Annotated in this window: 53 protein-coding genes and 1 riboswitch (2 of these 54 running past the window's edge); of the genes, 16 read left to right on the top strand and 37 right to left on the bottom strand. The window is 68.6% G+C overall.

The window, feature by feature from the left end:
* From ILP92_RS16020 to ILP92_RS15995, 6 genes are all read right to left on the bottom strand, one after another.
* Positions 1-672, bottom strand: the 5' portion of a protein-coding gene (locus ILP92_RS16020; RefSeq protein WP_198917425.1) for an ABC transporter ATP-binding protein. Its footprint begins 102 nt before the window's first position; only the first 672 of its 774 coding nucleotides appear in the window; its start codon is at positions 670-672; its stop codon lies beyond the left edge, outside the window.
* Between the two features lie 46 nt (positions 673-718).
* Positions 719-1,261, bottom strand: a complete 543-nt coding sequence (locus ILP92_RS16015; protein WP_198917424.1) for a hypothetical protein — start codon at positions 1,259-1,261, stop codon at positions 719-721.
* Positions 1,262-1,294: 33 nt separating this feature from the next.
* On the bottom strand, positions 1,295-2,749 hold the full coding sequence (hydA, locus tag ILP92_RS16010; RefSeq protein ID WP_198917423.1) for a dihydropyrimidinase: 1,455 nt from the start codon (positions 2,747-2,749) through the stop codon (positions 1,295-1,297).
* 9 nt (positions 2,750-2,758) lie between these two features.
* Positions 2,759-3,004, bottom strand: coding sequence for a hypothetical protein (locus tag ILP92_RS16005; protein WP_198917422.1), 246 nt, complete (start codon positions 3,002-3,004; stop codon positions 2,759-2,761).
* Between the two features lie 197 nt (positions 3,005-3,201).
* Entirely contained in the window at positions 3,202-3,390 is a 189-nt protein-coding gene (locus tag ILP92_RS16000) for a hypothetical protein (RefSeq protein ID WP_198917421.1), read from the bottom strand.
* A 41-nt stretch (positions 3,391-3,431) separates the two neighbouring features.
* Positions 3,432-4,688, bottom strand: coding sequence for a Zn-dependent hydrolase (locus ILP92_RS15995; protein WP_198917420.1), 1,257 nt, complete (start codon positions 4,686-4,688; stop codon positions 3,432-3,434).
* Positions 4,689-4,835: 147 nt separating this feature from the next.
* On the opposite strand from ILP92_RS15995, the gene ILP92_RS15990 reads away from it, so the two are divergent.
* On the top strand, positions 4,836-5,438 hold the full coding sequence (locus tag ILP92_RS15990; RefSeq protein WP_198917419.1) for a TetR family transcriptional regulator C-terminal domain-containing protein: 603 nt from the start codon (positions 4,836-4,838) through the stop codon (positions 5,436-5,438).
* A 39-nt stretch (positions 5,439-5,477) separates the two neighbouring features.
* Here ILP92_RS15990 and ILP92_RS15985 read toward each other — a convergent pair whose 3' ends face one another.
* From ILP92_RS15985 to ILP92_RS15960, 6 genes are all read right to left on the bottom strand, one after another.
* On the bottom strand, positions 5,478-6,770 hold the full coding sequence (locus tag ILP92_RS15985) for a glycerate kinase type-2 family protein (RefSeq protein ID WP_198917418.1): 1,293 nt from the start codon (positions 6,768-6,770) through the stop codon (positions 5,478-5,480).
* Between the two features lie 3 nt (positions 6,771-6,773).
* Complete coding sequence (gene preA / locus ILP92_RS15980; protein WP_198917417.1) at positions 6,774-8,075, bottom strand: NAD-dependent dihydropyrimidine dehydrogenase subunit PreA; 1,302 nt, start codon at positions 8,073-8,075, stop codon at positions 6,774-6,776.
* A gap of 43 nt (positions 8,076-8,118) precedes the next feature.
* Positions 8,119-8,961 carry a class I SAM-dependent methyltransferase gene (locus tag ILP92_RS15975; protein WP_198917416.1) on the bottom strand — a complete coding sequence of 281 codons (843 nt, stop codon included), beginning with the start codon at positions 8,959-8,961 and terminating at the stop codon, positions 8,119-8,121.
* A 41-nt stretch (positions 8,962-9,002) separates the two neighbouring features.
* Positions 9,003-9,791, bottom strand: coding sequence for an Fpg/Nei family DNA glycosylase (locus tag ILP92_RS15970; protein ID WP_198917415.1), 789 nt, complete (start codon positions 9,789-9,791; stop codon positions 9,003-9,005).
* On the bottom strand, positions 9,784-11,154 hold the full coding sequence (locus tag ILP92_RS15965) for an NAD(P)-dependent oxidoreductase (RefSeq protein WP_198917414.1): 1,371 nt from the start codon (positions 11,152-11,154) through the stop codon (positions 9,784-9,786). Before ILP92_RS15965 ends, ILP92_RS15970 begins: the two co-directional genes overlap by 8 nt.
* A 78-nt stretch (positions 11,155-11,232) precedes the next feature.
* Complete coding sequence (locus tag ILP92_RS15960; protein WP_198917413.1) at positions 11,233-12,507, bottom strand: NAD(P)/FAD-dependent oxidoreductase; 1,275 nt, start codon at positions 12,505-12,507, stop codon at positions 11,233-11,235.
* 88 nt (positions 12,508-12,595) lie between these two features.
* Here ILP92_RS15960 and ILP92_RS15955 point away from each other — a divergent pair, with 88 nt between their 5' ends.
* On the top strand, positions 12,596-13,918 hold the full coding sequence (locus ILP92_RS15955) for an ABC1 kinase family protein (RefSeq protein WP_198917412.1): 1,323 nt from the start codon (positions 12,596-12,598) through the stop codon (positions 13,916-13,918).
* A 54-nt stretch (positions 13,919-13,972) separates the two neighbouring features.
* On the opposite strand, the gene ILP92_RS15950 is transcribed toward ILP92_RS15955, so the two are convergent.
* The 3 genes from ILP92_RS15950 to ILP92_RS15940 are packed head-to-tail and all read right to left on the bottom strand — an operon-like array spanning position 13,973 to position 17,648.
* Complete coding sequence (locus tag ILP92_RS15950) at positions 13,973-16,153, bottom strand: xanthine dehydrogenase family protein molybdopterin-binding subunit (RefSeq protein ID WP_198917411.1); 2,181 nt, start codon at positions 16,151-16,153, stop codon at positions 13,973-13,975.
* The gene (locus ILP92_RS15945) at positions 16,150-17,121 is read right to left on the bottom strand and encodes an FAD binding domain-containing protein (RefSeq protein WP_198917410.1); all 972 of its coding nucleotides are present in this window, start codon (positions 17,119-17,121) and stop codon (positions 16,150-16,152) included. Before ILP92_RS15945 ends, ILP92_RS15950 begins: the two co-directional genes overlap by 4 nt.
* Positions 17,118-17,648 carry a 2Fe-2S iron-sulfur cluster-binding protein gene (locus ILP92_RS15940; RefSeq protein WP_198917409.1) on the bottom strand — a complete coding sequence of 177 codons (531 nt, stop codon included), beginning with the start codon at positions 17,646-17,648 and terminating at the stop codon, positions 17,118-17,120. Before ILP92_RS15940 ends, ILP92_RS15945 begins: the two co-directional genes overlap by 4 nt.
* A 215-nt stretch (positions 17,649-17,863) precedes the next feature.
* On the opposite strand from ILP92_RS15940, the gene ILP92_RS15935 reads away from it, so the two are divergent.
* Both ILP92_RS15935 and ILP92_RS15930 read left to right on the top strand, forming a co-directional pair.
* Positions 17,864-19,084 (top strand): MFS transporter, encoded by a 1,221-nt coding sequence (locus tag ILP92_RS15935; RefSeq protein ID WP_198917408.1) that lies wholly within the window; start codon positions 17,864-17,866, stop codon positions 19,082-19,084.
* 267 nt (positions 19,085-19,351) lie between these two features.
* On the top strand, positions 19,352-20,017 hold the full coding sequence (locus tag ILP92_RS15930) for a hypothetical protein (protein ID WP_198917407.1): 666 nt from the start codon (positions 19,352-19,354) through the stop codon (positions 20,015-20,017).
* 29 nt (positions 20,018-20,046) lie between these two features.
* On the opposite strand, the gene ILP92_RS15925 is transcribed toward ILP92_RS15930, so the two are convergent.
* The 5 genes from ILP92_RS15925 to ILP92_RS15905 all read right to left on the bottom strand — a co-directional run bounded on the left by ILP92_RS15925 (position 20,047) and on the right by ILP92_RS15905 (position 29,339).
* The gene (locus ILP92_RS15925) at positions 20,047-20,556 is read right to left on the bottom strand and encodes a hydrolase (protein WP_198917406.1); all 510 of its coding nucleotides are present in this window, start codon (positions 20,554-20,556) and stop codon (positions 20,047-20,049) included.
* Positions 20,557-20,692: 136 nt separating this feature from the next.
* Complete coding sequence (gene katG, locus ILP92_RS15920; protein WP_368667908.1) at positions 20,693-22,978, bottom strand: catalase/peroxidase HPI; 2,286 nt, start codon at positions 22,976-22,978, stop codon at positions 20,693-20,695.
* A 71-nt stretch (positions 22,979-23,049) separates the two neighbouring features.
* Positions 23,050-24,366, bottom strand: a complete 1,317-nt coding sequence (locus ILP92_RS15915) for a GH1 family beta-glucosidase (RefSeq protein WP_198917436.1) — start codon at positions 24,364-24,366, stop codon at positions 23,050-23,052.
* An 82-nt stretch (positions 24,367-24,448) separates the two neighbouring features.
* The gene (locus ILP92_RS15910; RefSeq protein WP_198917405.1) at positions 24,449-25,804 is read right to left on the bottom strand and encodes an ABC transporter substrate-binding protein; all 1,356 of its coding nucleotides are present in this window, start codon (positions 25,802-25,804) and stop codon (positions 24,449-24,451) included.
* A gap of 85 nt (positions 25,805-25,889) precedes the next feature.
* The gene (locus ILP92_RS15905) at positions 25,890-29,339 is read right to left on the bottom strand and encodes a chromosome segregation SMC family protein (protein WP_198917404.1); all 3,450 of its coding nucleotides are present in this window, start codon (positions 29,337-29,339) and stop codon (positions 25,890-25,892) included.
* Positions 29,340-29,588: 249 nt separating this feature from the next.
* A riboswitch (cobalamin riboswitch) is annotated at positions 29,589-29,818 on the top strand.
* Between the two features lie 120 nt (positions 29,819-29,938).
* Here ILP92_RS15905 and ILP92_RS15900 point away from each other — a divergent pair.
* The gene (locus tag ILP92_RS15900; RefSeq protein WP_198917403.1) at positions 29,939-30,580 is read left to right on the top strand and encodes a HupE/UreJ family protein; all 642 of its coding nucleotides are present in this window, start codon (positions 29,939-29,941) and stop codon (positions 30,578-30,580) included.
* A gap of 71 nt (positions 30,581-30,651) precedes the next feature.
* Entirely contained in the window at positions 30,652-31,713 is a 1,062-nt protein-coding gene (gene cobW, locus ILP92_RS15895; RefSeq protein WP_198917402.1) for a cobalamin biosynthesis protein CobW, read from the top strand.
* Between the two features lie 2 nt (positions 31,714-31,715).
* Here the strand turns inward: cobW and ILP92_RS15890 are convergent, their stop codons facing one another.
* Positions 31,716-31,886, bottom strand: a complete 171-nt coding sequence (locus ILP92_RS15890) for a hypothetical protein (protein WP_198917401.1) — start codon at positions 31,884-31,886, stop codon at positions 31,716-31,718.
* Between the two features lie 40 nt (positions 31,887-31,926).
* On the opposite strand from ILP92_RS15890, the gene ILP92_RS15885 reads away from it, so the two are divergent.
* From ILP92_RS15885 to ILP92_RS15870, 4 genes are read left to right on the top strand one after another with little or no spacing between them, the layout of a single operon-like run.
* Entirely contained in the window at positions 31,927-32,394 is a 468-nt protein-coding gene (locus ILP92_RS15885) for a GNAT family N-acetyltransferase (RefSeq protein WP_198917400.1), read from the top strand.
* A gap of 6 nt (positions 32,395-32,400) precedes the next feature.
* On the top strand, positions 32,401-36,096 hold the full coding sequence (gene cobN, locus ILP92_RS15880) for a cobaltochelatase subunit CobN (protein WP_198917399.1): 3,696 nt from the start codon (positions 32,401-32,403) through the stop codon (positions 36,094-36,096).
* On the top strand, positions 36,093-36,449 hold the full coding sequence (locus ILP92_RS15875) for a CidA/LrgA family protein (RefSeq protein WP_198917398.1): 357 nt from the start codon (positions 36,093-36,095) through the stop codon (positions 36,447-36,449). The genes cobN and ILP92_RS15875 overlap by 4 nt, the downstream gene beginning before the upstream one ends.
* Positions 36,446-37,153 (top strand): LrgB family protein, encoded by a 708-nt coding sequence (locus tag ILP92_RS15870; protein ID WP_198917397.1) that lies wholly within the window; start codon positions 36,446-36,448, stop codon positions 37,151-37,153. The genes ILP92_RS15875 and ILP92_RS15870 overlap by 4 nt, the downstream gene beginning before the upstream one ends.
* 2 nt (positions 37,154-37,155) lie before the next feature.
* Here ILP92_RS15870 and ILP92_RS15865 read toward each other — a convergent pair whose 3' ends face one another.
* On the bottom strand, positions 37,156-37,494 hold the full coding sequence (locus ILP92_RS15865; RefSeq protein WP_198917396.1) for a hypothetical protein: 339 nt from the start codon (positions 37,492-37,494) through the stop codon (positions 37,156-37,158).
* Positions 37,495-37,594: 100 nt separating this feature from the next.
* Between ILP92_RS15865 and cobO the strand changes: the two genes are divergently transcribed.
* Positions 37,595-38,203 carry a cob(I)yrinic acid a,c-diamide adenosyltransferase gene (cobO, locus tag ILP92_RS15860; RefSeq protein WP_198917395.1) on the top strand — a complete coding sequence of 203 codons (609 nt, stop codon included), beginning with the start codon at positions 37,595-37,597 and terminating at the stop codon, positions 38,201-38,203.
* Here the strand turns inward: cobO and trhA are convergent.
* Positions 38,200-38,895 (bottom strand): PAQR family membrane homeostasis protein TrhA, encoded by a 696-nt coding sequence (trhA, locus tag ILP92_RS15855; RefSeq protein WP_198917394.1) that lies wholly within the window; start codon positions 38,893-38,895, stop codon positions 38,200-38,202. The two genes, cobO and trhA, sit on opposite strands and share 4 nt — an antisense overlap.
* Before the next feature lie 150 nt (positions 38,896-39,045).
* On the opposite strand from trhA, the gene ILP92_RS15850 reads away from it, so the two are divergent.
* Positions 39,046-39,576, top strand: coding sequence for an NADPH-dependent FMN reductase (locus ILP92_RS15850; RefSeq protein ID WP_198917393.1), 531 nt, complete (start codon positions 39,046-39,048; stop codon positions 39,574-39,576).
* Positions 39,577-39,583: 7 nt separating this feature from the next.
* Here ILP92_RS15850 and mscL read toward each other — a convergent pair whose 3' ends face one another.
* Complete coding sequence (gene mscL / locus ILP92_RS15845) at positions 39,584-40,012, bottom strand: large conductance mechanosensitive channel protein MscL (RefSeq protein ID WP_198917392.1); 429 nt, start codon at positions 40,010-40,012, stop codon at positions 39,584-39,586.
* 220 nt (positions 40,013-40,232) lie between these two features.
* On the opposite strand from mscL, the gene ILP92_RS15840 reads away from it, so the two are divergent.
* Entirely contained in the window at positions 40,233-40,928 is a 696-nt protein-coding gene (locus tag ILP92_RS15840; protein ID WP_198917391.1) for a glutathione S-transferase family protein, read from the top strand.
* Here the strand turns inward: ILP92_RS15840 and ILP92_RS18745 are convergent.
* The 9 genes from ILP92_RS18745 to ILP92_RS15800 form a co-directional block, all read right to left on the bottom strand.
* Entirely contained in the window at positions 40,925-41,059 is a 135-nt protein-coding gene (locus ILP92_RS18745; protein WP_268968556.1) for a hypothetical protein, read from the bottom strand. The genes ILP92_RS15840 and ILP92_RS18745 overlap by 4 nt on opposite strands.
* Positions 41,056-42,330, bottom strand: a complete 1,275-nt coding sequence (locus tag ILP92_RS15835) for a c-type cytochrome (protein WP_198917390.1) — start codon at positions 42,328-42,330, stop codon at positions 41,056-41,058. Before ILP92_RS15835 ends, ILP92_RS18745 begins: the two co-directional genes overlap by 4 nt.
* A 7-nt stretch (positions 42,331-42,337) precedes the next feature.
* The gene (locus ILP92_RS15830) at positions 42,338-43,780 is read right to left on the bottom strand and encodes a formate dehydrogenase subunit gamma (protein ID WP_235971496.1); all 1,443 of its coding nucleotides are present in this window, start codon (positions 43,778-43,780) and stop codon (positions 42,338-42,340) included.
* A gap of 129 nt (positions 43,781-43,909) precedes the next feature.
* Positions 43,910-44,503, bottom strand: coding sequence for a formate dehydrogenase FDH3 subunit beta (fdh3B, locus tag ILP92_RS15825; protein WP_198917389.1), 594 nt, complete (start codon positions 44,501-44,503; stop codon positions 43,910-43,912).
* 12 nt (positions 44,504-44,515) lie between these two features.
* Positions 44,516-47,476: a formate dehydrogenase subunit alpha gene (locus ILP92_RS15820; protein WP_198917388.1), complete on the bottom strand. Its 2,961-nt coding sequence runs from the start codon at positions 47,474-47,476 to the stop codon at positions 44,516-44,518.
* A gap of 34 nt (positions 47,477-47,510) precedes the next feature.
* Entirely contained in the window at positions 47,511-47,699 is a 189-nt protein-coding gene (locus ILP92_RS15815; protein WP_198917387.1) for a twin-arginine translocation pathway signal protein, read from the bottom strand.
* Complete coding sequence (locus tag ILP92_RS15810; protein WP_198917386.1) at positions 47,696-48,334, bottom strand: TorD/DmsD family molecular chaperone; 639 nt, start codon at positions 48,332-48,334, stop codon at positions 47,696-47,698. Before ILP92_RS15810 ends, ILP92_RS15815 begins: the two co-directional genes overlap by 4 nt.
* Positions 48,334-48,930 carry a DUF3306 domain-containing protein gene (locus ILP92_RS15805; protein ID WP_198917385.1) on the bottom strand — a complete coding sequence of 199 codons (597 nt, stop codon included), beginning with the start codon at positions 48,928-48,930 and terminating at the stop codon, positions 48,334-48,336. Before ILP92_RS15805 ends, ILP92_RS15810 begins: the two co-directional genes overlap by 1 nt.
* Positions 48,927-49,505 carry a DUF3305 domain-containing protein gene (locus ILP92_RS15800; RefSeq protein ID WP_368667907.1) on the bottom strand — a complete coding sequence of 193 codons (579 nt, stop codon included), beginning with the start codon at positions 49,503-49,505 and terminating at the stop codon, positions 48,927-48,929. The genes ILP92_RS15805 and ILP92_RS15800 overlap by 4 nt, the downstream gene beginning before the upstream one ends.
* A gap of 188 nt (positions 49,506-49,693) precedes the next feature.
* Between ILP92_RS15800 and ILP92_RS15795 the strand changes: the two genes are divergently transcribed.
* Positions 49,694-51,640 carry a 4Fe-4S binding protein gene (locus tag ILP92_RS15795; protein WP_198917384.1) on the top strand — a complete coding sequence of 649 codons (1,947 nt, stop codon included), beginning with the start codon at positions 49,694-49,696 and terminating at the stop codon, positions 51,638-51,640.
* A 48-nt stretch (positions 51,641-51,688) separates the two neighbouring features.
* Here the strand turns inward: ILP92_RS15795 and ILP92_RS15790 are convergent, their stop codons facing one another.
* From ILP92_RS15790 to ILP92_RS15780, 3 genes are read right to left on the bottom strand one after another with little or no spacing between them, the layout of a single operon-like run.
* Positions 51,689-52,387 carry a biotin/lipoate--protein ligase family protein gene (locus tag ILP92_RS15790; protein ID WP_198917383.1) on the bottom strand — a complete coding sequence of 233 codons (699 nt, stop codon included), beginning with the start codon at positions 52,385-52,387 and terminating at the stop codon, positions 51,689-51,691.
* Entirely contained in the window at positions 52,384-53,448 is a 1,065-nt protein-coding gene (locus ILP92_RS15785; RefSeq protein ID WP_198917382.1) for an Mrp/NBP35 family ATP-binding protein, read from the bottom strand. The genes ILP92_RS15790 and ILP92_RS15785 overlap by 4 nt, the downstream gene beginning before the upstream one ends.
* Complete coding sequence (locus ILP92_RS15780) at positions 53,445-53,636, bottom strand: DUF6494 family protein (protein ID WP_198917381.1); 192 nt, start codon at positions 53,634-53,636, stop codon at positions 53,445-53,447. Before ILP92_RS15780 ends, ILP92_RS15785 begins: the two co-directional genes overlap by 4 nt.
* Before the next feature lie 88 nt (positions 53,637-53,724).
* Between ILP92_RS15780 and ILP92_RS15775 the strand changes: the two genes are divergently transcribed.
* A complete protein-coding gene (locus tag ILP92_RS15775) occupies positions 53,725-54,432 on the top strand; it encodes a hypothetical protein (RefSeq protein WP_198917380.1) in 708 nt (235 codons plus the stop codon).
* Positions 54,433-54,493: 61 nt separating this feature from the next.
* Positions 54,494-54,994, top strand: a complete 501-nt coding sequence (locus ILP92_RS15770) for a DUF6505 family protein (RefSeq protein ID WP_198917379.1) — start codon at positions 54,494-54,496, stop codon at positions 54,992-54,994.
* Between the two features lie 154 nt (positions 54,995-55,148).
* Here the strand turns inward: ILP92_RS15770 and ILP92_RS15765 are convergent, their stop codons facing one another.
* On the bottom strand, positions 55,149-55,439 hold the 3' portion of the coding sequence (locus ILP92_RS15765) for a DUF3800 domain-containing protein (RefSeq protein WP_198917378.1). The gene runs 735 nt beyond the window's last position; only the last 291 of its 1,026 coding nucleotides appear in the window; its start codon lies off the right edge, out of view — the gene reads right to left on this strand; the stop codon is at positions 55,149-55,151.

Raw genomic sequence — 55,439 nt, 5'->3', positions numbered from 1 at the left:
CGGGCTGTCGATCACATCGCTGATCCGCCCCGGGCGCGGCGACATGACGACGATCTTGGTGGACAGGTACACCGCCTCGGGGATCGAGTGGGTGACGAAGAGCATCGTCTTGCCGGTCCGCGCCCAAAGGGCCAGAAGCTCTTCGTTCAGCCGGTCGCGCACGATCTCGTCCAGTGCGCCGAAGGGCTCGTCCATCAGCAAAAGGTCCGCATCGAAGGCCAGCGCCCGCGCGATGGAGGCGCGCTGCTGCATCCCACCGGACAGCTGCCAGGGAAACTTCTTCTCGAACCCGTCCAGATCGACCAGGGCCAGCGTTTCGGCCACGCGCCGCTTCTTCTCGGCTTCGGGAAACCCCATGATCTCCAGCGGCAGGCGAATGTTGCCGCCGATGGTCCGCCAAGGGTAAAGCCCCGCCGCCTGGAACACGTAACCATAGGCCCGCGCGCGCCGCGCCTCGTCCGGCGTCATGCCGTTGACCGTCAGAGTGCCGCCCGTGGGCGCCTCCAGCCCCGCCACGCAGCGCAGAAAGGTCGTCTTGCCGCAGCCCGACGGGCCGATGAAGCTGACGAACTCGCCGGGCGCGATATCGAGTTCGATATCCTTCAGCGCGTGGACCGGCCCGTCGCCAGTGCGGAACGTCAGGTCCAGTGATCGGGCGGAAACGACATTCATGCGTTACACCGGCCGATGGCAAACTGCATATTATTACTAACGAATCTCATCCTACAGAGAAGCGGATAATCAGGAAGGCCAAGAATGAAAGCGCGATCAAAGATATGTAAAGCGTTGAAACGTTCTGAAGCTTCATAGCTACAATTTGATCTGTGACTTCTTTCTCCTCCAAATGTGTCCAGCCCAAAAGTACAGAAAATTTCTTACTCAGCTTGAATCCATCTTCTTCGCTACGGCGCGGCAGTTCGTAAAACGGTAAGCTTATCGGTATGCTATCGATTTCACCACTTTTTTGGGCTCGTAAAAATTCTTTTGAATTAAGATAATTGCATATTTCTACGTCTCGCAGAATGAATCTCTGTTGGAAACTCTTATACTGGCCATCAAGCGCCCAGAAAAGAAGTGACGAGAGAATAGAGAGTAGTGCGACAGACGGAAACTTCAGGGCCACTGACGCAGCAAGCACTCCCCCGAAAACCGTTATAGACCAACCTCTTATCTTGAATATTGAGGCATCCAGATCTCGGATTGCTATTTTTCCATGGTCCCAATCCTTCAGAAGAATTTGCTTTTGCGTTTCAAAAACCATGTCATGATCCTCAGTATCCTCGTCTAACATCGGTCAAACTCCACTCGCAGGGATGCCAGAGCGCCCTACCGGGCGGGGCGCGGTGATTGCCTTGTAGCTGGACAGTGCCTTCGACACTGCGCCCTTGGGCGGGCGCTTTACGAACTGGCCGTGCCCTTCCTCCGCGCGCAGTTCTCCGTCGTGGACGGCGACGTGGCCGCGGGTCAGGGTGAAGCGGGGCAGCCCCTTGACCTGCTGGCCCTCGAAGACGTTGTAGTCGATTGCCGAGACCTGTTTATCCGCCGTGATCGTCTTCTCTTTCTCGGGATCCCAGACCACGATATCGGCGTCCGAGCCCACCCGGATCGCGCCCTTTCGCGGATAGCAGTTGAGGATCTTCGCGATATTGGCCGACGTCACCGCGACGAACTCGTTCATCGTCAGCCGCCCCGTCGCCACGCCATGGGTCCAGAGCATCGGCATCCGGTCTTCCAGCCCGCCGGTGCCGTTGGGGATCTTGGTGAAATCGCCCAGGCCCGTGCGCTTCTGCGCGGTCGTGAAGGCGCAGTGATCCGTGGCCACCACCGACAGCGAGCCCGATTGCAGCCCCGCCCACAGGCTGTCCTGGTGCTGCTTGTTGCGGAAGGGCGGCGACATCACGCGGCGCGCGGCGTGGTCCCAGTCCTTGTTGAAATACTCGCTCTCGTCCAGCGTCAGGTGCTGGATCAGCGGCTCGCCCCAGACCCGCTTGCCCTGCTGGCGGGCGCGGCGGATGGCCTCGTGGCTGTCCTCGCAACTGGTGTGCACGACGTAGAGCGGTACGCCCGCCATGTCGGCGATCATGATGGCGCGGTTCGTCGCCTCGCCCTCGACCTGGGGGGGCCGCGAATAGGCGTGGCCCTCGGGGCCGGTGTTCCCCTCGGCCAGAAGCTTGGCGCTGAGGTCCGCGACCACGTCGCCGTTCTCGGCGTGGACCAGCGCGATGGCGCCCAGCTCAGCCAGCCGCTGGAAGGACGCGTACATCTCGTCGTCCTGCACCATCAGCGCGCCCTTGTAGGCCATGAAGTGCTTGAACGTGTTGATGCCGCGTTCCTTCACCACCGTCTCCATCTCGTCGAAGACTTGCTGGCCCCACCAGGTGACGGCCATGTGGAAGGAATAGTCGCAATGGGCGCGGGTGGACTTGTTGTCCCACATCTTCAGCGCATCCAGCAGCCCCTGCCCGGGGCTCGGCAGCGCGAAATCGACCACCATCGTGGTGCCGCCCGCCAGCGCCGCACGGGTGCCCGAATCGAAATCGTCCGCCGAATACGTCCCCATGAACGGCATCTCCAGATGCGTGTGCGGGTCGATCCCGCCGGGCATGACGTAGCAGCCGGTGGCGTCGATCTGCGTGTCGGCTTTCAGGTCCGGCCCGATTTCGACGATCCTGCCGCCGTCGATCAGGACATCCGCCTTGTAGGTCAGGTCATGGGTGACGATGGTGCCGTTCTTGATGACTTTGGTCATGCTGTCCTCCTAGCCGTTGGGCGCAAGCGGCACGCAGACGGGCTGGCCGTCCGCATCCACCACCGGCTCGACCACGTTCGAGCCGGGCACGGCCACGCCCTGGCATCCCTGCGCGTCGATGATGAGACGGCCGCCATCCACGTCGTTGACGATGGTCATCCCGTTGATTTCCTCGATACCGTCACCGGTTCCGCCGATCGCGTTGCAGCCGACAGGGCCCAGCACGGCGAAAAGGACGAGAAGTGTTCGATGCATTCCTTGATCCAATGCGAAAGCGTTGGCGGCCAGATTGCGCCAAGGGCCGAGGATGAGCAATCCGTCCCGTGCGACCCACGCGATCCTTGGAGGGCGTGACGCCGACCTCGGAAATCAGGCCGCCGTCGGTCAGGGCGGCAGCCGTGCAAGTCGGGTCTTGGGTGACGGAGGTGCCGTTGCCGGTGACGGTGGTCACTTCAGATCCTTTCCCATTGGGCGATGTCTTGCGGGCATGCGTGACCCGAGGCGTCCCGTTCCTGAAAACCGGTGCGTTCGCGTGCTGCGGGCGATGCCGCCTCGCGTTGGTCTTCGAACGGTTCGGCACGGTATTCGTTGACGTAGAGCGACCAATAGGACGCTCCGTCGCGATCAATCTTCAGGGTCACCCCGTCGTGCTTCGACAGGTAGATCGGAACAGTCGCCTTCCTCACCCCTCAACACCCGCCGTCTCCACCACGGCGTGCAGCAGCACGTCCGCGCCCGCGGTCGCCCACTCCTTGCTGATCTCTTCGGCCTCGTTATGCGACAGCCCGTCCACGCAGGGGCACATGACCATGGCCGTGGGCGCCACGCGGTTGATCCAGCAGGCGTCGTGGCCCGCGCCCGAGATCAGGTTAATGTGACTGTATCCCAGCCGCTCGGCCGCGTCGCGCACCGCGTTCACGCAGCCCTCGTCGAAGGCCACCGGGTCGAAGCCGCCGACCTTTTCGAATTCCACGCCCAGTCCCATCTCGCGGCAGATGGCCTGCGCCTCGAACCGCAGCTTTTGTTCCATATCTTCAATGACGCTCAACTCGGGCGACCGGAAATCAACGGTGAATACCGCCTTGCCGGGGATGACATTGCGGGAATTTGGAAAGACCTCGATATGCCCCGCCGCGCCCACCGCGTGCGGTTTGTGCGCCCACGCGATGCGGTCCACGGCGTCCAGCACCCGCGCCATGCCCAGGCCCGCATTCTTGCGCATGGGCATAGGTGTGGAGCCGGTATGCGCGTCCTTGCCGGTGATGGTCGCCTGCGTCCACGACAGGCCCTGCCCGTGGGTGACGACGCCGATCTGCTTGTCTTCGGCCTCCAGGATCGGGCCCTGCTCGATATGCAGCTCGAAAAACGCGTGCATCTTGCGCGCGCCCACCTCTTCGTCGCCGCGCCAGCCGATGCGCTGCAGCTCGTCGCCGAAGCTCTTGCCCTTCGCGTCGGTGCGCCCGTAGGCCCAGTCCTGTTCGTGGATCCCCGCGAAAACGCCCGAGGCCAGCATCGCGGGGGCAAAGCGGGTGCCTTCCTCGTTCGTGAAGTTGGTGACCACGATGGGGTGCTTGGTCTTCACGCCCAGGTCGTTGAGGCTGCGGATAATCTCGAGCCCGCCGAGCACGCCCAGCACGCCGTCGTACTTGCCGCCCGTGGGCTGGGTGTCCAGGTGGCTGCCCACGTAGACCGGCAGCGCGTCGGGGTCGGTGCCTTCGCGGCGCGCGAACATATTGCCCATCTGGTCCAGCCCCATGGTGCAGCCCGCCGCCTCGCACCAGGACTGGAACAGCGCGCGCCCCTGGGCATCTTCGTCGGTCAGGGTCTGGCGATTGTTGCCACCCGCGACGCCGGGCCCGATCTTGGCCATTTCCATCAGGCTGTCCCAAAGCCGGTCGCCGTTGATGCGCATGTTCTCGCCGGGGGCGGCTGGGGGCATGATGGACCTCGCGCTGATTTGACCAATCGGTAAAATGGACGCTACCAGAGGACAGAGGTCAGTCAAGGATCGTGGCGCGCATGGCGGCGAACGCACAAAATTCAAGCAATCTGCACGGACAAGGCCCATGCGGGACGCGACCCCGTCATGGCTGACAGCCGGATCCAGTCCCGAAACCGGGCAGCCATCCTGGAGGCGGGGCTCGAGATCTTTTCGCGCCACGGCTTTCGGGGCGCGACGCTCGACCAGATCGCGGCCGAGGCCGGGCTGTCGAAGCCCAATCTTCTGTATTACTTCGCCTCGAAGGAAGCGATCCACCGCACCCTTCTGCTGGGCCTGATGGACACCTGGCTCGACCCGATCCGCCGGATCGACCCGCAGGGCGAGCCGCTGGCCGAGCTGCTGGCCTACGTGTCGCGCAAGATGGCCCTGACGCGCCAATACCCGCGGGAAAGCCGTCTGTTCGCCAACGAGATCCTGCAAGGCGCGCCGCACATCGCCGATACCCTGAGCGCCGAGTTGAAGACGCTCGTCGACGCCCTGGCCGACCAGATGCAGGCCTGGATCGACGCCGGGCGGCTGGCGCCGGTGGATCCGCATCACACGATCATCTCGATCTGGGCGCTGACCCAGCACTACGCCGATTTCGACGTGCAGGTGCGCGCCGTCTTGGACTCCGACGATCCGCTCGACCGGGCCGAGGCACATGTCACGCAACTCTTCCAGCGCCTGCTGCAACCGGTGGACTGACCCCTTCGCGCGCCGGCTACGAAGCCCCGGACCCGCAGGTCAGCGAGGGGCTTTCTCAGCCTGTCCCGGCCGGATCAGGATCGCGCGGAAATCGTTCACGTTGGTCCCCGTGGGGCCGGGCACGAAAAGATCGCCGATGGCGTCGAACGCGCCCCAGGCATCGTTGCGCGCCAGGGCGTCGTCGGGATCGACGCCCGCCGCGCGCATCCGGGCGCGGGTGTCGCCGGTCACGAACGCGCCCGCATTGTCTTCCGAGCCGTCAATCCCGTCGGTATCCGCGGCCAGGGCGAACACCGTCGTCAGCCCGTCGATGGCCCCCGACAGGGACAGCAGCAGCTCGGTGTTGCGCCCGCCGCGCCCGTCCTTTCCCTTCAGCGTCACCGTGGTCTCGCCGCCAGACAGCAGCACCATGGGGGCTGCGAAGGGGCGGTCGCGCAGCGCGACCTCGCGCGCCAGCGCACCCAGCACCCGGCCCACGTCGCGCGCCTCGCCCTCCACCGCGTCCGACAGGATGACGGCGGGCACACCCGCATCCAGCGCGTGGCGCCGCGCGGCGTCCAGCGACATCCCGGCCGACGCGATCACCTGCACCCGGTCGCGCGCGAAGCCCGGATCGTCGGGCATGGGAGCATCCGGCGGCTGGCTGTCCAGGTGGCGCTGCACCCGCTCGGGCAGCGCGATGCCGTGGTTGCGGATCAGCGCCCGCGTCTCGTCCAGACCGACCCCCGACGGCACGGTGGGTCCCGACGCGACCTGCGCGGGATCGTCGCCCGGCACGTCCGACACCACCAGCGTCACCACCCGCGCCGGGTGCGCCGCGGCGGCCAGGCGGCCGCCCTTGATACCGCTCACATGGGTGCGGATCGCGTTCATCACGCCGATGGGCGCGCCCGAGGACAGAAGTGCCTCGTTCAGCGCCCGCTCGTCGTCCAGGTCCAAGCCTTCGGGCGGCATCGGCAGCAGCGCCGAGCCGCCGCCGCAGATCAGCGCGACCACCAGGTCATCCTCGCCCAGCCCCGACACCGCATCCAGAAGCGCGCGAGATGCTTTCAGCCCCGCCGCGTCCGGCACGGGGTGCGCGGCTTCCAGCACGCGGATGCGCCCCGCGTCGGTGGCGTAGCCGTAGCGGGTGACGACCACCCCCGACAGATCGCCTGCCCATGCCTCGTCGAACGCCGCGGCCAGCTGGGCGGCGCCCTTGCCGCACCCGACGACTACCGTGCGGCCCTTGGGCGGGTCGGGCATGGCGCGAGCGATCGCGCGCGCGGGGTCGGCCGCCCCAACCGCAGCGTCGAAGAGCCCGGTCAGGAAGTGCCGGTCGGACGCCTCCACCCGCTACTCCGCCGCGACCGCGCCGGGATTGTTCGGATGCGTCGTCCAGTTGGCGTATTCGCCCACTTTCTTGCCGGTGCGCGGGTCGATGGCGCCCTTGGGCAGTTCCTCCATGGTGATGCAGTTTTCCACCGGGCAGACATCGACGCACAGGTTGCAGGCCACGCATTCTTCGTCGATCACCGTGAAGGTGCGGTCCGCGGACATGGCGATGGCCTGGTGGGACGTGTCCTCGCAGGCCGCGAAGCAGCGCCCGCACTTGATGCAATCGTCCTGGCTGATCCGCGCCTTGGTCACGTAGTTGAGGTTCAGGTATTGCCAGTCGGTCACGTTCGGCACCGCGCGGCCCACGACTTGGTCGACGGATGTATAACCCTTCTCGTCCATCCAGGCCGACAGGCCCGCCTTCATCTCGGACACGATGCGAAAGCCATAGGTCATGGCCGCGGTGCAGACCTGCACGTTGCCCGCGCCGAGGCTCAGGAACTCGGCCGCGTCGCGCCACGTCGTGATGCCGCCGATGCCGCTGATGGGCAGGCCGTGGGTCGCCGGGTCGCGGGCGATCTCGGCCACCATGTTCATGGCGATGGGCTTGACCGCCGGGCCGCAATAGCCGCCATGGCTGCCTTTCCCGTCGATGGACGGCTCCGGCGACATGGTGTCGAGGTTCACGCTCGTGATCGAGTTGATCGTGTTGATCAGGCTCACCGCATCCGCGCCGCCGTTCTTCGCGGCCTGCGCGGGGGCGCGGATGTCGGTGATGTTGGGCGTCAGTTTCACGATGACCGGCTTGTCGTAGTATTTCTTGCACCAGCGGGTGACCATTTCGATATATTCGGGCACCTGCCCCACCGCGCTGCCCATGCCGCGCTCGGCCATGCCGTGGGGGCAGCCGAAATTCAGCTCGATCCCGTCGGCGCCGGTCTCGTCCACGCGGGCCAGGATGTTCTTCCAGGCGTCTTCCTCGCAGGGCACCATGATCGACGCGACCAGCGCGCGGTCGGGCCAGTCGGCCTTCACGCGCGCCATTTCCTCCAGGTTCACCTCGAGCGGACGGTCGGTAATCAGCTCGATGTTGTTCAAGCCCAGAAGCCGCCGGTCGGCGCCCCAGATCGCGCCGTAGCGCGGCCCGTTGACGTTGACGACCGGCGGGCCCTCGGCGCCCAGCGTCTTCCACACGACACCGCCCCACCCGGCCTCAAACGCCCGGCGGACGTTGTATTCCTTGTCCGTGGGCGGGGCCGAGGCCAGCCAGAAGGGATTGGGGCTCTTGATGCCCACGAAATCGGTCGTCAGATCGGCCATGCGGCCCTCCTTGGGTCGGTGCTGGTGGAAGCCCGAGCGCGCATCACGGCACCTCGAGCGGTTTGCGGAAGATCATCTCGGTCGGGGCCATGACGCCTTTCGACACGTTTTCGCGGTAGTTCTGAAGTTTCTCGGCGGCGTTGTCGCCCATCAGAAGGTGGATCCCCAGCGGCGGCTGGCCCTCGGCCAGGACATGCCGGTTCAGCCGCGCGAAATAATCCAGCGCGAATTGCGATCGGTCGCGCTCGCTCACCTGCTCCAGCCCGGCAGCGTGCGCGGCACGGCGATAGACCCCCGGCGCCTCGACACGGCTGGTTTCGGGGATGCCGGACCACGGCAGCGGGTAGACGAGATCCGCGTCGCTCGCACCCAGCATCACGTCGAACAGCGCGAAACGCCCCCCCGGCCGCAGCAACCGGCTCGCCTCGGCGAACAGCGCGTTCTTGTCGGCGATGTTCATGCCCACGTGGAACATCGTCACCAGGTCGGCCACCCCGTCGGTCAGCGGCACGTCCAGCACCGAGCCTTCGTGCAACGTGATCCGCTGGTCGTAGCCCACGCGTCTGTTCAGCTCTTGCGCCACGGTCACGAAGTCCGGCGTCAGGTCCACGCCCGTCACCCGCGCCCCGTAGCGGTGCACGATGTGGCGCGCGGTGCCGCCCAGGCCGCAGCCCAGGTCGACCACGTGGCTGTTGGAATCGATCTCCAGCTGGTCCAGCAGGGCCAGTGTCGCTTCCAGCCCGCCGGTATGGAATTCGTCGACGGGCTTCAGGTCATCCACGACCAGCTTGGCGGGATCGACCCCGCTTTCCTTCAGCGCAACATCGATCCGGGCGAGCAGGTCGCCCGTCGTGTAGTGGCGCGCGACGTCTTGTTCGAGTGTCATCACAGCCTCCATTTCGATCGGAATGGCGCCATGATAGCACATCACGCGCCTTTCTGATGATCGGGGCAATAATAAGTGGTGCGTCCGCCGACCTTCTTCTTGGCGATGGTCCCGGCGCAGATCCCGCAGGCCGCACCTTCCTCGCGGCGGTGGATCAGCCAGTCGTCGGGCAGCTTGGAATAGGTGGCGCAGGTGTCGATCACAGCGCGCAGCGTGTCGCCCACGGCCCCGTGCAGCCTGGCGATCCGGTCGGACGCCAGATCCGACGCCGTCGCCCCCGGCAGGATGCCCGCGCGATAGAGCGATTCGTCGGACCAGAGATTGCCCACGCCCGCCAGCTTCGACTGCGCCAGCAGCGCCGACTTCACCGCGCCGCGGGTGCCGCCGATCACCTCGGCAAAGGCGTTGTCGCCGATCTCCAGCGCGTCGGGGCCCAGGCCGCGTTCGGCGATGTAGTCGTCCACGTCCTCGACCACGACGATTTCGCCGAACTTGCGCGGATCGCGGAAGGTCAGGCGGGTGCCGCCCTCGAACGCCACGGTGAAGCGGATGAAGTCGGCGTCCACCTCGTCCGCGTCCAGCACCCGGATCGACCCGGCCATGCCGAGGTGGATCATCATCCACGGCCCGTCCTTTGTGCCCGCGAACATGAACTTGCCGTGCCGCCGGGTCATGGAAAACTGCGTGCCCACGAACCGGTCCAGCGCGTCGCGGTCGGGCAGGTCCATGTGCGTGATGTCGTCGCCGTAGCGCACCGCTCCGATCGTGCGGTGCAGCGCGCCGCGGTCGATCCGGCAGCGCGCGGCCTCGACCTCGGGCAGTTCAGGCACGCGCCGCTTCGCCGATCACCGCGCCGGTGGCACGCACCGCGACGCCCATCAGCGTGACGTGGATATCCTCGGCCGCGTCGCGCCCCTCGGCCACCGCCACGACGGTCAGATCCTCGCCCGGCGTGCAGTCGCCCCCGGCCCAGACCCCGTCGCGCGACGTGCGGCCCGCGCCGGTCACGGCGATCTTGCGCCCGTCCAGCGCCAGCCCGTCATGGGTCAGCACCTGGCCGATGGCCTTGAACACCTGGTCGGCGGGCAGGCGCAGCGTCTCGCCCGTGCCCTTCAGGCCAGCGCCGTCATCGGTGGTATATTCCAGCTCGATCTCGGTGGCCGCCCCGTTGCCGTGGATCGCCACCGGCTGCGCGTTGCAGATGATCCGCACGCCTTTCGAGGTCGCCAAATCCTGCTCGTAACGCGACGCGCCCATGCGGTCGCGGCCCCGGCGATAGGCGATGGTGACGTTCTCGGCGCCCAGCAGCTTCGACTGCACCGCCGCGTCCACCGCCGTCATGCCGCCGCCGATCACCACCACGTTGCGGCCCACCGGCAGCCGGGTCAGGTCGTCCGCCTGGCGCAGCGCGGCGATGAAGCCCACCGCGTCCATCACGCCGTCCCGCTCGGCGCCCGGCGCGTCCAGGTCGTTGACCCCGCCCAGGCCAACCCCCAGGAACACCGCGTCGAACGCGGCGGTCAGCCCGTCCAGCGTGATCTCGCGGCCCAGCGCGTGGCCCGGCTTCAGCTCGATCCCGCCGATCTGGCACAGCCAGTCGACCTCGCGCGCGGCGAAATCGTCGGTGGACTTGTAGGCGGCGATGCCGAACTCGTTCAGACCGCCGGGCTTGTCCTTGGCGTCATAAAGCACCACGTCGTGCCCCCGCATCGCCAACCGGTGCGCGCAGGCCAGACCCGCGGGCCCCGCGCCCACGACCGCCACGCGCTTGCCGGTGGACGCAGCCCGCGCGAAGGGATGCCCCTGCCGCGCCATGACCCTGTCGGTGGCGTGACGCTGCAGCCGCCCGATCTCGACCGGCTTGCCCTCGGCCGCCTCGCGCACGCAGGCCCCTTCGCAGAGGTCTTCGGTGGGGCACACCCGCGCGCACATGCCGCCCAGGATGTTCTGCTCCAGGATCGTGCGGCCCGCGGCCTCGGGTTGGCCCACCGCGATCTGGCGGATGAACAGCGGGATGTCGATCTCGGTCGGGCAGGCCGCGACGCAAGGAGCATCGTAGCAGAAATAGCACCGATCGGCGGCCACGCGCGCTTCGTGCATGTCCAGCGGCGCGTGCAGGTCGGCGAAATTCTCGGCGATTTCGTCGGCGCTCAGGCGGCCCGAGGCTATTCCGGGGGTCATCGTGTCGGGCATTTGCGCTCCTGCTCGGGCGATACGTCCCGCGGAGCTTTGCACGATTTATTTTTTTATCAAACGGTAAATTATGGGCGATCAGCGAAGACGCCCCGACAGCCCGTGGATGGCCGCGGCGCCGAACTCATAGACCACCTGGCGGGCGCGGGCGAAGGGCTCGGAATGGGTCCGGTCGGGGCTGACCGGCAGCACGGCCATGTCGCCGCCCAGAAGCGCGCGCGCGGCCAGCGTCCCGAACACCGTGCCCGGCCCGATGCCGCGCCCCGAATAGCCGAAGCACGACAACCCGCCCGGCCCCAGCGACACGATCTTGGGGACGTGGTCGCGGGTCATGGCGATCCGGCCGGACCACGCGTGCTGGAACGGCATGTCCGCCAGCGCGGGATAAAGTGCCGCCAGCTTGCGCCGCGCCCAGCCGCGGTGCAGCGCGCCGCCCGGCCCGGCCATGTCGCCCAGCCCGCCGACGATCATCCGGCCCTGCGCGTCCAGCCGGAACGAGCTCATGATCAGCGCGGTGTCCCAGCAGCCTTCGCCTCCGGGCAAGATGCGGGCCAGCAGCGCGTCGGGCAGCGGGTCGGTGGCGAACTGCGAATAGGCGACCGGCACGAATCGCGGCGTCACGGGACAGCGCAGCCCGTCGTGATAAGCGTTGGTCGCCAGCAGCACCCGCGCGGCGCGCACCTCGTGCCCGTTCGCCGTCAGCAGCCACCCGGTCCCGTCGCGCACCAGCCGCGTCACGGCCGAGCGTGGGTGGATCCGCGCGCCCCGCATCTGCGCCGCGCGCGCCAGGCCGCGGCAATAGGCCAGCGGCTGCACCGTGCCCGCGCGCGGATCGAAGAGCGCACCGTGCAGACCAGCGGCCCCGGTGCGCCGCGCAGTCTCGGCGGCGTCCAGCACCCTCAGCGGCGCGCCCATCCGGTTGCCCTGCCGCGCCCGGTCGTGCAACGCCGCCACCGCGGCGGGCGCGTGCGCGCAATAGAGCGTCCCCTTGCGCACGGGCGCGCAGTCGATGGCGTGACGCTCGATCAGATCGAACACCCGCCCGGGCGCGCCCGCCAGCAGATCGTTCAGCCGCTCGGCCGCCGCGGCGCCCATCTGCGCCGCGATCACGTCGGGCGCCAGCCACAGCCCCGCATTGACCAGCCCCACATTGCGCCCCGACCCGCCATGGCCCACATCCTGCGCCTCGAGCACGCAGACCGATGCGCCCTGCCCCGCCGCCTCGAGCGCCGCGGCGCAGCCGGTGAAGCCGCCGCCGATCACCGCCAGGTCGACCGACAGGTCCGCGCCCAGCGCGGCGCCCACCGGCGGCTCGGCCGCGCTGTCGTGCCAAAGGGTGTCGGGGTCGCTCATTCGCCACGCGCTTTCGATCTGCGACCATTCGCGGCTGGCCGCGCCGGTCGCTCGGGTTACCTCACCTGATTACACCGGAAAGGACGCCATGGCAGACCCATTCGACGAAAAGAGCGGCCTTGCCGTGCCCGCCGACCGCCTGTCGCGGCTCATGCGCATGGGCCGGATGTCGGGCGGGCTGGCGGGCCGCGCGCTGGCGCAGGGGGCCGGTCAGGTCGCGCGCGGCCGCAAGCCCATTCTGGGCGACCTGCTGCTCACCCCCGCCAATGCGAAAGCCCTGACCGACGAGCTGTCGCGGATGCGCGGCGCGGCCATGAAGGTCGGCCAGCTGATCTCGATGGAGACGGCGGACCTTCTGCCGCCCGAGCTGGCCGCGATCTTCGCCCGGCTGCGCGCCGATGCCGACCCGATGCCGCCCAAGCAGCTGCGTACGGTGCTGGACGACAACTGGGGTCGCGACTGGCAGCGGCAGTTCCGCCGCTTCGACGTGCGCCCCATCGCGGCGGCCAGCATCGGCCAAGTGCACCGCGCGCAGACCCGCGACGGCCGCGACCTGGCGATCAAGGTGCAGTATCCGGGCGTGCGCGGCTCGATCGACAGCGACGTGCGCAATATCGGCGCGCTGATGCGGCTGCCCGGCGTGGTGCCCCGCTCGGTCGATTTGTCCGGTCTGCTGGAAGACGCGCGCCGCCAGCTGCACGAGGAAGCCGATTACCTGCGCGAGGGCGCGGCGCTGGAACGCTTCGCGGACCTTCTGGACACGGATCCGGGCTTCATCGTGCCCCGCCTGCACGAGGATCTGTCCAGCCGTGACATCCTGGCGATGGATTTCGTGGAAAGCGTCCCGCTGGACGCGCTCGAGGACGGGCCGCAGGACACGCGCGACACCGTGGCCGCGCGGCTGATCGAGCTGGTCCTGCGCGAACTCTTCACCCTGGGCCACATGCAGACCGACCCGAACTTCGCCAATTACCGCTGGTCGCCCGAACACGGGAAGGTCGTGCTGCTCGATTTCGGCGCGACCCGCCAGATGCAGCCCGGCCTGGTGGCGGCGTTCCACGACCTGATGCGGGCGGGTCTGGACGAAGACCGCGACGCGGCCCGCGCGGCCTGCATGGCGGTGGGACTGTTCGATGACGATGACCCGGAAAAGCACCGGGACACGATCCTCGATATGTTCGCCATGGCGATGGAGCCGCTGCGCCAGGACGCGCCGTTCGATTTCGCCACCAGCGACCTGGTGCCCCGCCTGCGCCGCATGGGCCTGTCGATCGGGTCCGAGCGGGATTTCTGGCACGTCCCGCCCACCGAGACGCTGTTCGTGCAGCGCAAGGTGGCGGGCACCTACCTGTTGGCCGCCCGGCTGGGCGCGAGGGTCAATCTGCACGGGATCGTGACGCGCTACCGCTAAGGCCATGGTCCGCGCCGGGATCTCCCCGGCGCATCCCTGCTCTACGGGATCCGCTTAGTCCAGATGCGGGAAGATCCGGTCCGGCGTCGCCGGATAGTCGCGGACGCGCACACCGCAGGCGTTGTAGATCGCGTTGGTGATCGCCGCACCCGCGCCCGACAGGCCCAGCTCGCCGATCCCCTTGACCTGCATCGGGTTGGCCTGGTCGTCGCGCTCGTCGATGAACATCACGTCCAGGTCGCCCACGTCCAGGTTCACCGGCACGTGGTATTCGGCCAGGTCGTTGTTGACCACGTGGCCGGTGCGCGGATCGTGCTCGATGCCTTCGGTCAGCGCCGTGCCGATGCCCCAGATCTGGCCGCCCCAGACCTGGCTTTGCGCGGTCTTCGGGTTCAGGATCCGCCCCGCGGCCATGGCCGCCAGCATCCGGCGCACCCGCACCTCGCCCGTCACGGCGTTCACCGCGACTTCCGCGAAATGCGCACCGAACCCCGATTGGGTGAAGTCGTCGTCGGTCTGCCCGGGCTCAAGATGCCCCTCTTCGCTGATCGGGCCGTCCATCAGTTCGGCCAGCGGACGGCGGTTGTTGCCCCCCGTCGCCACGCCGTCCTGCAGGCGCAGCTCGTCCGCGCCGCAGCCCAGCCGCTCGGCTAGCTTCTTGCGGATGCCCTTGGCGCCCAGGAACACCGCGGATCCGGCCGACGCCGCCCCCCACGAGCCGCCCGAACCGGGGCCCTCGGGCAAGTCGCTGTCGCCCAGCTCGACCGTCACCTTTTCGGCGGGGATGCCCAGCATTTCCGCGGCGATCTGGCCCAGAATGGCGTAGGTGCCGGTGCCGATATCGGTCATGTCGGTCTGCACCAGCGCCGTGCCGTCGGGGTTCAGCGTCACCCGCGCCCGACTTTCCATCAGCAGGTTCAGACGTGCGGCGGACGCCACGCCCATGCCGATATACCATTCGCCCTCGCGCCGCGCCTTGGGCGCTTGCCGCTGGGACCAGCCGAACCGCTCGGCACCGTCCTCCAGGCAGGCTTTCAGCCCGTGGCTCGAAAACGGCGTGCCGTTCTCGGGGTGGCGGTCGGGGATGTTCTTCACGCGCAGCTCGATGGGGTCGATGCCGACCTTCTCGGCCAGCTCGTCCATGGCGTTTTCCAGCGCCAACATGCCCACCGCTTCGCCCGGCGCGCGCACCGAGCCCGAGGCGGGCCTGTTCAGCATCGCCACGTGCTGCCCGTAACGCCGGTTCTCACCGCCATAAAGCAGGTGCGTCGCCAAATCGACCGGCTCGGCCATGCCTTCGTCGGGCAGGTTGGCCTGCCAGTTCTCGTGCCCGATCCCGGTCAGCTTGCCCTCCGCGTCGCAGGACAGGCGCACGCGCTGGCGCGTCTCGGTGCGCAGCACGATGGTCTCGAACACGTGGTTGCGGTGCAGCACCACGCGCACCGGGCGGCCCAGCGCCTTGGCGGCCACCGCGGCGGCCACGCATTCCGGCGACATGCCCAGTTTCGAGCCGAAGCCGCCCCCCACATAGGGCGACAGCACGCGCACGTTCTTGACGTCGATGCCCAGGCTGTCCGCGATTTCGTGCTTGTTGTAGTTCAGCATCTGCAGCGACGAGCGCACGGTCAGCTTGTCGCCGTCCCATTGGGCCAGCGTCGCGTGCGGCTCCATCGCGGCCGAGTTGTGGGGCTTCGTCGTCCACATGCCGTCCACGGAAAACGCCGCATCGGCCATCGCCGCGTCCAGGTCGCCCTGGTCCAGCGCGTCGTCGTCATCCTCGTAGGTGGCGCTGTCGTCCATCACCACGTGGGCGTCGTCGTCGGGCGTGTATTCTACCTTCAGCGCCAGCGCGATGTCGCGCGCCTGCTCGAAGGTGTCGGCCACGGCGACGGCGATGGGCTGGCCCAGGTACTGCACCTGGTCGCCCGGCTGCACCGGGTTCGTGCCCGCCGTCCCCTGCGCCGAGTTGCGCACCATCCGGTCGGTATAGACCCCCAGGAAGCCCGGCATGTCCTCGACCGACGACGCGTCCACCTTGAAGCGTCCCTTGGTGATGCCCGCGCGCACCATGAAGCCCTCGGCCATGCCGTCCAGCTTCCACTCGGCGGCGTAGGTCGCGGTGCCGGTGACCTTCAGCGGCCCCTCGGGTCGCGGCATCGGCGCGTGCAGCGCGCCCTGCTCGGTTTCGTCCAGCAGGCGCGGCTGCACCTGGTCCATCTTCAGATGTTCGGTCATCGGGTCACTCCGGTCAGATCGGCCAGCACCGCCTTCAGCGTGCGCCGCACCAGCGGTATCTTGAAATCATTGCCACCATGCCCCTTGGCGTCAGCCAGAAGCACGTCGGCCGCCTTGTCGAACAGGGCGTCGGACGGGGTTTCGCCCAACAGAACCTGCTCCACGTCGGTATCGCGCCACGGCCGCGGTGCCAGGCCGCCGAAGGCCAGCGCGGCCTCGGTGATCTTGCCGCCGTCGGTGTCGACCACCGCCGCGACCGACACCAGCGCGAAGGCATAGGACGAGCGGTCGCGCACCTTGCGATAGGTCTGGTGCCCCGTCGGGGCCGACGGCAGGTGCACCGCCGTGATCAGGTCGCCCGGCTGCATCACCGTCTCGACCGACGGATCGTCGCCGGGCAGCACGTAGAAATCATCCATCGGCAGCGTCTCGGTGCCGCCACCGGCGCGCGCGACCTCGATCCGCGCGTCCAGCGCCCGCATGGCCACCGCCATGTCCGACGGATGGGTCGCGATGCACTGGTCCGACGTGCCCAGCACGGCCAGGATGCGGTTCACCCCCGCCATCGCCGGGCAGCCCGAGCCGGGCTGGCGCTTGTTGCAGGGCTGCGCCGTGTCGTAGAAATAGGGGCACCGGGTCCGCTGCATCAGGTTGCCGCCGGTGGTGGCCTTGTTGCGCAGCTGGCCCGTCGCGCCCGACAGAAGCGCGCGGCTCAGCACCGGGTAGTCGCGCCGCACCGTGTCGTGGGCGGCCAGGTCCGAGTTGCTGACCAGCGCCCCGATCCGCAGCCCGTCGTCGCTTGGCGCGATCTCGTGCATGTCCAGCCGGGTCACGTCCACCAGCTTCGACGGAGTCTCGATCTGGTGCTTCATCAGGTCGATCAGGTTGGTGCCGCCGGCGATGATCCGGCCCGCGGTATCGTGGGCCTCGGCAGCGTCGCTCGCGCGTACGTAATCGAACGGTTTCATTCCGCAGCCTCCCGCTTGGTCATGCCCTCTTCAGTGGCCGCGTCCTCGATCGCCTGGCAGATGCCCGGATAGGCCGAGCAGCGGCACAGGTTGCCGCTCATCCGCTCGCGGATCTCGGTGCGCGTGAGGTCGGGGATATCGGTCAGGTCGGCAGACACGTTCGACGGCCAGCCCATGTCCAGCTCGGCCAGCATGCCCTTGGCGGACATGATCTGGCCGGGGGTGCAATAGCCGCATTGGTAGCCGTCGTTCTGCACGAAGGCCGCCTGCAGCGGCGACAGGTTGCCCGGCTGGCCGAGCCCCTCGATCGTGGTGATCTCGTCGCCATCGTGCATCACGGCCAGGCTCAGGCAGGCATTGATCCGCCGCCCGTTCAAAAGGATCGTGCAGGCGCCGCATTGCCCGTGATCGCATCCTTTCTTGGATCCGGTCAGGTTCAGATGCTCGCGCAGCGCGTCCAGCAAGGTCACGCGCGGATCCACATCCAGCGCGCGGTCCTCGCCGTTGACGGTCAGGGTAATCTGCATGGGGGTCGCCTCTCGCCTCGGTACGTGTCATCAGGTGAAACCCCGGCCCCCCCGATAGTTCCGCCCGCCCCGCGCCAAACATGGCAGCGGCGCGCGTCTGCCCCCATCTTTGTTCTTTCAAATATCCCGGCACGACGCGCCAACCCTGCGAAACGGACCCGCGGGGCACCGAAATCGGGGTGCGGCCCCGTGTCGCGTGCCCTAACGTGGCCCCCATGAGCCCCCCGCCCCCATCCCCGCGCCGCTGGCGCGCGCTCGCCCTGATCTGCGCCGGGGTCGTGGGCGTGCTGACCACATGGTTCTCGGCCACGGCGATCCTGCCCGAACTGGTGGTCGCCTGGCAGCTTGGCCCCACCCGCAGCGCGTGGCTGACCAACGCGGTGCAGCTGGGCTTCGTCGCAGGCGCGCTGGCGACCTCGGCGGTCAACCTGCCCGACATCGTGCGGATGCACCGGCTGATGGCCTGGTCGGCGCTGGCCGCCGCACTCGCCAATGCGGGGCTGCTGGTTGCGGGCCCGGACACGGCCATCGCGCTGCGCTTTGCGACCGGCGTGGCACTGGCGGGCGTCTATCCCCCCGCGCTCAAGCTCATGGCCACCTGGTTCGTCACCGGTCGCGGCCTGGCACTGGGATTCCTGATCGGCGCGCTCACGCTGGGCTCGTCGCTGCCCCACCTGGTCCGGGCCCTGGGCGAAGGGCTGGACTGGCGCGCCGTCGTCTGGGCCAGCAGCGCGGCGGCCCTGGCCTCGGCGGCGCTGTTCGCCACCGGCCTGCGCGAAGGGCCGCACGCCTTCGCGCGGGCCCGCTTCGATCCGCGCCGGATCAGGGCCATCTTCACCAACCGCCCGCTGATGTTGGCGAACCTGGGATATTTCGGCCATATGTGGGAGCTCTACGCCATGTGGGGCTGGATCCTTTCCTTCGCCGCCGCGGCGGAAGCGGGCCTGCAGCCCTTTCCCTTCGGATCGGCGTCGATGCTCAGCTTCGTGGTGGTGGCGTCGGGCGTCGCGGGATGCCTGCTAGGCGGGTGGCTGTCGGACCGGATCGGGCGCTGCCTGACCACGGCGGGCATGATGCTCGTCTCGGCCGCCTGCGCCGCGACGATCGGATTCGCCTTCGACGGGCCCGCCGTGCTGCTGGGCGCGCTGGCCCTGGTCTGGGGCGTGTCGATCATCGGCGACAGCGCACAATTCTCGGCCGCCGTGACCGAACTGGCCGACCAGGCCTTCGTCGGCACGGCGCTGGCGCTGCAACTCGGGATCGGCTTCGCGCTGACCGTGGTGGCGATCTGGCTTGTGCCGCTGGTTGTGGGCGCGCTAGGCGGCTGGCAATGGGCCTTCCTGGTGCTCGTGCCCGGCCCGGTGATCGGCGCGGCCGCCATGCTGGCCCTGCGCCGCCTGCCGCAAGCCACGAAGCTGTCGGGCGGCGCGAAATAGCGACGACGGTGAATTGCGGTGGTCGCTTCCGAGCCGGACACACCCTGGATGTGCAAGCCCAGCGCCTTGCGCTCCCGAAACCGCGGACCTGCCCAATTCGGGCGAATCCGGATATACTGCGCTGTGGGGATTGATCATGTTGCCGAACCATCCAGCCGCGCCGACGACCGGGCCGACCCGTTCCAGGGATACCGGCAAGGCCGCGCGAGACCGGCCGACCATTAACACGCCCCGCAACACGACCCTCTCGCGCGCGCCGGTTCCGCGATGACCCGGGACCCCGCAGCGTCGCCCCTGTCGCGGTCCCTGGCGATCGGCCTGCGCATCCTGGCGCTGATCGCGTTCGTGCTGGTGGCAAGCTGGGTGTCGCACGTGGTGCGCGCGTCGCTGGACTTCGAGATGATGCCGATGGACGCGCAACAGATGCGCTGGATGATCCTGGTGGCGACGGTGACCTATATCGGCCTGCTTGCCATTCCCTTCGTGCCCGGCGCCGAGATCGGGATCGCGCTGATGTCCACCTTCGGCGCGGACGTGGCCCTCACGGTCTATGCGGCGACGGTGCTTGCCATGCTGCTGTCCTACGCGGTCGGCCGCCTGCTGCCGATCACCGTGCTGGCGCGGGTGCTCGCCGCGCTCAGGCTGCGCCGCGCGGCCGCGCTGGTCCGGCGGGCCGCGCCGATGCCCCGTGACGGACGGCTTCAGGTGCTTTTGGAAGGCGCGCCGCCCGGGATCGTGGCGCTGGCCCTCCATCACCGCTACGCGGCCCTGGCGCTGGCGCTGAACATCCCCGGGAACGCGGTGATCGGTGGCGGCGGCGGCATCATGATGGTGGCTGGGCTGAGCGGCATCTTCTCGCCGGTGCGCACCATCCTGACCGTGGCGATCGCCGTCGCACCGGTGCCGCTGGCTGTCCTGGTCCTGGGGGCCTGAGGGGCGCAACCCGGCCCCACTTCGCGCCATCAGCCGGTGCGCGCGACCCCGACCACGTAGTTCTTGCCGTAGACCTTCGCGCATCTGGGACAGGTGGTGTAGAAGAAATAGACCTCGTCCCCGGTCCCGCCGCGCGCGCGCGCCAGCGCCCGCATCTGTCCGTGCCATTCCCGGATGCGGCGATAGGGCCCTTCGAACACCTTGGTCACGAAATCGCCCGACAGCGTGACGGCGTCTTCGCCCTTGACCGGCGCGGTGGCCGAGAACAGGTGCTCGGCGCGCCACGGCGACAGGTCGCGGCTGAGCACCAGGAAATCGTCCGGATCGTACGCCCCCGCCCGTTCGATCCTGCCCTGCACCCTTGAAAACACGCGGCCCATGTTCAGCGGGAAATAGGCAAGGCTTCGGGTCGTGGCGCGCAGGAACGGCTTGTCGCGGAAATGCAGGTCTCGCCCGTCCCAACCGGTGGGATCGAAGCGCGGGCAGCAGCCGGTCGGATTGTCGGCATCGTCGTAATGGGGAACGGCGTTGGTCTGCATGGGGGCCTCCTGTCGCAAGGCCCCCCGGCAGCTACCACATCCGGGCCCCCGCGGGATTGACCCCGGTCAATCGGGACCCCCCAACGAAAAAGGGGGCCGCGTGCCCGCGACCCCCCCTGTCAGCCCTATGGCGACCTCAGGCCAGGTCGAAGCGGTCCAGCATCATCACCTTGTCCCAGGCGGCGATGAAGTCGTGCACGAAGCGCGTGTGCCCGTCCGACGCGGCATAGACCTCGGACAGGTTGCGCAGCTGCGCGTTCGACCCGAAGATCAGGTCGCAGCGCGTCGCCATGTACTTCACCTGCTTGGTGTCGCGGTCGCGGACCTCGAACAGCATCTCGGTGTCGTCGGTCTTTTCCCACTCGTAATCCATCGACGTGAGCGTGACGAAGAAGTCGTTGCTCAGCACGCCCGGACGATCCGTGAACACGCCGTGGCGCGCGCCGTCGAAATTGCAGTCGAGCACGCGCAGACCGCCCGTCAGCACCGTCCATTCCGGCGCGCTCAGCTTCAGCAAGGCCGCGCGGTCCAGGAAGATCTGCTCGGGCGCGACCTTGTAGCCGATCGAGCTGTCGTGGTAGTTGCGGAACCCGTCCGACACGGGCTTCAGCCACTCGAACGACTCGATATCGGTCTGCTCCTGCGTCGCGTCCATCCGGCCCGGCGTGAACGGCACCGACACCTCGATGCCCGCATCCCGCGCCGCCTTTTCCACCGCCGCGCAACCGCCCAGCACGATCAGGTCGGCCAGCGACACGCGCTTGTCGCCGCGCTGCGCGCCGTTGAACGCGTCGCGCAGCTCTTCCAGCGCCGCGACCACCTTCGACACCTGCGCGGGGTTGTTGACCGACCAGTCCTTCTGCGGCGCCAGCGCGATGCGCGCGCCGTTGGCCCCGCCGCGCTTGTCGGTGTCGCGGTAATTCGCCGCCGACGCCCAGGCCACGCCCACCAGCTCCGACACCGAAAGCCCGGTCTCCAGGATCCGGTCCTTCAGCTCGGGGATGTCCGAGCCGTTGATGACCGGGTGATCCAGCGCCGGGATCGGGTCCTGCCACGGCAGATCCTCGGCCGCAACCTCCGGTCCCAGGTAACGCACCTTCGGCCCCATGTCGCGGTGGGTCAGCTTGTACCACGCCCGCGCGAAGGCGTCCGAGAAGTAGTCGAAATCGTCCATGAACTTCTGGCAGATCTCGCGGTAGGCGGGATCTTCCTTCAGCGCGATGTCCGAGGTCATCATCATCAGCGGATGCTCTTCGCCCTCCACGTGGGCGTCGGGGGTCTTGGGCGCGCTGTCGTCCTTGGGCTTCCACTGGATCGCGCCCGCGGGCGAGCGGGTCTGCTCCCATTCGAACCTGAAAAGGTTGGTCAGGTAGTCGTTGTCCCAGCGCGTCGGGTTCGGCGTCCACGAGCCCTCGATGCCGTTGGTCATCGTGTATTGCGCGAAGCCGGTGCCGTTGGGGTTCTGCCAGCCCATGCCCATGGCCTGGATCGGCGCGCCCTCGGGGGCGGGGCCGATTTCATCCGGCGAGGTCATGCCGTGCGACTTGCCGAAGGCATGGCCGCCCGCGATCAGGGCGACGGTTTCCTCGTCGTTCATGGCCATGCGCGCGAAGGTCTCGCGGATGTCGCGGGCCGCATCCAGCGGCACGCCGTTGCCGTTCGGGCCCTCGGGATCCACGTAGATCAGCGACTGGTGCGATGCGCCCAGCGGGTTTTCCAGGTCGTAATAGTCGTCCTTCACGTCGCCTTCCCAGCGGATCGTGCGGGTGACCATCTGGCTCGGGTGGCCTTCCTTGCCGCCCTGCGGCGGGATCTCGTAGGGGCTTTTGCCGTCCCAGCCTTCGGGGCCCCACCAGGTGACGCGGTCGGGCTCCCACGCGTCCTCGCGTCCGCCGCCGAAGCCGAAGGTCTTGAAGCCCATGACCTCCAGCGCGACGTTGCCCGCCAGGATCATCAGGTCGGCCCAGGACAGGGCCGCACCGTATTTCTGCTTGATCGGCCAGAGCAGGCGGCGCGACTTGTCGGTGTTGCCGTTGTCCCACCAGCTGTTGACCGGCGCGAAGCGCTGCATCCCCTCGGCCGCCCCGCCGCGCCCGTCGGCGATGCGGTAGGTGCCCGCGCTGTGCCACGCCATGCGCACCATCTGCGGGCCGTAATTGCCGTAATCCGACGGCCACCAATCGACCGACGTGGTCATGAACGCCCTGATGTCGGCCTTGACCGCGTCCAGGTCCAGGCCCTTGAAGGCCTCGGCATAGTCGAAATCGCGCAGCGGGTTCGCGGCGGGGCTTTCGGCGTGCAGCAGCTCGACCTTCAGCCGGTTGGGCCACCAATGGTCGTTGCCGGGCTCCGAGCCGACGGCGCCGCCGATCCGGGTTCCGCGGAACGGGCATTTCCCGCCGTTGTCGTTCATGTCCTTCATGGTGGCACCTCGATTGAAAATAATCCGTGGGGAATGGTGGAGCGGAACGCCGTCGTGACAAGGACGCGCGTTCAGCCGATTGCGTCTTTCAGCGCGTGGTAGGACGCCTTCGGGTACCGCGCCTGGGTCGCGTAATCCACGTAGACGATTCCGAACCGCTTGTCGTAGCCGAAGGACCACTCGTAATTGTCCAGCAGCGACCACGCATAATAGCCGCGTACCGGGGTGCCCTGCTTGATCGAGCGCAAGACCGATTGCAGGTGGTCGTCGAAATACTGCACCCGCACCGGGTCGTCGCAGGTTTGCCCGTCCAGGTGGTCGTCGCCCGCCATGCCGTTCTCGGTCACGATGATCGGCGTGTCGCCGGTGTAGTCCCGCGCGATCCGCGTCAACATGTCGCCCAGGCCGTCCGGATAGATCTCCCACCCCATGTCGGTCTTGGGCAGCGGGCCGGGCACGTCTTCAAACGCGGGCCAGACCGCGCCCGGCAGGTCGCGCAGCGTGGTGCGGGTGTAGTAGTTCACCCCCAGCCAGTCGATCGGCGCCGAGATCGCGGCCATGTCGTCCTGCCACCCGTCGGGCATGTACGGGCCCAGCCCGTCCAGCGTGTCGGCGGGATACTGCCCCTTGGTGATCGCCTCCAGGAACCATCGGTTGTGGATGCCGTCGAAGCGGCGGGCCGCCTTCGCATCCGCGTCGCTTTCGGGCTTCGGCCAGGCGAAGTTCAGCACGATCCCGGCATCGGCCTTCGACCCCGACGCCCGGATCGCCTGCATCCCTTCGGCATGGGCCAGGTTGATATGGTGCATGGCCCGCGTGGCGGTGCGGATGTTGCGCATACCCGGCGCGTGCAGGCCCAGGAAGTGGCTCAGCCACGCGATGCACCACGGCTCGTTGATGGTGGCCACAGCACCTACCCGGTCGCCCAGCCGGTCCATGACCGCGCGGGCATAGTCGCCGAAGGCCAGCGCCGTGTCGCGGTTCGACCAGCCGCCCGCGTCCGCGAACACCTCGGGCAGTTCCCAGTGATAGAGCGTCAGCGACGGCTTCAGCCCGCGCTCCAGCACCGCGTCCACCAGCCTGTCGTAGAAGGCCAGCCCGTCGGCGTTCACCGTTCGCCCGTCCGGCATCACCCGCGTCCACGCGGTCGAGAAGCGGTAGGTGTCGAAATTGCCGTCCCGCACCAGGTCCAGATCCTCGCCGTAGCGGTGGTAATGGTCGCAGGCCACGTCGCCGTTCTCGCCGTTCACCACGTTGCCCAGCGTCGCGGCGTAGCTGTCCCAATGCGACGGACCCACGATGCCGTTCCGCGTGCCCTCGATCTGGTAGGCGGCGGTGGCGACCCCGAACTCGAATCCTTCGGGGAAATCCTTGCGCGACACGGACAGGGGCATGGCGGACCTCTTGGCTTGGATGACAGGAACCGGCCGGGCACACTGCGCGCCCGTCCGGCATCGCGTCAGGTAGCGCCTAGCGGATGCTTTCCCACCGCGCCTGAATGTCCGCCGCCACCTCTTCGGCGCTGGCGCCGGTGGTGTAGTCCACCATGCCGGTCCAGAACGCCGCCGTCCCGATCTCGCCCGGCATCAGGTCCGACCCGTCGAAGCGGAACGTGGTGGCGTCGGTCAGGATCGCGCCCAAGGCGGCCTGGGTTTCGTTGGCGTAGGCGTCGGTGTTCACGCCCAGGTGCGGGGTCAGGAAATTGCCCTGCGCCATGAAGATCTCGTGCGCGACGGGGGTTTTCAGGAATTCGATGAAGGCGCGCGCGATGGGCGCGTCGTTGGTGATCGTCACCAGCCCGCCCGATCCCAGCACCGGCTTGCCCAGATCCTTGCCCGCATAGGCCGGGAAATAGAAGAAATCCACGTCCGTGCCCAGCTCGGTCCCGTCGGGAAAGAAGTTCGGGATGAAGCTGGCCTGCCGGTGCATGTAGCAATCGGGCGGAAACTGGAACAGGCCCAGCACGCTGTCGCGGAAATCGGTGCCCGCCACCGCGTCGGGGCCGCCCTGCACGAAATCGGGATTGCGCGCGAAATAGCCGTATTCCTCGATCGCCGCGACCACGCGCGGGTCGTCGAAGGGCATGGCATTGGTGATCCAGTCGTCATAGACCTCCGGCGGCTGGGTGCGCAGCATCATGTCCTCGACCCAGTCCGTCGCGGGCCAGCCCGTCGCCGCCCCCGAGGCAAGGCCGATGCACCACGGCGTGCCGCCATCCGCGACGATTCGTTCGGACAGCGCCTTCAGCTCTTCCATGCTTTGCGGGATCGCGTAGCTCGCCTCGTCGAAGGCGTCGGGCGAATACCAGACCAGCGACTTCACATCGACGCCGTAGAACAGCCCATAGAGGTTCTCGCCCCCATCCGGCCCCTCGAACGTCGCCAGGTCCACCCAGGACGACCCGGCGGCGTAGTTCTCCTGCACCCAGGGCTCAAGGTCGTCCAGCGGCGTCAGGAACCCGCGCCCCGCCAGGTCCCGCGCCAGCCCCGGCTGCGGAAACGTGGCGATATTGGGGGCCGAGCCTGCCTGCGTGGCGATCACGATATCCTGCTCGAAGCTTTCCGAGCCGGAATATTCCACTGTCGCGCCCGTCGCCTCTTCGAAATAGGCGTAAAGGTTGTTCAGCCGGGCCGCATCGTCGCCGGTGCCCACGCCCGTCATCGACAGCGTCTGGCCCGAAAAATCGTTGGCCTCCGCGAAGGCCTCGTAGCTGTCCCAGTTGAACGGGCCCTCGCCGACGGGGAAAATCAGGTGCGTGTCGGCCTGAGCGGCACCGGCCAGCGCGGCGGCGCAACAAGTGAACGTGAGCGTTGAAAGCAGCCTCATCTTATTCCTCCCATGATTGCGGAAAAGCATCCGAAATTCACGACAGGAATACCAGCGATCTTCTTGGCACGCCGCCCCGTCGGAGTCAGGCCACCATCGCTTCCGCCTTCTTCAGATCGACCGACACCAGCTGCGACACGCCCTGCTCGCCCATGGTCACGCCGAACAACCGGTCCATCCGCGCCATGGTCACCGCGTGGTGGGTGATGATCAGGAACCGCGTGTCGGTCTGGCGGGTCATCTCGTCCAGCATGTCGCAGAACCGCGTCACGTTGGCGTCGTCCAGCGGCGCGTCGACCTCGTCCAGCACGCAAATCGGCGCCGGGTTGGCCAGGAACACCGCGAAGATCAGCGCCATGGCGGTCAGCGTCTGCTCGCCGCCCGACAGCAGGCTCAGCGTGCTCAGCCGCTTGCCCGGCGGGCAGCACAGGATTTCCAGCCCGGCATCCAGCGGGTCGTCCGATTCGACCAGTTCCAGCCGCGCCTCGCCGCCGCCGAAAAGATGGGTGAAGAGCATCGAGAAATTGGCGTTCACCTGCTCGAACGCGGTCAGCAGCCGCTCGCGCCCCTCGCGGTTCAACCCGGCGATGCCGCGGCGCAGCTCGGCGATGGCGGATTCCAGGTCGGCCTTCTCGGCCACCAGCTGCTCGTGCTCGTCCGCGATTTCCCGCGCATCCTCTTCGGCGCGCAGGTTCACCGCGCCCAGACCGTCGCGCTGGCGCTTCAGCTTCGCCACCTCGGTCTCGATCTCTTCGGCGGGCGGCATCCTGTCGGGATCGGCACCCAGCGTGTCGAGCAGCTGGTCCGGCGTCACCTCCAACGCCTCGCCGATCCGCTCGGCCGCCGCCGTCACCGCCTCGCGGGCCGCATCCGCCCGCGCGCCCGCCCGCGCCCGCGCCTCGCGCGCCTCGCCCGCCGCGCGCTCGGCGTCGCGCTCGGACTGGGCCGCGTCGCGCAGCGCCGTCTCGCCCAACGCCAGCGCATCGGCCGCCGCGCGCCTGCGCGTCTCGGCATCCTCCAGCCCCCGGTCCAGCGCGTCGCGCTTGACCCGAATGTCGTCCGGCACCGCGCGCGCGGCCTGCAACTCCACCTCGGTCTCGTCGCGCCTGCGCGCCAGTTCCGCGAGCCGCGCATCGGCGTTTTCCAGCCGCGACCGCCAGCTGGCCAGCTCGCGCGCGACCGCCGCCTGCCGCTTGGCGCGCGCCTCGCCCTCGCGCTTCAGCTCGTCATGGGCCGAGCGCCGCGCCATCATCGTCATCCGCGCCGCTTCCACCGTCAGCTTCACGTCCTCGACCCGCGCGCGCAGCTGGCCCAGATCCGCCAGCCCGCCCAGCGCCGCCTCGGCGTCCTTCACCGACGCGCGCGCCGCCATCGCCTCTTCCTCGTGGCGGGTCACGGCCAGGCGCGCCGACTCGAGCTTGCCCTCGGCGATGTTGCGGTCCGCCTCGGCCCGGCTGAGCGTCCGGCTGACCTCGGCCACCCGCGCGTCGGCCTCGCGCCGCGCGTCGCGCGCGCCCCGGTCGGCGGCGGCCAGCTCGGCCAGCCGCGCCTGCAATGCCTCGTGTGCCGCGCGGGTCTTGGCGGCGCGCGCGTCCAGCGTCGCCAACTCGGCCCGCAGGCCCGCAAGCCGGTTGATCTGCTGCAGCCGCAACGCGGCCGCCGACGGCGCATCCTCGGCGCTGGCGGCAAAGCCGTCCCAGCGCCACAGGTCGCCCTCGCGGCTGACCAGCCGCTGGCCGGGCAACAGGCGGGCCTGCAACGCCGCCCCCTCGTCCCGTGCGACAAGGCCCACCTGCGCCACCCGCCGCGCCAGCACGCCCGGCACGCGCACGTGACCTGCCAGCGACGCCACGCCGTCCGGCAGGGGCTGCACCGCGTCATAGCCCGGCAGCGCCCGCCAGCCCGAGCCGCTGTCGACCACCGGCGCGCGCAGATCGTCCGCCAAGGCCGCGCCCAAAGCCGCTTCGAAGCCCGGATCGACCGACAGCGCGTCCATGACCGCGCCCGCATCGCTGGCCTCGCGCGCCACCAGCTTTTCCAGCGCCCCCACCTCGGCGCGGATCGCGCCCAGCTCGCCCTCGGCCTCGGAGCGCGCCGCCCGCGTCTCGGCCTCTTGCGTCTGCACCGCGGCGCGCGCCTCTTCGGCGGCCACCAACGCGGCCTCGGCGCGGGCCGCAAGATCGCGCGCCGCGCCCTGCGCGTCCTCGGCGCCCCGGTACACGTCGCGCGACCGGGTCAGCGCCGCCTCGGCCTCGGCCACCGCGGCGCGCGCGCGCTCCGCCGCCTGCTCCGATCGGTCGCGGGTCTTGCGCCCGTCCTCGACCAGCCGCTCGGCGGATTGGTGGCGGGCCGCCAGCCGCGCCACGTCCTCGGTCATCTGGCCCAGGTCGCCCTCGCGCTCGGACAGCACCGCCGCCGCCGCGCGCGCCGCCTCGGCCGCCCCCGCCAGGTCGTCGTCGAAGCCCTCGGCCTGCGCCACCAGCTCGCCCGCCTCGGCGTCGAGCCGCGCGATCGTCTCGCCCGCATCCACGTTCAACGCGCTTTCCCGGTCGGCATCGCGCGACAACTGGTCCAGCCGCGCGGCCAGCGCCTCGATGGTCTTCGCCGCCCGCGCCGCCTGCTCGTCCAGCGACCCGCGCTCGACCTGCAGACGCTGCACCAGGGCGGCGGCGATCGCGTCCTCTTCGCGCAACGGCGGCAACGCGCCCTCTGCCGCCTCGCGCGCGCGGGCCGCCTGCACCGCCGCGCGCTCGGCCCCGGCGGCGGCGGTCACGCGCGCCGCCTCGTCCTGCACCGCCGCCGCCCGCGCGTCATCCGCCTCGCGCCAGCGACGATAGAGCAGCAAGCCCTCGGCCTGCCGCAGCCGTGATCCGATCTCGCGGTAGCGCGCCGCCTGCTTTGCCTGCCGCGCCAGCTGCGCCAGCTGCGCGGCCAGCGCCTCGATCACGTCGTCGACGCGCAGCAGGTTCGCCTCGGCGCCCTTCAGCTTCAGCTCGGCCTCGTGGCGCCGTTGGTAAAGCCCGGAAATCCCGGCCGCCTCTTCCAGGATCCGCCGCCGCGACTTGGGCTTGGCGTTGATCAGCTCGGCGATCTGGCCCTGCCGGACCAGCGCGGGTGAATGCGCGCCGGTGGACGCGTCGGCGAACAGCATCTGCACGTCGCGCGCCCGCACGTCCTTGCCCGCCGCCTTGTAGGCCGAGCCCGCATCGCGGGTGATCCGGCGCACGATCTCGATCTGGTCGGCATCGTTGAACCCCGACGGCGCCAGCCGTTCCGCGTTGTCGATATGCAGCGACACTTCCGCGAAGTTGCGGGCCGGCCGGGTCGACGCACCGGCGAAGATCACGTCCTCCATGCCGCCGCCGCGCATGGCGGTGGGCCGGTTCTCGCCCATCACCCAGCGCAGGGCTTCCAGCAGGTTCGACTTGCCGCAGCCATTGGGCCCCACGACCCCGGTCAGCCCGTCATGGATCACCAGGTCGGTGGGGTCCACGAAGGACTTGAAGCCGTTCAGTCTGAGTCGCGTGAATCGCATGGGAACACCCTCGCAAGATGGCCCCCACTTTCCGATCCCCCCGCGCGCCGAGTCAACAGCGCACATCTAGATACGGCATCGTTTTTCCGCTTATCCACAAGATATCGCGGCCATCCCAAGATATGAAGCGCCCCTGCCTCTTTGTTCTCGCAAATATCCCGGGGAGCGCGAGGGGCCGGCCCCTCGCTTGCCCCCCCTCACCAGGCGCACCCCGCGCAATGGCGCTTGACGCCCGCCCCCCGCCCTGCGCAAGACTGATCCTTGCATGGTGTCCTTCAGCCCCGCGGCCAAGCCGCGGCAGGGACCTAAAATGGGAATGCGGGCGTGGGGGATCCAATCAGGACCCCGCCAGACCGCAGCCGCCCCCGCGACTGTATGCGGTGAGTGGGCATCGACGACGCCACTGGGACCCATCCCGGGAAGGCCGATGACCGCCGCGACCCGCAAGCCAGGAGACCTGCCATGCGACCGGGCGTTGATCCGCCCGGACCAAGACGACGGACGGGGTGTTCCGGGGATTGGGTCATGCGGCTGCGAAGCGGTGATCCGTATCGACCAGGCCCCCCTTTCATGAATGACGATCCGAAAGGGGACACAAGATGAAGAAACTGCTGATCGCCACCGGCCTCGCCGGACTTGCCACGCCCGCGCTGGCCCACCACCCGCTGGGCGGGATGGAAATGACCACCTTCGCCCACGGCCTTCTGTCGGGCGTCGGCCACCCCGTCCTGGGCTTCGACCACCTGTTCTTCGTGGTCGCCATGGGCATCGCCGCCGCCTTCACCGGCCGCGCGCTGACCGCGCCGCTGGCCTACCTTGCCGCCATGGTCGCGGGCGTCCTGCTGACCACCACCGGGCTGACCCTGCCGCTGGCCGAAGCGGTCATCGCCGTGTCGCTGCTGGCGCTGGGTGGTCTGGTCCTGTCGGGCCGCGCCGTCAGCGCGCCGGTGGCCATGACGCTCTTCGCGGGCTTCGGCCTTTTCCACGGGTCGGCCTTCGGCGCGGCCATGGCTTCGGCCGAAGCCTCCGCCGCCGCAATCGTGCTGCCCGGCTACCTGCTGGGTCTCGCCGCCGTGCAATACGTCATCGCCGTCGCAGCCGGTCTGCTGGCCCGCCGCGCGGGCGACAGCGCCGCCGCGATCCAACCCCGGCTGGCGGGCGCGGTCGTGGCCGGTGTCGGCCTGTTCCTGACGCTCGAGACGCTGGAAGGCGCCGCCTTCGCCGCCCTCGGCTGGGGCTGACGACCCGCTCCGGAACCCACCTCCCATGCGCGCCGCCCAAGGCGCGCATGACACGTAACAAAGGTCTCCCCATGCCCGCCAAGATCCCCGCCACCATCGTCACCGGCTTCCTTGGTGCCGGCAAGACGACCCTGATCCGGCACCTGCTGCAAAACGCCGATGGCCGCCGCATCGCGCTGATCATCAACGAGTTCGGCGACCTGGGCGTCGATGGCGACATCCTGAAGGGCTGCGGGATCGAGACCTGCACCGACGACGACGTGATGGAGCTGAGCAACGGCTGCATCTGCTGCACCGTGGCCGAGGATTTCGTGCCGACGCTGGAAAAGCTGCTGGCCCGCGACACGCCCCCCGATCACATCGTGATCGAAACCTCCGGCCTCGCCCTGCCGCAACCGCTGGTCCAGGCCTTCAACTGGCCCGAGATCTCGACCCGCGTGACCGTCGACGGCGTCGTGACGCTGGTCGACGGCAAGGCGGTGGCCGAAGGCCGCTTCGCCCATGACGTCGCCGCCGTGGACGCCCAGCGCGCCGCCGACGACAATCTCGACCACGAAACGCCGCTGTCCGAGCTTTTCGAGGACCAGATCGCCTGCGCGGACATGATCGTGGTCAACAAGACCGACCTGCTCGCCCCGATCGAGGTGCAGGGCCTGTCCGACCGCCTGCGCCACGACGCCCGGCCCGGTGTCCAGGTGATCGCCACATCCATGGGCGTCCTGCCCGCCGCCGTGCTGCTGGGCCAGAACGCCGCGGCCGAGACGTCGCTCGACGCGCGCGAGGCGCATCACCACCACCATCACGACGACGAGGACCACGACCACGCGGACGATCACCCTCACCACCACGACCACGACGATTTCGAAAGCTTCACCGTCACCCGCGGCGAAATCTCCGACCCGGCCGATTTTTCGCGAAAAATCGCGGCCACGATCGAAGCCCACGACATCCTGCGCCTGAAGGGCTTCGCCACCGTCACCGGCAAACCCATGCGCCTGACGATCCAGGCTGTCGGCCCGCGGGTGGACAGCTACTACGACCAGCGCGCCAGCACCCGCGAAACCCGGCTCGTCGTCATCGGCCAGGCCGGGCTCGACCGCGCCGCGATCACCGCGGCGCTGCAGGCGGCGTGAGCCTAGTCGTCGGACTTCTTCGCGTGGCCCTCGGGCCCGCGGATATTCTTCGGCCCCCGCTCGTCGATCGCGATGGCCTCGTCGCCCGCGGGCGGCTTGTCGAGCTCGGTCTTTCCCTCAGCCGTGTCGTCATGGGCGGGACGGTCGGTGCGCTTGTCTGTTTCGTCGGTCATGTCGGTCGCTCCTTTGAACGTGAAAGTGGACCGCCGATCCATGTTGACGATTGAAAAGACGGACCCGCGGCAACCCGACGCAGCCCGGCTTCTCGACGCGAGCCAGGCGATGATGCGGGCGCTCTACGATCCCGAGCAGACCCATTTCCTGAGCCACGACGCCCTGGCTGCGCCCCATGTGACCCTTTGGCAGGCGCGCGACGGGTCGGACCCGCTCGGCGTCGTGGCGCTGGCCGACATGGACGACTACGCCGAGATCAAATCGCTCTTCGTCGCCGAAGCGGGTCGGCGCCGTGGCGTTGCCCGGGCGCTCATGCGCGCCGCCGAGGATCACGCGCGCGCCGCGGGCTACCGTCACCTGAAGCTCGAGACCGGCATCGGCCTCGACGCCGCGCACGCGCTCTACCGGTCGCTCGGGTTCCGGACCTGCGGCGTCTTCGGCGAATACGGGCAGCACGGCATGGACATCTCGGCCAGCGTCTTCATGGAAAAGAAGCTGGAGACCTGAGCCGCCATGCACCTTCTCGCCGCCACGCCGGGCACCATCGACGACGGGACCGAGCCGGTCGATCCCGGCCAGACCCCCGCCGATCTGCTGATCCTGTCGGCCGCCGACACGGACCTGGCCGCGCTCAGCATGGCGCGGGCCGACATGGACGCGCCCCCGTCGCTGCGCCTGACCAACCTGACTTACCTGCGCCACCCCATGTCGGTGGATCTGCACCTGGCCAATTGCGCGTCGAGATGCCGGATGGTGATCGTGCGGCTGCTGGGCGGCGTGGGCTACTGGAAATACGGCGTGGCGCAATTCTCGGACGCGCTGCACCGGGCGGGCGTGCCGCTGGTGCTGCTGCCCGGCGACGACAAGCCCGATGCCGAGCTGCGCGCCCTGTCCACGGTCGGCGCCGCCGATTACGACGCGCTCTGGTCCTGTTTCGTCGAGGGCGGCGTCGACAACGCCAAGATCCTGCTGACCCACGCCCGCGCCATGCTGGACGACACCGACCGCCCGCCCGCCGCCAAGCCCCTGCTGCGCGCGGGGCTCTACTGGCCCGGCACATCCGCGCTCACGCTCGACACCCTGCGCGCGCAATGGACCGACGGCGCGCCCATTGTCCCGCTGGTCTTCTACCGCGCGATGGTGCAGGGCGCGGGGCTGCAACCCATCAACCGGCTTGTGAAAGCGCTGCTGCGCGCCGGCCTGAACCCGCTGCCGGTCTTCGTGGCGTCGCTGAAGGACCCGGTCTCGGTGGCCACGCTCGAGCATCTCTTCCGCGCCGCACCTCCGTCAGTCATCCTCAACACCACCAGCTTTGCCGTGGGCTCGCCCCACGCAGGCGAAGGGGCCGACAACCCGCTGGCCGCCCCCTGGGCCAACGACGCGCCCGTGTTCCAATGCGTTCTGGCCTCCACGACCGAGGAACAATGGGCCGACGGTCTGGCGGGCCTCAGCGCCCGCGACATCGCCATGAACGTGGCCCTGCCCGAGGTCGACGGCCGCATCCTGTCCCGCGCCATCAGCTTCAAGGACACCGCCTTCTTCGACGAAGCCACCCAGTGCAACATCGTGACCTACCGCCCCCAGGGCGACCGGATCGGCTTCGTGGCGCAACTCGCCGCCAACTGGGCCCGGCTGCGCGCCACCCCGGTGGCGGACCGCAAGGTGGCGCTGGTGCTGGCGAACTATCCCAACAAGGACGGGCGGCTGGCCAATGGCGTGGGCCTCGACACCCCCGCCGCCACCGTCGGCACGCTGCGCGCGCTGGCGGGCGCGGGCTACGGCGTGACCGACATTCCCGCCGACAGCGACGCGCTGATGGCGCAGATCCTGGCGGGGCCCACCAACTGGCTGACCGACCGGGCCGGCCGCGCGGACGGCGAGGTGCTGCCGCTCGACACCTACCGCCGCCACTACGACGCCCTGCCCCTTGCCGTGCGGCAGGCCATCGAGGACCGCTGGGGCGCGCCCGAGGATGATCCCTTCTGCACGCCGCAGGGCCTCCGCCTGTCGATCTTGCGCTTCGGCCACGCCGTCGTCGGCATCCAGCCCGCCCGCGGCTACAACATCGACCCGACCGACACCTACCACGCGCCCGACCTCGTCCCGCCGCACAATTACCTCGCCTTCTACATCTGGCTGGCCCACATCCACGGCGCCCAGGCCATCGTCCACATGGGCAAGCACGGCAACCTGGAATGGCTGCCCGGCAAGGCGCTGGCCCTGTCGGCCGACTGCTTCCCCGAGGCGGTGCTGGGTCCCATGCCGCATCTCTATCCGTTCATCGTCAACGACCCCGGCGAGGGCACGCAAGCCAAGCGCCGGGCGCAGGCGGTGATCGTCGACCACCTGACCCCGCCGCTGACGCGCGCCGAGAGCTACGGCCCCCTGCGCGACCTGGAAGCCCTGGTGGACGAGTATTACGAGGCCGCGGGCGTCGATCCGCGCCGCATCAAGCACTTACGGGCCGAGATCCTGTCGCTGGCCCAAGCCACCGGCCTCGACCGCGACGTGGGTTTCGCGGGCGAGGCCGACGGCGATCTCGCCAAGCTCGACGCCTATCTCTGCGAGCTGAAAGAGGCGCAGATCCGCGACGGGCTGCACGTCTTCGGCCAATCCCCGACGCACGACCTGGAACGCGATCTCGCCATCGCTCTGGTCCGCGTCCCGCGCGGCGACGGCAAAGGCGCGGACGCGTCGCTGATCCGGGCGCTGGCGGGCGACCTGGACCTCGGCTTCGACCCGCTCGATTGCGACATGGCCGCGCCATGGACCGGCCCCCGTCCCGAGGCCCTGCAAGGCGACGGCGCCTGGCGCAGCCACGGCGACACGGTCGAGCGGCTGGAACTGCTGGCGCAGCGCCTGTGGGACGGGGGGCGGGGCGATGCGGCGCAGCCGCGAGCGACGGCCCCCGGACCGGCCAGCCAAGCCGTGCTGGACAGCCTCCGCGACCACGTCCTGCCCGCCATCCGCGCCTGCGGACCTTCGGAAATGGCGGCCCTGCTGCGCGGTCTCGACGGGCGCGCCATCGCCCCCGGCCCGTCGGGCGCGCCCACCCGCGGGCGGCTCGACACCCTGCCCACCGGGCGCAACTTCTTTTCCGTGGACAGCCGCGCGGTGCCGACCCCCACCGCCTGGGCGCTGGGCTGGAAATCCGCGAACCTGCTCATCGACAAGCACCTGCAGGACCAGGGCGATTGGCCGCGCGCCCTGCTCATCACCGCCTGGGGCACCGCAAACATGCGCACCGGCGGCGACGACATCGCGCAGGCGCTGGCGCTGATGGGCGTGAAGCCGAAATGGGACAGCGCCAACCGCCGCGTCACCGGCTTCGACATCCTGCCGCTCGACACGCTCGACCGCCCCCGCGTGGACGTGACGCTGCGGATCTCGGGCTTCTTCCGCGACGCCTTCCCCCAGCTCATCGCGCTGGTGGACAGCGCCGCGCGCGCCATCCAGGCGCTGGACGAGCCCGCCGACATGAACCCCGCCGCCGCGCGCGCCCGCGCGGGCGAAGACCAGGCCCGGGTCTTCGGCTCCAAGCCCGGTGCCTACGGCGCGGGCCTGCAGGCGATGATCGACGAGCGGCTGTGGAACGACAAAGCCGACCTGGCCGAGGCCTACCTGACCTGGGGCAGCTACGCCTACGGCGCGGGCACCGAAGGCCAGCCCGCCCGCCCCGCCTTCACGGCGCGGCTGACCCAGGCCGACGCCATCGTGCAGAACCAGGACAACCGCGAACACGATCTGCTGGACAGCGACGATTACTACCAGTTCGAAGGCGGCGCGGCGGCGGCGGTGGAAACGCTGCAGGGGACCGCGCGGCCCATCTATCACAACGACCATTCCCGCCCCGAACGCCCCGTGATCCGCACGCTGGAAGACGAGATCGGCCGCGTCGTCCGCTCCCGCGTCGTGAACCCCAAGTGGATCGACGGGGTGAAACGCCACGGCTACAAGGGCGCGTTCGAAATCGCGGCGACGGTAGATTACATGTTCGCCTTCGCCGCCACCACGGGTGCCGTGAAATCGCATCATTTCGACCTGGTCCACGCGGCCTTCATCGAAGACGACGCCACCCGCGACTTCATCGCCGACCACAACGCCCCGGCCTTGCGCGAAATCGCCGCGCGCCTCTCCGAGGCGATGGATCGCGGCCTGTGGCAGCCGAAGTCGAACTCGGCCCGCGCCACGCTAGATGAGCTGGCATGATCGGGCCCATCGTCATCCTTCTGCTGTTCCAGCTCACGGGCGAGGTGATCGCGCGCGGCCTGGGCCTGCCGGTCCCCGGCCCGGTGATCGGGCTGGTGCTGCTGGTCTGCGCGCTGTGGCTCCGGCCCCAGCTCGAGGACACGATGCGGCCGCTGACCTCCACCCTGCTGGGCCATCTTTCGCTTCTGTTCGTGCCCGCAGGCACCGGCATCGTCGGCAATCTCGACACGGTGCGCGACAGCGGTCTGGCGCTGCTGGCCGTGCTGGTGATCTCGACCGCGCTGGCCATCGTGACGGGGGCCTGGGTCTTCGCCCTGCTCGCCCGCCGCTTCGCCCCCGAGACCGAGCCATGACCGACATCTGGTCCTATCTCAGCCGGGGCGAGCTGGTCTGGCTGACCGCGACGCTGGTGGCGTATCTCTGCGGCGACGCTTTGTTCCGCGCCTCCAAGCGCAACCCGCTGGTCAACCCGGTGCTCATCGCGGTGCTGATCCTGTCGGCGGTCCTGACGCTCACCGGCACCACCTACCGCACCTATTTCGAGGGCGCGCAATTCGTCCATTTCATGCTGGGCCCCGCGACCGTGGCGCTGGGCCTGCCGCTTTGGGCCAACCGCGCGAAGGTCGTGCGCGTTCTGGTGCCGATGAGCGTGGCGCTGCTGGCCGGATCGCTGGTCGCGATGCTGTCGGCGCTGGCGCTGGGCTGGGCGCTGGGACTGCCGCAGGACGTGCTGGTGTCGCTGGCGCCGAAATCGGCCACCGCGCCGGTGGCGATCGGCATCACCGAGCAGCTTGGCGGCCTGCCCAACCTGACGGCGGTGCTGGTGATCCTGACCGGGATCATCGGCGCCATCATCGTCACCCCGATGCTGGACGCGCTGGGCTTCACCGACTTCCGCGCCCGCGGCTTCGCAGTGGGGGTGGCGGCGCACGGGATCGGCACCGCGCGCGCCTTCCAGGTCAACGAGACGGCGGGCACGTTCTCGGGCATCGGCATGGGCCTGAACGCGGTGCTGACGGCGGTGCTGGCCCCCGTCGTCGTGCGGCTGTTCCTGTAACCCTAGCGCTCGACCGCGATCACCACGATATCGGCCAGCGGCGGCGGCTCGCCCGGCTGGCCCGCGCAATCCAGCGTCGCGCGCTGGATCGCCTGGTCGCCGTCGATGCGCTTGACCTGGCAGCCCGAGGCCTGGCCGATCGCCGCCTCGGCCCGCGCCAGCGTGGCGCCCACGCGCGGGCGCCGCTCGCGGCTCAGGCGGAGGGATTCCGCCCGCTCGCCCTTCACCCGGACCGAAAAGACCGACCCGTCCACCGACACCCGCGTCGCGGGCGCGTCCCGGAACCGCAGGCTGGGGCTGTCGCAGGCCGCGAGCAGCGCAAGAAGGATGATCCACCGCATGGCCCGCACCCTGCCCGTCGATTGGTTAACGAAGGATGAACGGCTTGCACCCCGCCGCCCGGCGCGACACTCTGACCGCCAACCCGGCAAGGAGCGCCCGATGACCAACGACCCCGACCGCCACGCCCAGAAGATGGCCAAGAAGAAGGCCGCGCGCGACAAGATCATGGCCACCAAGACCGACCAGAAGGGGCTGATCATCGTCCATACCGGCAAGGGCAAGGGCAAGAGCTCGGCCGCGTTCGGGATGATCTTCCGCTGCATCGCCCACGACATAAAATGCGCCGTGGTGCAGTTCATCAAGGGCGGCATGTCCACGGGCGAGCGCGACCTGATCCTGGCGAAGTTCTCCGACACCTGCGCCTTTCACACCATGGGCGAGGGCTTCACCTGGGAAACCCAGGACAAGTCCCGCGACACCGAAATGGCCCAGGCCGCCTGGGCCAAGGCCAAGGAGCTGATCGCGGACGAGAGCAACAAGATGGTGCTGCTGGACGAGATCAACATCGCCCTGCGCTACGATTATGTGGACGTGGCCGAGGTGATCGCCTTCCTGCGCGACCACAAGCCGCCCATGACCCACGTGGTGCTGACCGGGCGCAACGCGCATCCCGACCTGATCGAGACGGCGGATCTCGTGACCGAGATGGAGCTGGTGAAGCACCCGTTCCGGTCCGGCATCAAGGCGCAGATCGGCGTGGAGTTCTAGAACAGCTGCGGCGCGACGGTCGCGGCGATCACGGCCGGTTCGATCTCGCGCAGCACTTCCACCAGGATCGCCGCGTAGATCAGGCCGCTCGCGACCAGCACGAAGCCGTGCCAGATGGTGGTATGATAGGGCAACGCTTCCCACAGGAAGAAGATGACGCCTATGGTGTAAAGCGACCCGCCGACGGCGATCAGCGCCATGGCGCTGGGGCTGAGCTGGCTGAACACGCCGGCTCCGGCCCAGACGCCGATCCACCCCATTCCCAGATACAGCGACAGGCCCAGCCAGCGCAGCCTGTCGGGGGCCAGCATCTTCAGGGACGTGCCGCCCAGCGCGGCCCCCCACAACCCGGCAAGGAACGGCAGGCCCGCGCCGCCCGTCAGCGCCACCAGCGGCGTGAAGCTGCCCGCGATCTTCAGGTAGATCGCCGAGTGATCCAGCCGTTTCAGCACCTTGGTCCAGCGATGCTGGCCGGTGATGTTGTAGATGGCCGACGCGCTGAGCATCGCGACCAGGGTCGCGCCATAGACCGCGACCGCGCTCACCTCGACCCAGTGGTCGTGGCGCAGGACGGCCAGAACGATCAGCGTGGGAACGGCCATCGCCGCCATCGACAGGCCCACGTAATGCACGATCGCATCGGTGTGGGCCTCGGGCAGATAGGTCTCTTTGTGGATGCGCGGGGCGGTCATACGTCCAAGATAAGTCCGCGAGGATTAAAATTAAGCGACTTTATTGTGAAGAAAAGATGACCAAGCGTTAACCGCCGCTTCTGCCCCCCTGTGGAACCCGGGCGTCCGCGCCTTATCTGACCGGTCACATCACCGAATTGGGGACCGATCATGCTGCTCACGATCTCAGGCGCCTTGCGCGAGGCCTCGACCAACCGCAAGTTGCTGGCCGAGGCCGCGCGGCTTTACGGCGGTCCCGTCACCGAAGCCGACCTGCGCTTCCCGCTCTACGACGGCGACCTGGAAACGAACGACGGCATCCCCGACGCGGTCCACACGCTGGCGCAGCAGATCGACGACGCCGAGGCGGTTGTGATCTCGGGGCCCGAATACAACGGCTCGATCTCGGGCATCCTGAAGAACGCGCTGGACTGGATCAGCCGGGTCGACGGCAACCCCTGGGCCGACAAGCCCGTGGCGCTGATGGCGGCGGCGGCCGGGCGCTCGGGCGGCGCGCGCGGCGCCTACGCGACGCGGCTGGCGATGGTGCCCTTCCGGCCGCGCATCTCGGGCGGACCCGAGGTGCTTCTGGCCGCGTCCCGCCAAGCCTTCGACGATCACGGCACCCTGAAGGACGACGCCACCCGCGCGCTTCTGGGCAAGGCGATGGACGCCCTGCGCCGCGAAGCCCACGCGGGCTGACCGCGCCCTAGCCCTGCTTGGCCAGCGCGTCGCGGATCTCGAGCAGCACGTCCAGCTCCGAAGGCCCGGTTTCGACCTCGGGCGCGACCTCGTCGGGGGCGGTCGCCGCCGACTTGATGCGGTTGACCATCTTGACCAGCATGAACACCACGAAGGCCACGATCAGGAAATTGATCACCGCGTTGATGAAGCTGCCATAGGCGAAGACCGCCGCCCCGGCTTCTTGCGCGGCGGTCAGCGACGCGTAATCGCCCTCGCCCAGCACGACGAACATATTGGAAAAGTCGATGCCGCCGGTGAAAAGCCCGATGAACGGGTTGATCAGATCGGCCACCAGGCTGCTGACGATGGCCGTGAAGGCGGCGCCGATGATGATGCCCACGGCCATGTCCATGACATTTCCCTTGGCGATGAAATCCTTAAATTCGCTAATCACGTGTCTGTCCCCTCTCGATAAAAGATCGGCGTTCGCGCCGATGCGGACCCACAATTGGTCAACGCCGCAATATGGCAAGTCTTTTCACACGCCCGCCGCGGGTTTTCGCCAGCACCCGCGCCCGATTGTTCATCTGCCCACACCGGCCCTGCACCGGCGTGGCCTTTCGGGCATCGCCGCGCGTCCTAGGTAGCTGCGTGAACACGGAAAAGGACACCCCATGAGCACCCTGCACGACTTCAAGATCACCGAGAAATGGCCGCCGCAGCATCCCGAAAGGCTGCAGCTCTATTCCTACCCCACGCCGAACGGCAAGAAGATCGCCATCATGCTCGAAGAGATCGGCCTGCCCTACGAGCCGCACCTGGTCACGCTGGACGACGCGGACGTGAAATCGCCCGAATTCCTGTCGCTGAACCCCAACAACAAGATCCCCGCGATCATCGATCCCGATGGACCCAACGGCCAGCCGCTGGGCTTGTGGGAATCGGGCGCGATCCTGATGTACCTGGCCGAAAAGTCCGGCCAGCTGGGCGGATCGGACACCAAGCGGTGGGAGATCATCACCTGGCTGCAATGGCAGATGGCGGGGCTGGGGCCGATGCTGGGACAACTGGGCTTCTTCGTGAAGCTGGGCGGCAAGGACATCGAAGATCCCCGCCCCCGCCAGCGCTATATCGACGAAGCGCGCCGCCTGCTGTCGGTGCTGGAAGGCAAGCTCGACGGCTACGAATGGGCGGCCGACCAGTATTCCATCGCCGATATCGCCATAGCCCCCTGGCTCGACGCGCTGAACTTCTACGAGGCGAAGGACCTCGTCGGCTGGTCGGACTTCCCGCGCGTGAACGACTACCTCGAGCGGTTCAAGGCCCGCCCCGCGGTGCAGCGCGGCTGGAACGTGCCCGACCCGGGCTAGTCCTGGGGCAGGCGGACGCTGTCGCTGGCCGTCCTTTGGGCGCTCGAGAAGCCGATGACGTCCGTCAGCACGAAATTCGCCCCGAACGACACCACGGCGATGGCGACAAGGGCTAGAAGAAAGGCTTTCATTCGGTGTCTCCTGTCGTGGTCGCCGTCTTGAGGAACGCGATCAGATCGGCGCGGTCCTGCGGGGCGGCGATCACCTGCATGGGCATTTTCGATCCCGGAATATAGTGATCCGGACCCTGGTCGAACAGGGCGTCGATGGTGGTCTCATTCCACACGATGTCCGAGCCGTCCAGCCGGTCGGAATAGCCGTAGCCGTCGACCGTGCCCGCGCGCCGCCCGAACACCCCGTGCAGCGTGGGGCCCGCGCGGCGCGCGGTGTCGGGGGTCAGCGTGTGGCAGATCGAGCATTTGCGCATGAACTGCCGCTCGCCGTTGTCCATCAGCGCCGGATCGGTCAGGTAGCTGGCCTCGGTCGCCTGCGGGGTGGTGGCCGTCGCCAGCTGGTCCAGCGTCCAGCCATGCAGATCGGGGTCGAGCCCGCCCGCGTAGATCGTCTGCCCGTCCGGCGAAAAGGCCAGCGCCCAGATCGGCCCGCGGCCCGCGGCCTGGAAGTCGTGCGGCACGGACCGGGTGGCGGTGTCGATCACCATGACGAACCCCTCGCCGTCGCCCACCGCCAGAAGCCCGGTGGCGGGCGCGTAGTCCAGCGCCAGGATCGGGCGGCGGTCGGCGGTGAAATCGGCCAGCCCCTCGCCCGTCAGCGGCGAGATCAGGCGCGTGCCGCCATCCACCGCGCCGTAAGCCAGCCAGCCCGGCCCCTGCGCCAGCCGGTTGACGCCGAAGCCGTGGTTGGCGACCTGGCGCAATTCCTCCCCGTTGGCGATGTCCCAGGCGCGGATCGTGCCGTCGGCGCTGGCGGAATAGAGCGCGCCGTCCGCTCCGAACAGCACGTCGTTCACGCCCGCCCGGTGGCCTTTCAGGAAACGCGGCGCACCGCCCGCCAGCGGCCACAGCCCGATGGTCCCGTCCCAAGACGCCGAGGCCAAAGTCGCGCCATCGGGCGACAGGGCCAGCGCCGTGACCTTGCCACCGTGGCCTTCCAGCCGGGTGGGCGCACCGTCGCGCCACAGGATCACGTCGAAATCGTCGCCCGCCGACGCGACCAGGTCGCCCTCGACCAGCACCGCGTTCACCGCCGCCTCGTGCCCGTCCAGCCAGGTGGGCGTGGTGCCGTCCCACAGCCCCACCGCGTTGTCGAAGCTGGCGGTCGCCACCTGCCCGTCCGGCGCGACGCTCACGTCCATGATCGGGCCGCCATGGCCCGACAGCACCAGCGGATCGGCGTCGGCCGAACCCGCCAGCAAGGCTGCAGCGATCAGGCCGCGCCACATGCCCCGATCACTCGGCCGGGGTGGCTTGCGCGCCGCCCGCCCCGCGTTCCTCGGCCTTCTTTTCCTCGGCCCAGATCGAGTGGTGCTGCTCGGCCCAGTTCTCGTCCACCTGGCCCGATCCCATGGCGTCGAACGCGCCCTCCATCCCGAGCGAGCCGATATAGATATGGGCGATGATGATCGTCATCAGCACGAAGGCGACGATGGCGTGCCACAGCTGCGACAGCTGCATTTCCTCGTGCGGGGCCAGGTTGGTATCCAGCGGTCCGAAGCCCAAAAGCTGCGGCAGGCCGATGGCGTTCAGCTTCTCGAAGGTGGGCGCGAACAGCTGCAGCTCGAACGGGAACAGCAGCGCCAGCCCCGACACCGAGATCGACGTGCCCAGCACGATCACCGACCAGAAGATGATCTTCTGACCGAAGTTGAACTTCTTGGCCGGCGGGTGGCCCTTGCCGATCAGCCCGCCGCCCTGCGCGATCCAGGTCAGGTCGGTGCGGTCGGGCAGGTTGTCCCAGACCCACAGCACGAAGATCATGACCAGCGCCAGCATGAAGGCCCAGGACACGTTGTCATGCAGCCATGCGGTGACCGCGGCGACAGACGCATATGCCTCGTGCCCGAAGGCCGGGATGAACACCTTGCGCCCGAACAGCGACAGCAGGCCCGTCAGGCCGAGGATTATGAACGACCCCGACAGCAGCCAATGCGCGAAGCGCTCGACACTGATGAAGCGGGTCAGCGTGCGGCCGTCCTTGCCGCCCTCGATGCGGACCCGGCCCGCCAGCAGGTAGAAGACGGCCAGCAGCCCGGCCATACCCAGCATCGCGATGCCGCCCCACTTGGGCAAAGGCCCTTCGCGAAACTGCAGCCACGCCATGCCACCGTCCTGGATCAGCACGTCCGCGGCCGGGCCGCGCGCCGTGACGGTCAGGTCCGCCGTGTCGTAGCGCATGGCGCGCCACAGCTCGGGGTCCGACGCGCCGCCCAGCGCCTCGAGCGCGCCCGATCCCGCACCGTCGTCGGTGGGGCCCATGCCCACGGCCTCGGCGTTGCTGCGGAAGCTGTCGTCGACGATCTCGCCGCGCTGGCGGGCCAGGATGTCCTGCAGCGTTTGCGCGCCCCCGGTGGCGGGCCGCGCCTGCACCGATGGCGGCGCGATCTCGGGCACCGCGGAGTCCGGCGGCCGCACGGACGAGCCGCCCTGCGTGCCAAAGCCTAGGGAATCGTCGCGCAGCGGCGTCTCCATGCTGACCTCGCCGGGCAGTTCGGGCGTGTCGGTGGTCGGCAGGATGTCACGCTCGGGCGACGGGGGCCGGACCGACGATGACCCCGACCCGGTGGTATAGGGCTGGTCCAGGTCCTTCAGCACCTGGTCGACCGACGCGTCCTGTGCCGTGGCGGGCAGCGACGCAAGGCAAAGCAGCATGAGAACGGAACGAAGCAGGTGCATGGGGCGGCTCCTTGGGGATCTGTCGCGCGGGGTATGCGGTATGTGTTCCGCCCCTCGGGGGGACGGGAAAGGAACGGCCCCGCACTTGCGCGCGGAGCCGTGCTGTCTTGGGCCATGGGCCGGGCGGGGTCAGCCGCCTTTCTGGTCGTAGGCCGTGCCCCAGCCCCAGGCGCCCGAGCCGAAGCCGCGCGCGACGACGCGCTCGCGGTAGATGTTGGCGACCGTGTCGCCGTCACCGGCCAGCAGGGCCTTGGTGGCGCACATCTCGGCGCAGATGGGCAGCTTGCCCTCGGCGATCCGGTTGCGGCCGTATTTCTGGAACTCGGCGCTGGAGTTGTTTTCCTCCGGGCCACCGGCGCAGAAGGTGCACTTGTCCATCTTGCCGCGGCTGCCGAAATTGCCCGCTTGCGGGTATTGCGGCGCGCCGAACGGGCAGGCGTAGAAGCAGTAGCCGCAGCCGATGCACAAATCCTTCGAGTGCAGGACCACCCCTTCTTCGTTCTGGTAGAAGCAGTCCACCGGGCAGACCGCCATGCACGGCGCGTCCGAGCAGTGCATGCAGGCCACGGAAATCGACCGCTCGCCGGGCTGTCCGTCCTGGATGGTGACCACCTTGCGGCGATTGATCCCCCACGGGACCTCGTGCTCGTTCTTGCACGCGGTCACGCAGGCATTGCATTCGATGCAGCGCTCGGCATCGACGAGGAACTTGGCTCTTGCCATCTTATCTTCTCCTTACGCCGCCCAGATCTTGCAGAGAGTCGCCTTCGTCTCCTGCATCTGGGTCACGCTGTCATAGCCATAGGTTTGGGCAGTGTTGCAGGACTCGCCAAGCACGATCGGGTCGGCGCCCTCGGGATACTTGCTCCGCCAGTCCTCGCCCTGGAAGTAGCCGCCGAAGTGGAAGGGCATGAAGGCCACGCCCTCGCCCACCCGTTCGGTGACCATCGCCATGACCTTGACCTTGCCGCCTTCGGGACCTTCCACCCAGACCTGGGTGCCATCGCGGACCGACAGGTTGTTGGCGTCGCGGGGGTTGATCTCGATGAACATGTCCTGCTGCAGCTCAGCCAGCCACGGGTTCGACCGGGTCTCGTCGCCGCCGCCCTCGTATTCCACCAGGCGACCCGAGGTCAGGATGATCGGGTAATCCTGGCTGAAATCGTTTTCCTGGATGGACTTGTACATGGTCGGCACGCGCCAGAACTTCTTGTCCTCGTAGGTGGGATAGTTTTCCACCAGGTCGCGGCGGTTGGTGTAAAGCGGCTCGCGGTGGATCGGCACGGGGTCGGGGAAGGTCCAGACCACGGCGCGGGCCTTGGCGTTGCCGAAGGGGGCGCAGCCATGCTTGATCGCGACGCGCTGGATGCCGCCCGACAGGTCGGTCTTCCAGTTCACCGATCCCGTCTTCTCCAGGTAGTCCGACGGGATTTCGCCGGTGAACGTCGTCTCGCCCACCACGCCATCGACACGGTCACGGAAGCCCGCGACATACTCGATCTGCGCCATCTCGTCGTCGGTCAGGTCGCCGTCCCAGCCCAGGTCCCGCAGCATCTGCATGGTGAACTCGGGGTAGCCGTCCTGGATTTCCGACCCGGCGCTCGCCACGCCTTCGGCCAGCAGGTTGTCGCCGTCCCGCTCGACGCCGAAGCGCGCGCGGAAGGTCAGGCCGCCCTCGGCCACCGGCATCGACATATCATACAGGTTCGCGGTGCCGGGGTGGTTCATCTCGGGCGTTCCCCAGGCAGGCCACGGCATGCCGTAGAAGTCACCGTCGGCCGGTCCACCCTTGGCGCGCAACGTGGTGCGGTCGAAGGTGTGCTGGTTCTGCATGTGCATCCGCATCCGCTCGGGGCTTTGCCCGGTATAGCCGATGGTCCACATGCCCTTGTTGAACTCGCGCGTCAGATCCTCGATCAGCGGCTCGTCGCCGTTGACCTCGATGTTGCGGAACAGGCGGTCCGAGAAGCCGAACTTGTCGGCGAACTTCTTTATGATGGTGTGGTCGGGCAGCGATTCGAACAGCGGCTCGACGACTTTCTCGCGCCATTGCAGCGACCGGTTCGACGCGGTGACCGACCCGTAGGTCTCGAACTGCGTGGACGCGGGCAGCAGGTACACGCCGTCCGTGCGGTCATGCAGGATCGCCGAAACCGTCGGATACGGGTCCACCACGACCAGCAGGTCGAGCTTTTCCATCGCCGTCTTCATCTCGGTCATGCGCGTCTGCGAGTTGGGCGCGTGGCCCCACAGGACCATGGCGCGCGTGTTCGCGGGCTGGTCCAGGTTCTCGGGGTCTTCCAGCACGCCGTCGATCCAGCGCGACACCGGAATGCCGTTCAGGTTGCGCATGGGCTGGTCGTTGTAGGTCGCTTCCGAGAAGCGCGACTTCAGCCAGTCCAGGTCCTCGTCCCAGACGCGGGCCCAGTGGCCCCAGGCGCCGTCCGACAGGCCGTAATAGCCCGGCAGCGTATCGGCCAGCACGCCCAGATCCGTGGCGCCCTGCACGTTGTCGTGGCCGCGGAAGATGTTGGTGCCGCCACCCGCGGTGCCCATGTTGCCAAGGGCCAGCTGCAGGATGCAGTAGGCGCGGGTATTGTTGTTGCCGTTGGTGTGCTGGGTGCCGCCCATGCACCAGATCACGGTGCCGGGGCGGTTGTTGGCCAGCGTGCGCGCCACGCGCTTCAGCTGGCTGCCGGGCACGCCGGTGACGTTCTCGACCGTTTCGGGGTCCCAGTTGGCGACCTCGGTGCGGATCTGGTCCATCCCCCAGACGCGGGTGCGGATGAATTCCTTGTCCTCCCAGCCGTTCTCGAAGATGTGGTAGAGGATCCCCCAGACCAGCGCGACGTCGCTGCCGGGCCGCATCCGCACGAACTCGTCCGCGTGGGCGGCGGTGCGGGTGAAGCGCGGATCGCACACGATCAGCGGCGCGTTGTTCTGCTCCTTGGCCTTCAGCACGTGCAGCAGCGACACCGGGTGCGCCTCGGCGGGGTTGCCGCCGATGATGAAGATGGCCTTCGAGTTGTGGATGTCGTTGTAGCTGTTGGTCATGGCGCCGTAGCCCCACGTGTTCGCAACGCCCGCAACGGTGGTCGAGTGGCAGATCCGCGCCTGGTGGTCGACGTTGTTGGTTCCCCAGTAGGCGGCGAACTTGCGGAACAGGTACGCCTGCTCGTTATTGTGCTTCGCACTTCCCAGCCAATAGACCGAGTCCGGGCCCGATTCTTCGCGGATCGACAGCATCTGGTCGCCGATCTCGTTGATCGCCTCTTCCCAGGAAATGCGCTGCCATTCGCCGCCGACCTTCTTCATCGGATACTTCAGGCGACGCTCGCCGTGGGCGTGCTCGCGGACCGCGGCGCCCTTGGCGCAGTGGGCGCCCAGGTTGAAGGGGCTGTCCCAGCCGGGCTCCTGGCCCGTCCAGACACCGTTCTGCGTCTCGGCGATCACCGTACAGCCGACCGAGCAATGGGTGCAGACCGACTTCACGGTCTGGACGGCGGTGTTGGCCGCGGTCTGCGCGGTGGCTTGCGTGACCGTGCCGCCGGTGGCGGCGATGGCGGCCAGCCCACCGATGGCCAGGCCCGATCCGCGCAGGAAGCCGCGGCGATCCACGCGGGTCTCGGACGCTTGCGCCAGGATGCCACCCGGCCGGGCGGTGCGCGATACGCCGTTTGTCTTTTTGCGAAGCATTAGGAACTCCTCCCCGAAAATTCGTTTGCCGCGCTCAGAAGCGGGCGCTGTCCAGATAGGCGCGGGTATGCGCGGTGTCCTGCATCTTGTCCGAGGACAGATCCACGGGCTGAGCGGCGGCGGTATCCGTGCCCGCGGCCACGGCCACGGCGGCGACGGGCGCGGTGCCCGCCAGTCTCAGAAACCCGCGACGGCTGGTGCCCTTCTCAGGTGTATCGCTCATTGGATCGCTCCTTCTTTCTGTGCGGAACCATCGCCCGCTGCCATCCGAAACGCTTCGCGTTCGATTTCCATGAAGACCCGCCCGACCGTGCCCAGCGATGCATAGAGCACCGATTTCCTGGCGGCTTCCAGATCCGCGTAGAAATGCACGGCCCAGGGGCCGATATGCTTGTTGAAAAACTGCTTCTGGACCTCGACCGGGGCGGGACGTCCGAACCGGCCCATGATCTGGCCCGCCATCATCTCCATCAGCGACGCGATGTTGTCCTCGGGCTCGAACACGTTGGGCGCCCGCGCGATCGAGCGCGCGGCCATGTCGGCGCGCAAGCTGGCCAGCGGCTTTTCGTTCAGGAACCCGGTCAGGTAATAGCTGGCATAGGGCAGCAATTCGCCGCGCCCCAGCCCGATGAAAAGCGCGTTGAACTCGGACACCACGGCCTTGGGCTTGCTGGCCTTGGCCACGCGCGCCAGCCCCGCGATGGCGCGGCCCAGATCGGTCTGGTCGTCGCCCGACAGCCCGGCGGTCTGCGCCAGCAGCATCTCGTTGGGGGGCGCGGCCAGCATCAGCCCCAGGTAGTTGTAAAGATCGGCCCGCAGGCGGTCTTCGGTGGCGATATCGTGAAGCGCCTGGCCCATCACGCCGCCCCCGTCTCGAAGCGGAAGGCCATGCGGCGCGGGCGGGCGGCGTCGGGCGCGTCCGCGACAGGCGCCTCAGGCGTGCCAGCCGTCTCATCAACCACAGCCGCGTCGGCGACCGTCACCGGCGCCTCGTCCGTTTCGTCCTCAGCCGCGTCCTCGACCACATCCGATGTGTCCTCGGCGCGCTCCTCGGCGTCGGCCAAATAGTCCAGATGCGCCTTCAATCCCTTGCCCACCTGGTAGGCCGTCTTCACCCCCGGCGCATCCGTGGCGGCGTTGGTGAAATCGCCGTCGTAATCGTTCAGCCCGTCCAGGCAGGCCAGCACCGGGTTCGACCGCCACAGGCTGCGCAGCGCCCGGCGGCGCAGGTATTCCGGCACGGACTTGGCCATGAAGGCCCGGACCTCTTCGCCCGAGCACACGGTTTCGGGCGCGGGCAGGCCCAGCTCGGACAGCACCTCGTCCTCGGGGCGCTCGGCCAGCGCGGCCTGTGCCTGGGCCGCATCACGCTCTTCGGACTGCGCGCGCGCGGCCTCGTCTTCGGCTTCGACCTTCGCGCGGCGGCGGGACCAGAAATCGCGTTCCGACTTCATTCGGCGGCCTCCAGCGTCGGGTCGCCCTCGTCGCGGCGGCGGGGCGCGCGATAGACATCGGTGGTCTGGGCGATTCGCGGATCGCCGCGCCCGTCCTCGACCCTATCCACGCGCGCCTTGTCGCGGCGGCGCTTGACGAAGGGCTCTTCCACGTGGTGACGGTCGATGAAATCCGCGATCACGCCGCGCAGGCTTTCGGGCATCGGCACGCGCTCGACCAGGTCTTCGCCGTTATCGGTGTAATCCTGCGCCTCGTAGGGGCTGGCGGTCACCAGCACCACTTCCAGCGGCGGGCAGCCCGCGCGGTGGCGCATGATGACGTAGATCGACGGCTCCTGCGCGGTCAGGTTGTGGATATAGGCTTCCGTCTCGCCCGCGTGCAGCGACATGACATGGGTGGCGGCGTGGTATTCCACCGCGTCGCCTTCCTCGCGCAAAACCTTCCAGTCGGCCTGACCCGCGCCCGGCAGGACGGCGACGGCCTTCCACGACCAGCGTGCCCAACGGGTCACGCCGGGCAGCCGCCTGACGACGACGCCCACGGGCAGCGAAAATGTTCGCTTGGTGTTTTGCACCACTCCTCCATCCAGCGTGCGGTCCGACCGGCCTTGGCGGGGCACGACGGTATACGTAAGCCATTGTCACCTAATCGGACCGGATGTCCAGCTACGACCTTGGTCGTAATTCACGGTTGCGTGCCTTGCGATTGCCGTCCGCGCGCTTTGCCCCTAGCGTGGCGTGCCGAAATTCGGGGAAAGCCGCCATGACGAAAACCATCCTGCTCTGCGATTGCCTGGGCTCCCAGAGCGTCGATCGCGACCGAATCGAAGCGGCGACCGGGCTGCCCTGCTCGAAAGTGCACCGGTTCCTCTGCGGCGAAGAAATCGGGGCGGCAGGCGCCGCCATGCAGGCGGGCGACGTCATCGTGGCCTGCGCGCAAGAGCGCGCGACGTTCCACGCGCTGGCCGAGCAACTGGGCACCCCCGAGCCTGCCTGCATCGACATCCGCGACCGCGCGGGCTGGAGCGACCAGGCCACGGATGCGGGCCCCAAACAGGCCGCGCTGATGGCCGAAGCCCTGCTGCCCCTGCCCGCGCCGCGCGTCATGGACGTGGTCAGCGAAGGCACCTGCCTGCTGATCGGCTCGGCCGACGTGGCCCTGCCCGCGGCCGAGCGGCTGTCGGGCACCCTGGCCGTGACCTGCCTGCTGACCGACGCGGCCGACCCGCCCGAAACCCGCGCCTTCGACGTGATCCACGGCACGGTGCGCGGCGCGCAGGGGGCGCTGGGGCAGTTCCGCGTGACGCTCGACGGGTTGCGCCAGGTGGTGGCGGGCGGCCGCGGCGCGCTATCCATGTCCGATCCGCGCGACGGGGCGCGGTCCGATTGCGATCTGATCGTCGATCTGTCCGGCAGCGCGCCGCTGTTCCCGGCCCACGAGAAGCGCGAAGGCTACCTGCGCGCCGATCCCGGCCGCCCCGACGCGGTGTCGCGCGTGGTCTTCGACGCGGCGCAGATGGTCGGCACCTTCGAGCAGCCGCTTTACGTCCGGGTCGAGCCCGCGCTCTGCGCCCATTCGCGCGCCGAGCAGACCGGCTGCACCCGCTGCCTCGACGCCTGCCCCACGGGCGCGATCGTGCCATCGGGCGATCACGTCACCATCGACCCGGCGATCTGCGCGGGCTGCGGCGCGTGCTCGTCGCTGTGCCCGTCGGGGGCCGTCAGCTACGACGCGCCGCCGGTGGACAGCGTGTTCCGCCGCCTGGCCACGCTGGCCCAGACCTATCGCGACGCGGGCGGCGCGGCCCCCCGCCTTCTGGTCGTGGACGCCGATTTCGGGGCCGAGATGATCGCGCTTCTGGCCCGCCACGGGACCGGCCTGCCCGCCGACGTGATCCCGTTCGAGATGCCCGCGCTCAACGCCTTCGGCCATGCCGAGGCGCTGGGCGCGCTGGCCGCGGGCTTCGCCGACGTGTCGCTGCTGCTCGCCCCCCGGACCGAGCGCCCCACGGCCGAGCACGAGGCCGCGCTGGCCTGCGCCATCGCCGGGCCGGACGCGCTGAAGCTGCTGGACGTGACCGACCCCGACGCCCTGCGGGGTGCCCTTGGCGCGGCGCCCGGCGTGACCCACGCCCCCGCCCTGCCGCTGGGCACCCGCCGCCAGATCACCCGCCTGGCCGCCAAGACCCTGACCGACGCCGACACGATCCCCCTGCCCGACGCCGCGCCCTACGGCGCGGTCCTGGTCGACACCGATGCCTGCACGCTGTGCCTGAGCTGCGTGTCGCTGTGCCCGTCGGGCGCGCTCGGCGACAACCCGGACCTGCCGCAGCTTTTGTTCCAGGAAGACGCCTGCCTGCAATGCGGGCTCTGCGCCAATATCTGCCCCGAGGACGCCATAACGCTGGAGCCGCGCCTGAACCTGACCGACACCGCGCTGACCCAGGTCGTACTGAACGAGGAAGAGCCCTTCGCCTGCGTCGAATGTGGAGCACTATTCGGCGTGAAATCCACCATCGAAAAGATCACCGAGAAGCTGGCGGGCAAGCATTCCATGTTCGCCAAGCCCGAAGCCGCGCGGATGATCCAGATGTGCGACACCTGCCGGATCGACGCGCAGTATCACTCGAAGGACAACCCCTTCGCGGCAGGCGAGCGGCCCCGCGTGCGGACCACGGCGGACTATTATACCGACCGCAAGGATCACTGAGAGCGGACGCTCAGGTATTTATGGAAAGATGAAGACGGGGGACGCGCCCTAATCCGCGACGTCCACCAGGGTGGCGAGCGGGATGGCGCGCGTGGCGGCGCCGGTCTTCAGCAGCATGGCGAAATCCTCGTCCACGCCCAGGAAGGTGCCGGCCTCATGGCCTTGGGTGATCTCGGTGTTCAGCCCGTGCGCCAGGCCGCGCCATTCGGCGTGCAGCGCGCGCAGGTCGCCGTCGGACCAGCGGTTGAGCCAGACCAGCGTGTGCCGCACCCAAGCCTCGACCAGCGCGTCGGGGTCCATGTCGCCGCAGCCCTCGGCGTAAAGCGCGGTGCGGTCCGGATCGCTGCCCGGATCGTCGCTGGCGGGCAGCATGTCCAGCGACAGGGTGACGATCAGCCAGTCTGGAATGGCGGCCGGATCGGCGGCGGGCGCCACCAGTCCCAGCGCGCCGCAAAGCCCGCCATTGACGCGGATCGCGCCGTCCCAGCCCAGGTGCACAGCGACCTCGGGCGGTGCCAGCGCGCCCAGCGCGTTCTGGAAGCCCACGGCGCAGACCGGCAGGATCTGGGCGGCGTGGGCCAGCGGGGTCTCGGGCGCGAAAACGATCGCCGCCTCGAGCGTGCCCGCGGCGCTGCCATGCACCACCGTGCCCCCGTCGCAGCCCGCGCGCGCCAGGGCGACGGCGTGCTCGCGCGGCGGGCCGTCCGCCGCCACGGAGGTGAATAGCGGCGGTAACGACAGGCTCATGCGATGCCGTCAGCGATCAGCCGTTTCGCGAGGTCGCGGAACACCCGGGCCTGGGGGCTGTCGGGCTGCGACACCACGATGGGCGCGCCGCCATCGGCGGCCTTGCGGATGTCCAGGTGCAGCGGGATCTCGGCCAGAAGCGGCACGCCCAGCTTTTCCGCCTCGGCCGCGACGCCGCCATGGCCGAAGATGTGTTCCTCGTGGCCGCAATTGGTGCAGATGTGGGTGCTCATGTTCTCGATCAGGCCGTAGATCGGCGTCTTCAGCTGGTTGAACATATCGATGCCCTTGCGCGCGTCCAGAAGGGCCACGTCCTGCGGCGTGCTGACCACGATGGCACCGTCCAGCCGCGCCTTCTGCGCGAGCGTCATCTGCACGTCGCCGGTGCCGGGCGGCAGATCCACCAGCAAAATGTCGAGTGCCCCCCACTGCACCTGCATCAGCATCTGCTGCAACGCGCCCATGAGCATGGGTCCGCGCCAGACCACGGCCTGGCCCTCGTTGGTCATCAGCCCGATCGACATCATCGTGACGCCGTAATTGCGCATGGGCAGGATGGTCTTGCCGTCGGGGCTGGCGGGGCGACCCGACACGCCCAGCATCCGCGGCTGCGACGGCCCGTAGACATCGGCGTCCAGCAGCCCCACGCGGCGGCCCTCGGCGGCCAGCGCGCAGGCCAGGTTGGCGCTGACGGTGGACTTGCCCACGCCGCCCTTGCCGGACGCGATGGCGACCAGGCGGTCGACGCCCGGCACCGGCTCGGGGCCCGCGGGGGCGGCCTTGCGCGCGCCTTTCAGGTCCGGCGGGGCCGAGGGCTTGGAATGGGCCGTCAGCACCACCGACACGGTGCCGACACCCAGCGCCTTCACGCGGGCCTCCGCATCGGCGCGCACCGGCTCGTAGGCCTGCGCGGCCGAGGGCGCGATTTCCAGCACGAAGCGCACCGCGTCGCCGTCGACATTCAGCGCGCGCACCACGCCCGCGGACACGATGTCCTGGCCCGAGGCCGGATCCTTGATGTCCTTCAGCGCCGCAAGGACGTCGTCGCGGGTGACGCTCATTCCCGGCCCTTGATCTTGCCGGTCACCACGTGCTCAAGATCGACGCCGTCGATGGTCAGCACCACCTTGGCGTTGAACACCTTGCCGGCCGTGTCGGCGTCGCGCATGGCCTCTTCGATGGCCTGCTGCGACGTGACGCCCACCTGCTTGAGGAATTTCCGCATCGACATGTTGAAATCTTCGTCCATCGCCGTCTCCCTGCGCGCTGAAAATGATCGTTGACCGGGGTATGCGCCCACCCCTAGCGTTGCAAGCGAAGTTTCGGTGAGGTCCGCGATGGTCCGGGTTCTGGCGCTGCTGGTGGCGTTGATCGGAAGCCCCCTGCACGCGCAGGAGGCGCAGGTCGCGGTGCCCGACGCGCTGGCCACGTCGGGGCTGGTCGACCACCTTCTGCCACGCTTTTCGCTGAAGACCGGGCTGCGCCTGCGCCCGGGCGACGCCAGCCCCGTGGCGCGGTTCGGCGACGCGGGCGCGCCGGTGATCGCGGGGCCCGACCGGGTCTGGGCTCTGGAAGTCCTGGCCCCCGAGGGCGAGCGCTTCGCGGCCTGGCTGCGCTCGGACGTGGGCAAGCGGACCATCGCGGGGTTCGGCGACGGGCAGTTCAGCGCCGCCACGGACGTGCGCAAGGCCAAGGCGGAAACGCGCGTCACGGGCGACGTGGACAAAGGCGCCCGGCTGGCGATGGACCTGTGCGGCCGGTGCCACGTCATCGACGACACCAACCGGATGAAGGGGCTGGGCTCGACCCCGTCCTTCGAGGTTCTGCGCACGCTGCCGAACTGGCAAGGGCGGTTCGAGGCGTTCTACGCGCTGGCCCCCCACGGCGCGTTCACCCAGGTCAAGGACGTGACCCCGCCCTTCGACCCGCGCCACCCGCCGCCCATCGTGCCGCTCGAAATGACGCTGGACGACCTCGAGGCCATCGCCGCCTTCGCGGGCACCCTGCCCCCGGCCGATCTGGGCGCCCCGCTGCAATCGCGCTAGGCGGCTTTGCATCCGGGCGCGGGCCGCGCTATCGGGGATGCAGACCGTCACGGAGCCCCCCATGAAACTTGCCCGCGCCATCCATTTCGACGAAAGCGATCAACAGGTGTTCCACAGCCCCGCGCGCACGGGCGAATGGTGCATCCCCGGCGGGTTCGAGTTCAGCGACTGGTCCCAGGGGGATCTGGTGGGCAAGGCGAAGCAGGCGTTTTCCAACGGCTGGCTGGGGATCGAGACGTTCGGCCGCGCCAGTTTCGTGGCGGTGACGCAGATCCAGCCGTCCGAGATCGAGGCGCTGGCCGACGCGCTGGCGCATCACTTCGCCAGCCATTACGGCGCGCCCTCGGTCGAGGCGGCGCTGCCGGTGGCCCGCGAGCAACTGAGCGACATGGCCGAGCTTTGCGAGGATCACGCCCCCAACACCCTGCTGGCCGTCAGCCGCGAGCTGACCGAGGCAGGCGTGCGCGAAAGCTTCCGCTCCATCGAGCCACCCGACGCCGACCTCACCCAATTCGCCATCCACGGCGACACCGACGGCCTCGAGCCCCCGGATTTGCGGTAGGGTCGGTTGCGCGGTGGTAGGTTTGGGGGCGCTTGTGAGAGCGGGTTGAAGTGAGTCTTGCGTTGCAAGTGGGAAAGTCTCGTTCCGGCCTATAACAGACTTGCACGCATCGCGCGGATCACGATTGATGGTAGCAAATCTTACCTAGACGCTTTTATCGAGCTCTTTGTTTCATATGTATGTCGACGATTAGTTCCGACATACCCCTTCCTATGTAGTAGGGGCTTTCGAGTGAGCCCAACCTATCTTTTAAGACATTTATCTCCGCGTTATCAGAGCTTCGTTGATTTACCCACAGCAATAGATCGGCAGCTTGCAATCCTGCATTGTCCACGGAAGGGAGGATCTCTAATTCTCCGATTTTATAATCTGCCAAGATTGCGTCCGGCCAGCTCCCATCACACGTGTCTTGAATGACAACGCCGCCAAAACATTGGTAAGTGTC

The organism is Palleronia pontilimi, assembly GCF_016412875.1.
Taxonomy (GTDB): Bacteria; Pseudomonadota; Alphaproteobacteria; order Rhodobacterales; family Rhodobacteraceae; genus Palleronia; species Palleronia pontilimi.
Note: the sequence above shows the minus strand (reverse complement) of the source record. Positions and strands in the feature narration are given on the sequence as shown.

Excerpts from the sequence above, each read along its gene's own strand:
- ILP92_RS16015 (WP_198917424.1), bottom strand. The coding sequence starts at position 1,261 with ATGGTTTTTGAAACGCAAAAGCAAATTCTTCTGAAGGATTGGGACCAT.
- hydA (WP_198917423.1), bottom strand. The coding sequence starts at position 2,749 with ATGACCAAAGTCATCAAGAACGGCACCATCGTCACCCATGACCTGACC.
- ILP92_RS16005 (WP_198917422.1), bottom strand. The coding sequence starts at position 3,004 with ATGCATCGAACACTTCTCGTCCTTTTCGCCGTGCTGGGCCCTGTCGGC.
- ILP92_RS15995 (WP_198917420.1), bottom strand. The coding sequence starts at position 4,688 with ATGCCCCCAGCCGCCCCCGGCGAGAACATGCGCATCAACGGCGACCGG.
- ILP92_RS15990 (WP_198917419.1), top strand. The coding sequence starts at position 4,836 with ATGGCTGACAGCCGGATCCAGTCCCGAAACCGGGCAGCCATCCTGGAG.
- preA (WP_198917417.1), bottom strand. The coding sequence starts at position 8,075 with ATGGCCGATCTGACGACCGATTTCGTGGGCATCAAGAGCCCCAATCCC.
- ILP92_RS15975 (WP_198917416.1), bottom strand. The coding sequence starts at position 8,961 with ATGACACTCGAACAAGACGTCGCGCGCCACTACACGACGGGCGACCTG.
- ILP92_RS15965 (WP_198917414.1), bottom strand. The coding sequence starts at position 11,154 with ATGCCCGACACGATGACCCCCGGAATAGCCTCGGGCCGCCTGAGCGCC.
- ILP92_RS15960 (WP_198917413.1), bottom strand. The coding sequence starts at position 12,507 with ATGAGCGACCCCGACACCCTTTGGCACGACAGCGCGGCCGAGCCGCCG.
- ILP92_RS15955 (WP_198917412.1), top strand. The coding sequence starts at position 12,596 with ATGGCAGACCCATTCGACGAAAAGAGCGGCCTTGCCGTGCCCGCCGAC.
- ILP92_RS15950 (WP_198917411.1), bottom strand. The coding sequence starts at position 16,153 with ATGACCGAACATCTGAAGATGGACCAGGTGCAGCCGCGCCTGCTGGAC.
- ILP92_RS15945 (WP_198917410.1), bottom strand. The coding sequence starts at position 17,121 with ATGAAACCGTTCGATTACGTACGCGCGAGCGACGCTGCCGAGGCCCAC.
- ILP92_RS15940 (WP_198917409.1), bottom strand. The coding sequence starts at position 17,648 with ATGCAGATTACCCTGACCGTCAACGGCGAGGACCGCGCGCTGGATGTG.
- ILP92_RS15935 (WP_198917408.1), top strand. The coding sequence starts at position 17,864 with ATGAGCCCCCCGCCCCCATCCCCGCGCCGCTGGCGCGCGCTCGCCCTG.
- ILP92_RS15930 (WP_198917407.1), top strand. The coding sequence starts at position 19,352 with ATGACCCGGGACCCCGCAGCGTCGCCCCTGTCGCGGTCCCTGGCGATC.
- ILP92_RS15925 (WP_198917406.1), bottom strand. The coding sequence starts at position 20,556 with ATGCAGACCAACGCCGTTCCCCATTACGACGATGCCGACAATCCGACC.
- katG (WP_368667908.1), bottom strand. The coding sequence starts at position 22,978 with ATGAAGGACATGAACGACAACGGCGGGAAATGCCCGTTCCGCGGAACC.
- ILP92_RS15910 (WP_198917405.1), bottom strand. The coding sequence starts at position 25,804 with ATGAGGCTGCTTTCAACGCTCACGTTCACTTGTTGCGCCGCCGCGCTG.
- ILP92_RS15905 (WP_198917404.1), bottom strand. The coding sequence starts at position 29,339 with ATGCGATTCACGCGACTCAGACTGAACGGCTTCAAGTCCTTCGTGGAC.
- ILP92_RS15900 (WP_198917403.1), top strand. The coding sequence starts at position 29,939 with ATGAAGAAACTGCTGATCGCCACCGGCCTCGCCGGACTTGCCACGCCC.
- cobW (WP_198917402.1), top strand. The coding sequence starts at position 30,652 with ATGCCCGCCAAGATCCCCGCCACCATCGTCACCGGCTTCCTTGGTGCC.
- ILP92_RS15890 (WP_198917401.1), bottom strand. The coding sequence starts at position 31,886 with ATGACCGACGAAACAGACAAGCGCACCGACCGTCCCGCCCATGACGAC.
- ILP92_RS15885 (WP_198917400.1), top strand. The coding sequence starts at position 31,927 with ATGTTGACGATTGAAAAGACGGACCCGCGGCAACCCGACGCAGCCCGG.
- cobN (WP_198917399.1), top strand. The coding sequence starts at position 32,401 with ATGCACCTTCTCGCCGCCACGCCGGGCACCATCGACGACGGGACCGAG.
- ILP92_RS15875 (WP_198917398.1), top strand. The coding sequence starts at position 36,093 with ATGATCGGGCCCATCGTCATCCTTCTGCTGTTCCAGCTCACGGGCGAG.
- ILP92_RS15870 (WP_198917397.1), top strand. The coding sequence starts at position 36,446 with ATGACCGACATCTGGTCCTATCTCAGCCGGGGCGAGCTGGTCTGGCTG.
- ILP92_RS15865 (WP_198917396.1), bottom strand. The coding sequence starts at position 37,494 with ATGCGGTGGATCATCCTTCTTGCGCTGCTCGCGGCCTGCGACAGCCCC.
- cobO (WP_198917395.1), top strand. The coding sequence starts at position 37,595 with ATGACCAACGACCCCGACCGCCACGCCCAGAAGATGGCCAAGAAGAAG.
- trhA (WP_198917394.1), bottom strand. The coding sequence starts at position 38,895 with ATGACCGCCCCGCGCATCCACAAAGAGACCTATCTGCCCGAGGCCCAC.
- ILP92_RS15850 (WP_198917393.1), top strand. The coding sequence starts at position 39,046 with ATGCTGCTCACGATCTCAGGCGCCTTGCGCGAGGCCTCGACCAACCGC.
- ILP92_RS15840 (WP_198917391.1), top strand. The coding sequence starts at position 40,233 with ATGAGCACCCTGCACGACTTCAAGATCACCGAGAAATGGCCGCCGCAG.
- ILP92_RS18745 (WP_268968556.1), bottom strand. The coding sequence starts at position 41,059 with ATGAAAGCCTTTCTTCTAGCCCTTGTCGCCATCGCCGTGGTGTCGTTC.
- ILP92_RS15835 (WP_198917390.1), bottom strand. The coding sequence starts at position 42,330 with ATGTGGCGCGGCCTGATCGCTGCAGCCTTGCTGGCGGGTTCGGCCGAC.
- ILP92_RS15830 (WP_235971496.1), bottom strand. The coding sequence starts at position 43,780 with ATGCACCTGCTTCGTTCCGTTCTCATGCTGCTTTGCCTTGCGTCGCTG.
- fdh3B (WP_198917389.1), bottom strand. The coding sequence starts at position 44,503 with ATGGCAAGAGCCAAGTTCCTCGTCGATGCCGAGCGCTGCATCGAATGC.
- ILP92_RS15820 (WP_198917388.1), bottom strand. The coding sequence starts at position 47,476 with ATGCTTCGCAAAAAGACAAACGGCGTATCGCGCACCGCCCGGCCGGGT.
- ILP92_RS15815 (WP_198917387.1), bottom strand. The coding sequence starts at position 47,699 with ATGAGCGATACACCTGAGAAGGGCACCAGCCGTCGCGGGTTTCTGAGA.
- ILP92_RS15810 (WP_198917386.1), bottom strand. The coding sequence starts at position 48,334 with ATGGGCCAGGCGCTTCACGATATCGCCACCGAAGACCGCCTGCGGGCC.
- ILP92_RS15805 (WP_198917385.1), bottom strand. The coding sequence starts at position 48,930 with ATGAAGTCGGAACGCGATTTCTGGTCCCGCCGCCGCGCGAAGGTCGAA.
- ILP92_RS15795 (WP_198917384.1), top strand. The coding sequence starts at position 49,694 with ATGACGAAAACCATCCTGCTCTGCGATTGCCTGGGCTCCCAGAGCGTC.
- ILP92_RS15790 (WP_198917383.1), bottom strand. The coding sequence starts at position 52,387 with ATGAGCCTGTCGTTACCGCCGCTATTCACCTCCGTGGCGGCGGACGGC.
- ILP92_RS15785 (WP_198917382.1), bottom strand. The coding sequence starts at position 53,448 with ATGAGCGTCACCCGCGACGACGTCCTTGCGGCGCTGAAGGACATCAAG.
- ILP92_RS15780 (WP_198917381.1), bottom strand. The coding sequence starts at position 53,636 with ATGGACGAAGATTTCAACATGTCGATGCGGAAATTCCTCAAGCAGGTG.
- ILP92_RS15775 (WP_198917380.1), top strand. The coding sequence starts at position 53,725 with ATGGTCCGGGTTCTGGCGCTGCTGGTGGCGTTGATCGGAAGCCCCCTG.
- ILP92_RS15770 (WP_198917379.1), top strand. The coding sequence starts at position 54,494 with ATGAAACTTGCCCGCGCCATCCATTTCGACGAAAGCGATCAACAGGTG.